Below are 57671 nucleotides of genomic sequence, written 5' to 3' on the forward strand. Positions count from 1 at the left end.
AAAGAGTCCGGCCAGCTGGCCGGACTCTTTGTTTAAGCCGTCAACAAGAGGTTATCAATCAGTCGAACCTTGCCCAGATGCACCGCAATACACAACGCCGCAGGCTGTCCCGGCTGATGATTTTCCAGAGGGAGTAGGGTTTCAATATCCGCAATTTCAAAGTATTCCAGTTGGAAAGCGGGCTGGGCCGCGAAGGCTTCGCGTACTTGAGCTTTCACTCCGGCAGGCGACGTACCCTGTTCCAGAGCCGTTTTCGCCCCTTGAAGCTCCGCCTGGATAAAAGGAGCCAGGGCCCGTTCGTCGGCAGTCAGGTTACGGTTCCGCGACGACATCGCCAGTCCGTCGGTTTCGCGTACGGTAGGGGCAATCACCAGCTCAATCGGAAAACTCAGATCCTGAATCAATCGCCGCACAATCAGGCATTGCTGCAAATCTTTCTGTCCGAAATACGCCCGCGTGGGTTGTACCAGGTGAAACAGTTTGGAAACCACGATACCCACGCCATTGAAATGACCCGGTCGGAAGGCTCCTTCCAATACGCGTTCGAGGGTACCGAAATCAAAGGTCAGCACGGGCTGACTGGGGTACATTTCTGCCGCGGAGGGAGCAAATACCACATCACAACCGGCGGCTTCCAGCAGGGCACAATCCTGTTCGAGTGTACGCGGGTAACGGGCCAGGTCGTCGGCGTTATTAAATTGAATCGGATTGACGAAAATACTGCAAACCACCACCGCATTTTCCTGTCGGGCCCGGCGGATCAACTGCAGGTGTCCTTCGTGTAAGGCCCCCATCGTCGGAACAAAGCCAATGGATTCCGTGGAGCGGGTCAGGTAGGTTCGTAATTCAGCCTGGGTAAAAATCAGCTGCATGGGATAGTTCAGAAAGAAAAGCGTGTATGAAGTACTGGTAATCAGCGTTAGTAAAGCGGTAAACTAAGTCGAACGGGTAAAAAGTTCAGGAAGCTAAAAACTTGCAAGTATAGTTTTTCTGAAATTAATTCATGGATTTTAGCCATTTTTTTTATATTTTTGCAAGCGAATTTGGAATATCCTTACCCATTTCGTAAACTCTTGAAGCCCCATGAGTAAACTCCGGATTTTGTACGTTGCCAGTGAGATCAATCCCTTTCTTCAAATCACAGACGTTGCCGAATACGTGCGAAAACTTCCCCAGGCGATGCAAGAGCGGGGCATGGAAATCCGGATACTGGTTCCCCGGTTTGGACTGATTAACGAACGCAAAAATCGCCTTCATGAAGTCGTCCGCCTTTCCGGAATCAATATTTCAGTCGGCGACGACGAAAAGCCATTAGTCATTAAAGTGGCGTCCGTTCCCAGTGCCAAACTGCAGGTCTACTTTATTGACAACGAAGACTATTTCCACCGGAAATCAGTATTCTTCGATAAAGACGAGAAATTCTACGATGATAACGACGAACGGGCCATTTTCTTTTGCAAAGGCGTGATTGAAACCGTTCGGAAATTAGGCTGGTCACCCGATATCGTGCACTGTAACGACTGGATGACGGCTTTGATTCCGCTGTACCTGAAAACGACCTACCGCAATGATCCCATGTTTAAGGACACGAAGTCGGTATTTTCAGTCTACAACAACCCCTTTAGTTACAAGTTTACCGAAGAGCTGCTCGATAAGGTGAAAGCCATGGACATTGAAGATGACATGCTGTCCAGCCTGAGTTCGCTCGATTATGATGGCTTTATCAAAATTGGTGCCCAGTACGCCGATGTCGTGGTAAAAGCAGAGGAAGATTACAGCGAAAGCGTCAATCAAATTCTGAATGACATTCCTGATAAGAAGGTAGAATTACCCGAAGAACAGGAAGAAATGTCCGATAAATTTTACTCCCTTTACACGGAGTTAATGAGTTAGGAAGAAGGGATGATCTCCTAAAACAGGCTAGCCGCCGTCGCAAGACAGGCGGCTTTTTTTGTATCTTTTTCGCAGGAAATGATAACCTTTTATGAAGTAAAGTGATACGTAAAGACAGGCATTTTTCTGTGCAATGAATTAGCAATTAGATGAATGTATTTACGCTTTTTTGGGGCAGTTGAAAGTATTGATAAAAGGTAGTGTTCAGCGACAAAATGGAAGCGTATCTTTGCTAACCCCCCTTTAAAATTGTCCATTTTACCTTCATTGAAATGATCTTACCTTTACCTATCCGTATCCTTTTAGATAACTTTATACGTCTACATTTTTTCACTATAAAAAGACGTACTCAGGGGTTTACTTTAGCCTGGTTTTTCCTCTTCATCAGTCTTTTCTCGCAGGCCCAAACCGTACCGTTGAGCTGCGGAACACCCACTCCCCAAAACAATACTGAATTTAGAGAGTGGATCAAACGTTCCAAAATGGCTGGTGGAAGAGTAGCTACTACACCCGTTACGATACCCCTTGCTTTTACCATTCTCCGACCATCGGCCGAAGCTGGCCGGGCGGTGAATGCCGATGAAAAGAATTACATCGCTCAAAACATGTACTGGCTGGAAAAATTTTACCGGGGCAGTAATATCAGCTTTTACATTACTTCTGTAAAAATACTTGCAAACACGGCCTATCATGAAGGAGAGGTTGATCCACTCACGTACGTGAATCAACTGGAAAAAAATGCGGCTAACGTCATCATATCTTCTATGAGAAATGGTATTTATGTTGGTTATGCAGGATACGCTTATTATCCATCTTCCAGCGGTCAAGGCTCAAACCTGATTGTTTTAAATGAAAATAGTTATAAATATCAGGATAACTTATTACCCCACGAAATAGGCCATTACCTGAATCTTTATCACACTTTTGACGCCGTAGGGGGGAGCGAATTAGTGGATGGTTCCAACTGTGCAACGGCCGGAGATATGGTTTGTGATACGCCCGCCGATATAACAGGTGTAGCCGGCATATCAATCAGTAATTGCGTGTATACGGGTACTCCTGTGGATGCGAAAGGTATGTTATATAAGCCCGATACGAAAAACCTGATGAGCTACTGGCATTCGTATGGCTGTCAGACCGATCATTTTTCAGCGGGGCAGTTTGACCGGGCGTATAATGGCTATTGGTTTCGAATGAACAACCCGGGGTACGGTGATGATCAATACAATCTTTCAGCCAGTCCCAAAGGCTCTGCTTATAATCTAAAACTTCGACGGGCTGATGCAACCAATTTGGCCCTCGTTTTCGAGACGCAGCAAACGGAGGATAACCTGGGTTTCCTGGTTGAGTATGCCGATAGTGAAAATGGTCCTTGGCAGATTGATCCAATCGTTACCGTATTTTCTGATGTGAACTATGCTTTAGATCCGAAGAAAACACACTACGTTCGGGTAAGACCCTTATCCTCGCCTTATTACTCCAATGTAGCCAAGTACACCCCCGGAAAACCCCAGGAGTTGTATTTCGATTCTATTCCCAGCGATCAGGTTTTTCGTGACAACCTTTCGTTGCAATTCAAAGTACGGGCGAGTTCGGGTTTACCCGTAACGTATCGGTTGCTTGCGGGGAATGCAGAACTCAGTGAACAGGGATTATTGAAAATAAATGGACCCGGCTGGATTAATATTGAAATTGCTCAAAAAGGCAATGATGAATGGGAACCGTATTGGGTCAGCTATGCCATGCAGGTATCGAAAGCAGTTCAACAAGTCGACCTGAGTACGATTACCCCGAAAACCTTTGGTGACCCCCCTTTCGAAATTACAGCTACGGCGAGTTCCGGTCTGCCTATAGTGTATGTAGTGGCAGGTCCTGCCACCCTATCGGGCAACCGCGTGACGATCACTGGAGCCGGCCAAATTCTGATCAGTGCGTATCAGCAGGGAAATGCAAACTATATGTCTGCCGAAGCCCGGCAATACATTACGGTAGCCAAAGCTAATCAGAGTATACAGTTTGATGCAATCAATTCGAAAACCTACGGGGATGCTCCTTTTACGCTGTCGGCTCGTGCTTCCACGGGTTTACCCGTAACGTTTGAAGGAAGCGGACCGGTACAGATTTCGGGTAATCAGGTCACCCTGACCGGAGCGGGGGAAGCGACGATCCTGGCCAAACAGCCGGGCAACGAGAACTACAACGCCGCCCCAGAGGTCCTACAAAAACTCAGCGTTGCCAAAGCCGAACAAACCGTTACGCTGGCGGTCATTCCGGATAAAACCATGGGCGATCCGGATTTTCAACTGGAGGTACAAACGTCTTCGGGCTTACCGGCAGTACTGACCGTTAGCGGCCCCGCCGAAGTAGTGGGTACGACGGTAAAACTGAAAGGAGCGGGTCAGGTGACGATCACTGCCAGTCAGCCCGGTAACGAAAATTACCTACCCACGGCCGCTTCCGTAAGCCAGCGATTTACCGTAGCCAAAGGCAATCAGACGGTTCGTATGCAACCCATAGCCGATCGTACCTACGGGGATGGCGATATTACGGTCGGGGCCTCAGCCAGCTCGGGCTTACCCGTAGCCATTACGGTGACGGGGCCCGCCTCGGTAGCCGACGGTTCGCTGAAGATTACCGGAGCGGGTACCATAACGGTTACCATTGCTCAGGGGGGGGACGATAGCTATGATCCAGCTGCATCGGTTACCCAAACGTTTACCGTGCATAAACTCAAACAGCAAATTTCGTTTGATGAACTAGCCAATCGTACGTACGGAGATGCGGATTTCGATCTTTCCGCTCGCATCAACTCCGGCTTAGGGCTGCAAATCAGTAGTACGGGACCCGTGGCTCTTACCGGGACGAAAGTCCGAATTACCGGTGCGGGCGTGGCTCGGATTACCCTAACCCAACCCGGTGACGCCAATCACGAAGCAGCCCCGGAGGTAAGTCACGAATGTATTATTGTGAAACGACAGCTGGTCCTGACGTTCCCGGAGCTGGCAACGCGGGACTATTCCAGTACGCCCTTTGCCTTGCAGGCCCAAAGTAACGCCACCTTACCGGTGCAGTACCAGGTGCAAGGTCCCGCTCAGCTACTGGAAGGCTATCGTATCCAACTAACGGGGATTGGTGAAGTGAAAATAACGGCTCTACAGACGGGGGATGCCAACCATGAAACGGCCCAGCCCATCGTACGGACGTTTACCGTACAGAAAGCCCGGCAGCTCATTCCGTGGGAAACGGTCGCTTCGCTTGCGTTCGGCAAGGGAACCTACAGCCTGCCGACGCTCAGTAGCACGCAGTTGCCCATCCAGTACCGGGTTGTTAGTGGTCCGGCTACGGTTGCTGGTGCAACGTTGAGTTTTACGGATTACGGAAAAGTAACCGTAGTAGCCAGCCAGCCCGGCGATGATAAACACCTGGCCGCTCCGGAGCTGAGCCAGACCTTCTGCGTCAATCCTGAAAAGCCCACGATTACGGCGGAAAACAGCCTTACATTGGTATCGTCCAGCCCCTACCGGAATGTATGGCTACTGGGTAACGATACGCTGAGTAATGAAACGCAGCAGAAAATCCGGGTTACCCGTCCGGGTGAGTACCGGGTGCTGGCGTATAATCCGGATGGCAGCTGCCAGTCGGTACAGACCTCTGATTCCTTCCAACTGATTATTACTTCGGTCGAACCGCGTTCCACTACATCCGTAACCCTGGCTCCCAACCCGGCTCGGGATGAGGTGTTGTTGCAGGTACACCTAAAACCTGCTCTGCGTACACCCACCTACGTGCTGTACAATTCGCTGGGGAAAGCCGTGACCGCCGAACAACCGTTAACGTATCTGAATGAGGCTTACCAGGGTCGCCTGACCGTTCGATCCCTACCGCCGGGCCTGTACCTAGTTCGCATTACAACAGTGGACGAGCAGTTAATGTATAAACTCATCGTTAATCCCTAATCCACACTACACGACTCTAGCCCTGCCCGTCATACCAATGGTAACGGGCAGGGCTTTCCTTTGCTCGTATTTGTCTTGAGCAGACTGAATCAAGGTCCTTATGTAGAGTGGCTACTCGTTTCTGAGTAGTTCACGGCTGACCTCTCTACGTCAATTGATTCCATGAAATACATAGAGACTAGAAGACCAGCTGTTTTAGCGGGACAAAATATTTCCTACTAACTGTTACCAGAAACAAGCCAGAAAACGACAATAAGATCATTAAATTACCCTTTATAAAAACCGATGTTTCCAGACATCCATGAATTTTGTAGTTTCGTTCAGCCTCTTATGAATCAACCTATGATCATGTTCAAACATCCGTTTTCTTTCGAAGGGCGTATTCGCCGCCTGGAGTATGGCCTAACCGTACTGATCCACTGGCTCATAACGATGGGCCTGAATGCCCTGTTTGGAAAAATGTCTCTGTATGATTTAATGACCCTGAAGGGCGTAATGTGGCTGAGTATCGTCCTGCCCATTGCCTGGTTCTGGTTTGCTCAGGGGGCGAAACGATGCCACGACCGGGGAAACAGTGGCTGGTTTCAGCTCATTCCGTTCTATGGCCTGTGGATGCTCTTTGCCGAAGGCGATCCCGGACCCAACGCCTACGGTGAGGACCCAAAGCATGAACAGATTTTATCCTAACACCCCTGAATGAGGAGCTGCTGCTAACGTTAAATTTTTGTATCTTGCCTGTTCGCTTCATCGCACGATTTCCACTTGAGCACTCTATCAGGCATGATTAAAAAATTCCTTGGGCTGTTTCTCGTTTCCCTAACCGCTTCCGCCCAGATTCCCCAGTCGATTCTGACCGAAATCAATACCATTGATTCCAATCGCATCAAAGCCCACGTGGCCTATCTGGCCGATGACAAGTTGCTGGGCCGAAAGGCGGGTGCACCGGGTTACAAAATGGCCGCCGATTATATCGTAGAACAGTATAAGAAAATGGGTCTACAGCCCGCCGGCGAAAAAGGCGGTTATCTGCAGGAAGTATACCTGCGAAATTCCAAAATCAAACCCGAGACGGCTTCCCTGACGCTGACCTTGCCGTCGGGCGAGCAAAAGTCCCTGAAATGGGGGGTAGACTTCGTCTTCACGCCTCATCCCGAAAAAACTACCGTTGATTTCAACGCTCCGCTGGTATTCGTTGGGGCCGGTTTTGATACGCCACAGATCAATTTTGACGATTACCGGAATGTAAATGTGAAGGGTAAAATCGTGGTGGTACTACGGAAAATTCCCGAAAATGTACCCGCTAATGTGAAGTTACACCTGGGGTATCCGGCTACGGCTCAGACCTTCGCGGCCAAGCACGGAGCGATCGGCGTACTGGTTTGTAATTACACCAATAGTCCCATTCTGTTCCGATCTTCCGCTACCAATTATAGCCTGAACGGGATCAATGCTTCTGTATCCAAATCGGGGGAACGCGTGAGTTCGGCTGCGGCTCTGGGTGGAAAAATTCAGGTCGCTGGAGGACTGTCGGTACAAGCCCTGCAACAATTGATGCAGGCCGAAGGTATTGCCCTGGACGCACTCTGGCTGAAACTCGAGCGGGGTGAGTACGTAAGTCAGCCCCTGAAAAGTAAAATCAGTGGTCACTACGAAAGCACGTTCACCAACATGCTCAGTTACAACGTCATTGGCAAAATCGAAGGCTCCGATTCAAAACTGAAGAAAGAATACGTCATTCATTCCGCTCATCTGGATCACCTGGGTACGGGTAAGCCCGTCAACGGAGACTCGATTTACAACGGAGCCCACGATAATGCTTCCGGCGTGGCCTGTGCTCTGGAAATGGCCCGTACTTACGCCAATCTCAAAGAAAAACCCAAACGTTCCCTGCTGTTTCTGATGGTGACGGCCGAAGAAATGGGCTTATTGGGCTCGGGCTATTTTACCGCTTTTCCGACCGTTCCCAAGCGACAGATCGTAGCGGATATTAACACGGATATGCCCACATTACTGGCTCCACTGGAATCCGTAGCCCCGCTGGGAGCTGAACATAGTAGTTTGCAGAAAGTGGTCGAAGAAGCCGCTAAAGCCGTGAACCTGCAGGTTGAACCCGATCCTGATCCGAGCGAAGGCCGCTTTGTCCGAAGTGACCAGTACAATTTCGTGAAAGCGGGTATTCCGGCCCTGCACATCAAGTACGGGTACGCGAAAGCGAATCCGGCTTTGAATCTGGCTGAAAAAGTGAAAATCTGGCGGGATGCGAATTACCATAAGGTTTCCGACAACCTGAACGATTCCTTCGTATGGTCGGCGGGGCGGAAATACGTGCAGGTGAATTTCCTCATCAGCTACCTGATTGCCCAAAATCCGGTACGGCCGAGCTGGAACAAAGGCGATTTCTTCGAAGTAACCCAGTAGTTATTTTGCTCTTGATCCGGACGCGGATGGTAGGAAAAGAAGCCCTGCCATCCGCGTTTGTTGTATACGAAGTGCGTAGCTTTGAGCGTTCGGACTCATGAATAACCTTCCCTGTATGAAAATTTCTTTCCCGTTTTTATTAACGCTGGCCCTGGTTTTTCAGGCCTGCTCGAACGCAGCAGAACGCACATCCGTACCATTCCAGGCGGTTGATCCGTTGAAAATCACACGGCTGGACCTTTCCGAGATACCAAATTTCCGAATGCCCAAAGGATCTTTCTGGATGGCGATGTTGCTTCCCGAACTGGAAAAAGAGCGAGATTTTGTCCGGAAGGGCAATACCTATTTCCCAATCCGGTCCGTGGTGGGCCAGGCAGATACCCAGCAAATTACCGTAGAACAGGCCAAAGCATTTCTGCAAACCCTGCCGCCCGGGACGGGCTTATACGAAATGCTGGGCGACGATGATATGTGTAAGCAGTCGGGCCCTTTGCAGGGTTTGTGGACCAATCCGGTGACCGTAAGTCCCGAGCAGGTACGCGACTTCCTGACGGGCTGGTGGTGGTCAAGAGCCTATCGCTTTGGCTGGGGTAACGCCCGGGTGTTTTTCGATCTGGATCTGGAAGGTTTTCCGGCCGCCTGGAAAAATAATCAGGTGCTGGCGGAGGGAGTTCGGCTGGTTCGACAACAGCATCCGAATGTGGAGTTTGCCATGTATGCGTCGGGAAAAGCCAATTTGTACCCCGAAGGCAAGGGCGGTCCCGACCAGCCGTATGAAATAGTAGGGGGTGAAACCCGACATCAGCTTTACAAAGAAGCCGGTTTTACCTTCTTTGAAATGATGCCTTATGCTCACTACGAAGAGGCTTTGATTGGCCCCGATAAAGCATACGCCAGCTTTGAAGATTACGCCGCCCGGAGTAGTTTACATATGCGGCAATGCCTGAAATGGCTCGACGAGCGAGCCGCCTTTACCGGAAAAAATTACAAGGGTTTTAGCTGGGTAATGACCCGTTACGAAGGTGGCAATCTGGAGATGATTGCCCCGCACGTCTGCGAGTCGCTGCCCCTGTGGTTTCTGGTGAGCGGAGCCGGGAAGTCGGGTGGGGGCATTTGTAGCTGGAATCCCGGCGAACCACTCAATCCCGCGGATTTTGCTTTTGAGGCGGGCAAGTGGCGAGCTTCGCAGTTTAACGAATTCTGGGAAAATCCGAAGACACAGTATAACCTCAAGATTGAATTTTCGCTCGACGACGGCGAAAGCTGGACGGACGATTCCCGTACCTGGAAAGAGAAAGCCTACGATCTGGGTCTTCGCCAGTTTCAGTGGATGTACACCAGTCCCAATCCCATAGGGGTCCGGGGAGCTTTGCTGGGTAATAAACTGGTGGTAGTCGCCGCCGCCCGTCCGAGTCTGGAAGCCGGAAAAACGCAAAGCATCCTCTGTCGGTATGGGTCGAAGGTTTGGAAAATGGATCTGGCTTATCACCAGGTCGTGGCAGGTACGGTAGCTTTATGATGCTTTTAGGAAAAAGCCCTATTAATCTATTGACGTATAGGTTATATGGTGCGATTTTCTGTCTATAATTAGCCCACTCAACGGAACTTTTTCAGGGGTGGGCTTTCTTGTATTACTAGCTTACTTAGTATTACTACCCTTCAAATCCCCATGGAAATACTCGAACCTATACTCATTTTAATGGCCATACTGGCGGGGCTGGCGGCTTTGGCTCCCAAAATGAAACTGCCCTATCCGGTGCTACTGGTGTTAGGCGGTCTATTCGTTGGAATTACGCCCAGTTTGCCGAACGTCCGTCTGGACCCTGAAGTGGTATTCCTGATTTTTCTTCCCCCCTTGCTATACGAAGCCAGCTGGAAAATCTCCTGGCATGATTTAAAAACGTATCGTAAACCCATCAGTCGTCTGGCGATTGGTTTGGTTTTTCTGACGACCACTGTTGTCGCCGTCGTCGCTCATTACTGCATTCCGGGCTTCGATTGGCCGCTGGCCTTTGTGCTTGGGGCCATTGTATCGCCGCCCGATGCCGTTGCCGCCACCAGTGCGACCAAGGGATTGGGCATGCCCCGTCGTACGACCGTCATTCTCGAAGGCGAAAGCCTCGTGAACGATGCTTCGGCTCTGATTGCGTACCGATACGCCGTTGCCGCCGTCGCCAGTGGCAGTTTCATTTTGTGGCAGGCCAGCATTCAGTTTGTGATCTTGGCAATTGGAGGCGTACTGGCCGGACTGGCCATCGGGTACGCCTTTGTATGGGCCTTGCGAAAGGTACAGGGCAATGCAACCGTTGAAGCCAGTTTGAACCTGATGATTCCCTTTGTTTCCTACCTCTTCGCCGAACACATCAAGGTATCGGGGGTGTTGTCGGTCGTGGCTACGGGGCTGTACGTTTCCTGGCGTTCGTCGGAAGTGTTTTCGTTCCAGGGCCGCATGCTGAGTAACAATTTCTGGGAACTGCTGGGCTTTCTGCTCAACGGTTTTGTCTTCATTCTCATTGGCTTACAGCTACCCTGGCTGCTGGAAGGCATCACCGAGTATTCGATGACGCACCTCATCCTCTATGGATTACTCGTGAGTGCGGCGGCTATATTCATTCGAATGGCCTGGCTGTTTGTAATCTCCAAATTTTCCATGCGATTCGGCTTTGCCAACGAAGCTACCATCAAGAGCAAGGGCGAACTCTTCATCATCGGCTGGGCGGGTATGCGGGGCGTGGTATCACTGGCCACGGCTTTAGCCCTGCCGCTGACCTTGCAAAACGGCAATGCCTTTCCTAATCGGGATGTGGTTCTCTTTCTGGCCTTTATTGTGATTCTGGTCACGCTGGTGTTACAGGGCTTAACGTTGCCGTTCTTCGTTCGTCATTTTAATGTGAAAGAAGATACCGAAAAAGAAGCGGCTCTTGAACGGAAACTGCGTCTGCACATGGCTCGTCAGGCGATGACGTTTATTGAGAAGGAACTACCAGTGTTGGGTGGAAACGAATTCATTCACAATGGACTGAAAAATCGTTTTGAACAACAGATCCGTTACCTGAACGGCTCGCTTCCTACGGATGGCATACAGCCGTCTTTAAAAACCCGTAATGATCAATTCAAGCAGTATATTTTTAGTGAACTGGAAGTAATCAATTTCCAGCGACAGGAGATTATTAAACTACTCAAGCATGATAATTACCCCGAAGAAATGATTCGGAAAGTAGAGGGGGAACTGGACGTCTGGAATGTGGCGGTGCAGAGCCGGTTGAAAATTATTAAGTAGCGAAGTTTTCCATTCATTGCGAGTAGGCAGGATCCTGTACGTAAGATCTGGCTACTCGCAATGTTTTTATAGTTGGACTTCAATACTGGGATTCCGTTTCAAAAGCTCCGCCACGAAACCTGCTTTATCCCTGGGCGAAAGAAGAATACTGTCAAAGCGATTGTAAATCAGCTCAATCCGGTCCAGCGATAGGGCGGGAGACTGGAGGATATTTCCGGACCTGGAGACTTTTCGAATGGACTTAATTTCAATGCATTCCTGAAAGAAAAAGCCAGAGCTAATCCTGAGTGTATCGGTATCCATCTGGTAGAGAGTCGTAGAAAAAGTATAAATGATAAAGAGCGAGCAAAGCAGGATGATTCCCAATCCAACCCAGATTCCCTGGTAAGCCATAAAGCTTGCTAGGCCAAGACAGAGAATCGAAATCGGAAAGACGAGTTCAAAGCCTATTTTAGAGGAATAAATAATCATAGCTTTAGTAAAATATGAAAATTCGCACAATACCTGACTTTAGACAAGATACATACTTCAAGTGAATTAGCCAAAAACAGCTAATAAACAGTAAAAGCCCCCAGTACAACCGGAGGCTTTTGACGATGAACTCTATGTATTAAAAAAAAACGAATTTTATTTTTTCGGGCTGGTCGTTGGTTTACCACCGCCAGCGGGTGCTCCGCCGGAAGGTGTACTACCGCCCGAAGACTGGCCGCCACTACCGTTCTGCATGCCTGCTCCAGTATCATTTCCACCCCCATCTTTCACGTCGTCGTTCTGGATGGATTTTGCCCGGCGGCGGGGAGCCTGCATACTCATTTTGCCAATCTTGTAACTGAAAGTCAGCCGTACGCCCCGGTTATACATGTACATGTTGTTGACCTGCGTAAACTGTGGCGACGTCAGCTCCGTTTTCATCCGAATGTTGGACGACAGGAAGTTTTCGGCCGCAATACCAATACTGCCTTTCTTGTTGGCGAAATCTTTACGAATACCTAAGTTATAGAACCCAAAACCGGCCATCCGACCCTGTAATTGCACCTGCGGTCCCCGCATCATACCGAAGCCCTGAATACCCCATCCCTTACCCAGGGTCGCCTGGATACGGCTACCAAAATCGACGTTGACGCCCGAATTTTCAATGTTAATCGACAAACCGTCCAGTCCTGTAGTCGTACCCTGTAGTTTAGTATAGTAACTGTTGGTGAAGAAATCGAGGCTGAACTTGGACGAGAGGTCGTACTTGAAAAACAGGTTGACCCCTAAAGCATGTTCTGAACCAATGTTTTCGAACGTCGTCAGGATGGCTCCGGCCAGTGTATCGAGGGGCGTCCGAACCTGCGTAATCGAGTTGTTGGTAAACCGACCAAACACCGCCGCATTGAAGAAGGCTTTGTTGAAAGTATTGCTGTAGCCCAGCTCCACGTTGTCCGTCAACTCCGGGCGTAACAAGGGATTTCCCATCGTTACGTTCTGGGGGTTGGCGGCGTTGAAGTTAGGGTTCAGCTGCTGAATCCCCGGACGCTGAATCCGGCGGTTGTAGGCCAGTTTCACCATCCCCGTTTTTAAGGCTTTGGAGATGTTAAGGCTTGGTACGAAATTGCTGTAATTCGGAATGGCGATGGACGCATCGGTATTCGAGCGGGCGTCGATAGCCGTGTACTCGTACCGCGTACCAACTTTGAAGGTGTACTTGTTTTTCGTCGTATACGTGTAGGAGGCGTAACCCGCGGCAATGTTCTGGTTGTAATCCAGGAAACCTTTGGGATTATTTTCCTGCGGGAAATAGTTGCCCGTGGGTCCAGCCAGCAGGTACTCGTAATCACTGTTCACTTTCCGCATGATACCTTTCAAACCAAATTCCAGCATCTGGTTTTTCTGGATGGGCGTCTGGTAATCGGTTTGCAGGGTAAACTCCTGATTGACGTTATCATTCAGATTTCGCTGACGACCCGTCAGGGATTCTCCCGAGAGAAGATCGGCGTCGAAGTTGTTCACCATGTCGTTACGGCTGTACAACGCCGACACGCTCCATTCCTGCTGAGGCTTGAAAATGTGCAGGTAGTCAATGTTGGCATCAATAGTACCCGAATTGTTTTTCGTCGTGACGTTCCGGTTCTGTGTACCCGTCATGGCTCCGTTGGTAAACAGTTCGGTCAGGTAATCCTGATCGACATTCCGGTTCCGCAGGCCGTAGCGAATACCCGCCGTAATGCTCTGGTTTTTAGAAATATCGTAATCCCAGCCCAGGTTGTAGCGGCCCATCAAACCACGGGTCATGCCTTCGCCCGTCTGACGCGACAGGAGGGTATTTCCGCCCACCTGACTGGTTTGATCGAGCGTAGAGAGTGTTTTTACGTTGTACTCCGCCCGGCCAAAGCCGCCCAGCGTGAAGCCCATTTTACCCTGCCGATAATTACCGTTCAGTCCCAGGTTCGCTCCCCGGTTGCCCACGCCCGTATCCAGGTTCAGGTTGAAACCCTGCAGGTTATTTTTCTTCGTGATGATGTTGATGATCCCGCCGGAACCTTCCGCGTCATATTTAGCCGAAGGCGAAGTAATGACTTCCACCGTAGCAATCTGGTCGGCGGGAATCTGCTTGAGAGCATCCGCTACACTACTGGCGACAATCGTGGAAGGTTTGTTGTTAATCAGTACCCGAATGTTACTGCTGCCCCGCATGGAAACGTTACCGTCCAGATCGACGGAAAGCATGGGTACTTTGCGTAAAATATCGGAAGCGTCACCCCCTTTTGAGGAGATGTCTTTTTCGGCGTTATAAACCAGACGGTCTACCTTTTCCTCAATCAAGGCTTTCTGCCCCGTTACCGTAACCTCCTGAAGCGTTTTGGAATCGCCTGTTAGTTTGATGACACCCAGCGTTACATCCTGAATAACGTTCAGCGGCTCAATCGATTTGGTTTCGTATCCCACAAATGAAATTTGCAGGCGGTAGTTACCGGGGGTCACGTTACTGATCGTAAACTGACCCTTACCATCGGCTACCGTGCCCGTTACCAGTTGGTTGGTCGATCGGTTGAATAAGGCAACGCTGGCAAATTCTACGGGTTTGCCGCCGGTAGAGTCAACCAGGAATCCCGTCACCACGGGATTTTTAGGAGCAGCGGGCTGCGTGGAGTCGGCAGCGACCGGCTGTACAGAAAGGGAGTCGGTGGGTACCTGTGCGTAACCATGACTCAAACCGAATAGGGCTCCAAAGGATAGGGTAAATAGGTATCGTTTCATTGCTTTTGGTCCAGGAAAGGAACGATACAAAAGTGATACCAATCCCTGGGGCCGCGAAATGAATCTTACCGAGTGCCGACTTCGAACGGACGAATGCCCATTTCCGCCGGAAGAAAGCGGGGACGAGGGATGCACAGATTTTAGACAGAATTGATGCGTTATTTAGGGATCAGAACTTTGGAAATGACCTATGAAGATTCTACTGGTAGAAGACGAAACGTTGTTATCCGACAGCATTCGTTCGGCGTTGGTGCAGGAAGGTTTTTCCTGCGAAACGGCATTATCGTTTCAGGAAGCCCGCGAAAAACTGGCGGATAAAATCTATGATATTGTCGTATTGGACATCAATTTGCCCGGTGGACTGGGTTTCGATCTTTTCGGCGATATCCAGAGTATGGATTCGCATCCGGGTGTACTGATCATCTCGGTACGGAATAGCCTGGACGACAAATTACGCGGCCTTAACCTCGGGGCCGATGACTACCTGGTAAAGCCTTTTCACCTCGATGAACTACTGGCCCGGATCCGCAGTATCATTCGCCGCCGCTACCCCCAGGACTCCGAAGAACTGGTGTATCACAACCTCTCGTACGATCTGGCTACGAATCAGGTACGCGTAAACGGACAGGAATTAAAGCTGACACACAGTCAGTTACGGATTCTTTATTATTTGCTGGTGAACAAAAACCGGACGGTTTCCAAGGAGTCGCTGTCCGATTACGTATTGAAAGACGACATTGATATGGTCGATTCCTTTGATTTCATCTACACCCATATCAAAAACCTCCGGCAAAAACTGAAGAAAGAAGGTTGTGAAGTCAGCATCGTGACGATGTACGGCATGGGCTATACCTTAAAGAAATCCGATGGCAATTAATCAGTACAGTAAACGCTTCATTACGAAGATTAAGAAGGTCTACGTTGTAGCCTTGCCCATTCTGCTCGTCCTGACGATTTTATTCAACAACCTGGTCATTGATTTTTACTATAAAGTCATTTATCGAAACCGGTTCAAGGCTCAGGCCGAGGAGGTGGTTTCGTACGTGGAACTGACGGGTTCGTTTCCCAAAACAGAGGGCGTTTCTTACCGGCCGCTCCCGGCCGACACCAAGCCCTATTCCTACTTCGAATACCATTTCTTCGACGTCGTGACCGTGGACAGCGATTTCTGGTCGATCCTTTTTTTCAATCAACACCTGAACAACAAGCGGATCAAGGAATTCACGACGACGGCCAAAATCAAAAATCGCTGGTACGAATTGAAAATTACCAAAATCGAGCTAAATGAACCGGGTGGTCCTGAGAATGAGGCGGTTTGGTTTGCGGTGGCCTTCTCACTGATCTTATTCTTCCTGCTGAACTGGGGCTTTTTCCAGTTTAATCTTAACCGGGTTTCGTACAATCTCTGGCGGCCTTTTTATCAGAATCTCCGACGGATTAACTCGTATCACATTCGCAACAAGGAGCCGCTGCAACTGAAAGATACGCACATCCGGGAGTTTGAATTGTTCAATCAGGCCATTCTGGATTTCACGACCAAGACCCAGAGTGCTTACAATCAATTGCGGGAGTTTACCGAAAATACGGCTCACGAGCTGCAAACACCCCTGAGTATTCTGCTGGCTAAAGTCGAACTGATTCTGAAGCGAACCAGTCTGGAGTCGGAAAACCGGAAGGAGCTGCTGGACATTAAAAAGACGATTGTCCGGCTGTCGGGTATCCATAAAGGACTCAATCTACTATCCCGAATCCGCAGCATTCAGTACGCTGGCAACATTGAAAAAAAAGAAATCAATCTCAATGAACTAGTCCGGGAAAGCCTGGAAACCTACGAAGAACTCATCGAGTACCGCAACCTCACCGTGACCTTGCAGGCAGATACGCCCGTATTGCTCAGCACCAACGAAGAACTGGTACGGATTTTAGTAGATAATCTGCTGCGAAATGCCGTGCAACACAATGTAAATCAGGGAGAAATTACCATCAGTCTGACGAGCCGTGGCTTTGAGATGAGTAATACCGGATCAGTGGTGGAGGGGAGGACCGAGGATTTATTTGCCCGGTATCATACCAAGTCTACGGATAATGGCCGACTGGGGTTGGGACTCGCCATTGTAGAAGCGATTTGTGAAACGCTCGACTTTCATTGTGCGTATGCCTACCAGCACTCGCAACACGTGATTCGGATTCACTGGCAAAAATAAAAATTACAATTTTTTAATAATCGACAAATTGGTCAATAAGGTTGACAAATTGGGCAATCCGTCAGATTTTCGACAGATTTTGGGGCTTCTTTTGGGTGTCGGAATCGGACAATCGATGGTTGTGAGAAACGAGAGGAAACAAATTTTTCAAAAGGTTGGTTGTCATTCCTGGTATAATACAAGTTTTAATAGCTGAGAGTAATGCATTTCATCCCATCTCAATCGTCGTCTTTCCGAACCAGGCTTGCTGGAAAAATGGGTCTCTGCCTCTTGGTACTGGCCGTGGCCTGCGGAAAAAAAGATGAACAGAAGCAGGGGGCACAACAAGCCCCGGCAGCTCCTAAAGAATATCCCGTTATTACGGTAGCCGCTCAACCTACGGATGTGTATACCGATTATCCGGCAACCATGCAGGGCCAGCAAAACGTAGAAATCCGACCGAAAATCGACGGCTATATTGATCACATTTACGTAGACGAAGGAGCCCTGGTTCGTAAAGGACAGGTACTCTTCCGCATCAGTGCTCCCCAGTACGAGCAGGAAGTACGCACGGCTCAGGCCAGCATCAAAATTGCTCAGGCCGACGTGAATGCGGCTCAGATGCAGGTGAACAAAGTGAAACCTCTCGTGGAGAAAGACATCATTAGTCACTACGAGCTGGAGTCGGCGGAGTACACCCTGCAATCCCGGCAGGCAGCTCTGGCTCAGGCCAAGGCTACGCTGGCGAATGCCAATACGAACCTGAGTTACACGAAAGTGGTGAGTCCGGTGGATGGTGTCATTGGTCTGCTGCCCCTCAAGTTGGGTAGTTTAGTAAGCCCCACCACAACGACGCCGCTAACAACCGTAGCCAATACGGGCAACGTGTACGCCTACTTTTCCCTCAATGAGAAACAATTACTGGACTTCTTCCGCGACGTAAAAGGAAATACGCTCCAGCAACGGTTGGCCACTTTACCGGCGGTATCGCTAGTACTGGCTGATGGAACGGTATACTCGCACAAAGGTCGTGTCGAAACGGCCAGCGGTCTGATCAGTACCGAAACGGGTTCGGCCAACTTCCGGGCGACGTTCCCCAACCCCGAAGGTTTCCTGCGGAGTGGGAGTACGGGTCAGGTGCGGGTTTCTTCCCACATTGATAACGCTCTGCTGATTCCCCAGAAAGCTACGTACGAATTGCAGGGCAAACGTCTGGTGTATCAGGTGGTTGAGGGTAATAAAGTGAAGAGTGTGGAAATTCAGGTACGACCCACGACCGACGGACAATCGTTCATTGTGCAACAGGGACTAAAAGCGGGTGATCGGGTAGTTACGGAGGGCATTACCGCCTTACGGGATGACGTGGAAATCAAGCCAGCGGCTCCGCAGGCGGATTCTACGGCCACTGCTGCCGATACGACGCGAAAGTAAGAGCGGTTTAGAGCAGACGGCTTAGCGGCAGACGCCGGAGCCTTCCACGCACAACCTCATTTAATATGTTTAGAAAATTCATTGAACGGCCGGTATTATCCACCGTTATCTCCATCATTATTGTCATGCTGGGCGTGTTGGGGTTAATCACCCTGCCCGTTTCCCAGTATCCCGAGATTGCTCCGCCGACCGTACAGGTGCAGGCGACGTATACGGGGGCCAACGCCAGCGTGGTACTGTCCAGTGTGATTGTACCGCTGGAAGAACAGATCAACGGGGTAGAAGACATGATGTACATGACTTCTACAGCGGCCAACGACGGTACCGCCACCATTACCATTTACTTCAAACTCGGTACCAACCCTGACCTTGCGGCGGTGAACGTGCAGAACCGGGTATCCCGGGCGACGAGTTTGCTACCGCAGGAAGTAACGCGGTCGGGGGTAATCACCAGCAAGCGGCAAAGTAGTAACGTACTGATCTTTACCCTGTACAGTAAAAACAAGGCCTACGATGCTACGTTTTTGCAAAACTACGCCAACATCAACATCGTACCCCAACTCAAACGGGTAACGGGGGTAGGGGATGCGAGTGCGTTCGGTTTGCGGGATTACGCCATGCGGATCTGGCTGAAACCCGACGTGATGGCTACCTATGGACTGATTCCCGATGACGTATCAGCGGCTTTGGCGGAACAAAACGTGGAAGCGGCTCCGGGTCAGTTCGGGGAAAGCAGCGACCAGTCGTTCCAGTACGTCATCAAATACCCGGGCCGTCTGAAAGACCCCGGTCAGTTTGAAAACATGATCATTCGCTCGACGCCGGGTGGACAGGTACTGCGGTTACGGGATATTGCCCGGGTAGAATTGGGAGCCCAGAGCTACGCCAGTATTTCGACGTCGCAGGGGTATCCTTCAGTAGCTCTGGCGGTTAACCAGACGGCGGGTTCGAATGCTCAGGAAGTCATCGAAAACTCCCTGAAAGTAATCAAGGAAGCGGAAAAATCATTCCCTTCCGGGGTTCACTACGCCGAGCTACTCAACGCCAACAACTTCCTGGATGCGTCTATTGAAAAGGTAATTCACACGCTGATCGAGGCCTTCATCCTCGTATTTATCGTGGTGTTTATCTTCCTGCAGGATTTCCGTTCGACGCTCATTCCGGCCATTGCCGTACCCGTCGCCATTGTCGGTACATTCTTCTTCCTGAACCTGTTTGGGTTCACGATTAACCTGCTGACGCTGTTCGCTCTGGTACTGGCCATTGGTATCGTAGTGGATGATGCCATCGTCGTAGTGGAGGCCGTGCACGCCAAACTTGACGAAGGGTATCAGTCGGCCCGCAAGGCTTCCATCGATGCCATGGGTGAAATCAGCGGAGCTATCATCTCCATTACGCTGGTGATGGCGGCCGTATTCGTACCGGTAAGTTTTATCGGTGGCTCGACGGGGGTATTCTACAAACAGTTCGGGTTAACGCTGGCAATTTCGATTATTCTTTCGGCCATCAACGCCCTGACGCTGAGTCCGGCCCTGTGTGCCCTGCTGCTGAAACCACACGACAAGGAGCACCACAAGAAAGGATTCATGCAGCGTTTTTACACGGCGTTCAATACGGGCTTCGATGCCGTTACGGAAAAGTACAAACGTTCGGTAACTTTCCTTTCAGCGAAAAAATGGATTGCCTTAGGCAGTATTGCCGTTTTTGCGGGAATCTTCGTCTGGCTGCTTCGCTCGACGCCTTCGGGCTTCGTTCCTAATGAAGATCAGGGAACCATCTTTGCTAACATTACGCTACCTCCGGCTTCTTCCGTAGAGCGTACCACGGCCATTGGGGATGAAGTAGACCGCATTGCCCGCGAAATGCCCGCCGTACGGTTCACGACGCGTCTGGCCGGACGGAGTATCATTAGTGGGAACGGTAGTTCATACGGGATGGTCATTATTGGGTTGAAAGACTGGAAAGAACGCCCGGATAAGGATAACAATGCTGTAATCCGGGATCTGTTTGCCAAAACGGCTCACATTCGCGGGGCTGAAATCGTGTTCTTCTCGCCACCGACCATTCAGGGGTTTGGTACCAGCAACGGGTTTGAGTTACAGTTGCAGGACCGGGCGGGTGGAACCATCGAAAAGCTGTTCCAGGTCGAGAAAGATTTCATGGCCGCTTTGTTGAAACGTCCGGAAATTCAATTTGCCACGACCACCTTTAACCCAACATTCCCGCAGTATCAGGTCAACGTAAATGTGGCCCGTACCAAAGAAGCCGGATTAACGGTCAACGCCGTACTGAGTGCCTTACAAGGGTATTTTGGTGGGGTATACGCTTCCAACTTTAACCAGTTTGGTAAGCAATATCGGGTGATGATTCAGGCTGATCCGGCGTACCGGGCCAGTCCCCAGAACCTGAACTCCGTATACATCCGTAACACGAGCGGTACGATGGCTCCCATTTCCGAATTCGTGACGATGGAGCGGGTGTACGGACCGGAAACCATCACCCGGTTTAACCTCTTTACGTCGGTATCCATTACGGGTACGCCGAAGCCGGGTTACAGTTCCGGGGATGCCATTAAAGCGATTCAGGAAGTGGCTGCGACTACGCTGCCCCAAGGATACGGCTACGAATTTTCGGGGATGACCCGGGAAGAGTTAACCAGCGGTGGACAGACCATTTACATCTTTATTCTGTGTCTGGTTTTCGTATACTTCCTGCTGAGTGCTCAGTACGAAAGTTACATTCTGCCCCTGGCGGTACTGCTTTCACTGCCCGTTGGTCTGGCCGGAACGTTCATTTTCGCCAACCTCTTCGACATCAATAATAACATCTACCTCCAGATCACGCTCATTATGTTGATTGGTCTGTTGGCGAAGAATGCGATTTTGATTGTGGAGTACGCCGTCGAACGACGACGACACGGCATGAGTATCGTGCAGGCCGCCGTAGAGGGTGCCCAGGCCCGTTTACGCCCGATTCTGATGACATCCTTTGCCTTCATTCTGGGTCTGGTACCCCTGGCGGTTTCTACTGGGGCCGGAGCTTTAGGAAACCGTTCCATTGGTACGGGAGCCGTCGGCGGGATGTTGATTGGTACTCTGTTTGGCGTCTTCGTGATTCCGGTTCTGTTCATCATCTTCCAGTCTTTGCAGGAACGCATCAGTGGAACGCCGGATCAACTGAAAACGGAGGAAAAATCACACGCCGACCTGATGGCCGGAAACTAATATAAATGGTACGGAAGGATAAATGTTGGATGAACCCTTCCGTACCCTTACCATTGACCAGTAAATTTATGAATCGAAAACTTTTGTGGCAGGCGTTCGCAGTGCTGGTACTGCTGCAAGTGCTTGCCGCCTGTCGAATAACAAAACCCTACGAAGGTCCGAAGGGAAAGACGGAGGGTTTGTACCGGGATCAGGCCGCGACCGATACCGCAACGCTGGCGGATATGCCCTGGCGGAACATGTTTTCCGATACCACCTTACAGGCTCTGATTCAGGAAGGACTGAATAATAACCTGGACCTGAAAGCTGCTCTAACGCGGATTGAAGTAGCCGAAGCGAACCTGTACCAGAGCCGGATGGCCTTTTTCCCGAACGTAACGGGTAATGGAACAGGAGTAACGGCTAAAGTGCCTCAGGTACCAAGTGCCGCGACGGGTTTTGCCAGACAACAATTTCAGTTGTACGTGAACGCTAGTTGGGAAGCTGATATCTGGGGACGTCTGCGGAGTACCCGAAAGGCTAATCTGGCTCAGGTACTGCGGAGCGAAGCCACGCGTCGGGCTATTCAAACCCAGCTCATTTCTGATATTGCCAACAGTTACTACTCCCTGCTGGCTTTGGATGCTCAGCTCGCCATTACGCAGAAAAACGTGGAGATCTGGCAGCAGAACGTAGAGACCATGCAGGCCTTGAAAGAGGCCGCCGTAGTAACCGGAGCCGCCGTGGTACAAAGCGAAGCGAGTCAGTATGCGGCCGAAGTAACGATTCCCTCGCTGAAACAAACCGTTCGGGAAACGGAAAACGCCCTGAGCGTATTGCTGGGCCGTGCACCCGGTGCGATCAAGCGTACCACGTTGCAGGAGCAACAGACCATGGAGAGCTTACAGGTAGGGGTACCCGCTCAGTTACTCAGCAATCGTCCGGATGTGCAGGAAGCGGAGCTATCGTACCGGAGCACTTTTGAATTGACAAACGCAGCCCGAACGTATTTTTATCCCTCACTTACCCTGACGGGTAACGGCGGTCTTTCCGCTCTTTCGTTGGGAAATCTGTTTTCGACGGCTTCCATGTTCGGAAACATAGCAGCGGGTATCGCTCAGCCGATCTTCGCCCGGGGTGCTAACGTGGCCCGCTTACGGATTGCCAAAGCCGATCAGGAGCAGGCCTTACTGAGCTTTCAGCGGACGCTGCTGACGGCAGGACAGGAAGTTTCGGATGCCTTGTTTGCGTACCAGACGGCTACGGAACGAGCCATGATTCGCGGACGTCAGCTCAATGCCCTGAACCGCTCCGTTGACTACACGAAGGAATTGTTGAAGTACAGTTCAGCGAATTATACGGAAGTACTCGTAGCCCAGCAAAGCTTACTTTCCGCCGAGCTAAACAGCGTATCCGACCGATTGCAGCAGTTGCAGTCAGTCGTAAACCTGTACCGGGCTTTAGGTGGGGGCTGGCAGTAAACAGTCTATTGACTCCAAACGAACAAGGTCCGGTAGTTTTGCCGGACCTTGTTCGTTTTTGGACGAAAAGTACTCTGATTCGTTCAGGAGCTAAAACCGTGTTTGTGGGGCAGAAATGCTTTACCAAGATGATGAAGATTCGAAGTACATCTGCTCGTTTACAGGAAATTAGAAAGAATTGGAATGAGCGAAAGGTTTTGCAGGCCTTCAGGGGCAGTTGGCCCCCCGGTAGGCACAGCCTACCAACTTTTATGTCCGTATCGGATGCTACGGACAACGCGTCCTGCCTACTTTACTGGATTTCTATAAATAAACTCGAAATGGAAGGTGGCTGTTGGAAACTGCCAGATGGTAGGGACACGTTTGGAAACTTGTAGCAGTTGTCCTCTTCAACCGAAGCCCTAACCCCGGAGGGGTTCAACGTGCATAACCCCGTATGCAATACGGGGCAAATTGAAAACTAGACTCACCTTCCCAGCCACACCTTAAAGTCCGTAATCCGGTCGCCGCTCACGAATACTTCGGCTCTCGGTTCCGGGTCCAGGTCTACTTTCAGTTTTCCAGCGGAGTATGTATGAATCGTTTCAATAGCTGGAAAGGCCACCAGAAACTGCCGGTTCACCCGGAAAAAGCGTTTCGGATCCGTCACCTGATTCAGCTTGTCCAGACTGTATTCCACGGGTAACTTCTGACCATCCTGCGTGACCAGAAAAGTGCTCTTATCCTCCGAAAAGAAGTACGCAATATCGGCTGTTTCAACACTCCGGATTTTCGTACCGATGGAAATCATGAAGCGACTTTTGTAGTCCGTTTCCTGCGGTTTCTGCATCAGCTGAAGAATATTTTTCAGATCCGGCAGGGGCTGACGCAAGGACTTGAATTTATCCAGAGCCGCCGTTAATTCTTCATAATCAATCGGTTTTAGTAAATAATCGACGCTATTTACCTTGAACGCCCGAATCGTATATTCGTCGTAAGCCGTGGTAAAAATGACCGGAACCGTCAGCGAAATCTGATCGAAAATGGCAAAGGCCAGCCCGTCTTCCAGGTGAATATCCATGAAAGCCAAATCGGGAGCGGGGTGTTCCTGAAACCATTCGACGGCCTCGGATACGGAAGGCAGTTTCGTCAGTACCTGAATCGAAGCGTCGTATTTACGCAGTAGATTTTCCAGCCGTTCGGCCGTCAGGTATTCGTCTTCAATGATGACTACGTTCATACCAGCAAAGGAATTTTAACAACAAAGGCGTCCTGTTCCGGACCGTACCACACCGGACGTTCGGTGAGCAGGCTGTACCGGGCCGTAATATTTTTCAAACCTACCCCCGTAGATACTTCGGGTTGCAGGCGGGGCTTGAGGCCATTTTCGACGATTAGAGTTTCGTCTTCCGTATAGATCTGTACACTTAGCGGTTCCTTACTCGACATACGGGTATGCTTCACGGCGTTTTCGACCAGCAATTGCAGCGTCAATGGAGCAATTTTATACCGCTGTTGCGAGGTTTCGGGTACGTCAATCTGTACCTCGAATTTTTCCCGAAACCGAATGCCCAGCAAAAACGCGTACGACTGGATAAACTCAATTTCCGTTTTCAGCGATACTAAATCATTGTCTTTCTGTTCGAGAATATACCGATACGATTTGGAAAGCTGAGCGATGAATTTTTCGGAAAGATTCGCGTCCACGTGCACTACTGAAGAAAGAATACTCAGACTATTGAACAGAAAATGCGGATTGACCTGATTCTTTAAGGCCGCAAACTGAGCCTGTACATTCTCTTTTTCGAGTCGTTCCGAGCGAATCTGAATTTCCTGCACGCGTTGCGTGGCCCGAATGGCTGCCATCAGGTAGAACGCCGCGAGCATAATCATGATAGAAAAACCATTATTGGCCCGACTGACGTAACCCCATACTTCCTGGGATCGTTTCGGGGGCGGCGTATGATGCGGAGGAAACAGCCAAAACCGAAAGTCCATGAAAAAACCAATGCACTTGTGCAGGGTCCAGTTAAAGACGACGGCCAGTACCAGTGAAGCCAGCAGGGCAACCAACTGAGCGGGAAATCTAAATTCCAGCAGGTAGTTTTCACCAAAATACTGAAAAATTTTCTGCTGAATCCCGTCCGCCATCCGCAGCCAGATCACAAAAAGCCCGAAAGAAATCAGGCACAGCGGGATGGCAAAATTTGACAATCGCAGCAATCCTTCCCAACTACGGATTGGATCAGGAACGATGGCATACAGTACGGTCATCGAGTAAATGAACGCGAGTGTTAGTGATAACTGCCACCGTTGCCGGGAAGTCAAACTATTGGCCATACAGGTTAGGGTGCAAAAGGGGCTTGGTTTGTACCAAGTCTGATGCAAAAGTCAGTTTCCAAACGAATATTTGAAAATCAATGCGGATGAATGCCGAATCGGGGCCGACGAATCGCGGAAATGCCCGACGAAAGCCGGGGATAGACAAAAAAATCCCTGACGAATGAGGTCAGGGATGAAGGAGCAAAAAGCGGCTGGCTGTAACGAATTATCGTCGAAACTGAAAATTCCGTTAGCTATCAACTTAAATCTTTTTATTCAGCACCTTATCCAAGCTATAGTCACCGGGGCCCAGAATCAGAATGGTTACATAAGCAACCAGATAATGCGTAGCCAGTTCGGCCTCTCCGAAAATCTCCCCGCCGTGGGCCATAAAGACCGCTATGAGCATCGTAATGATCAGCGGAATAGTAGCCACCCGGGTAAACAAGCCCAAAACCAATAGGATAGAGCAGAAAAATTCGGCAAAAATGGCCAGTGCCATCGAGGTAGGGCTACCGAGGCCGAACAGACTCATGAATTCGTTCTTCTTTTCAGCGTAGTTGCTCAGCTTCTGATACCCGTGCGGCAGCATCAGTAAACCGGTGCATACCCGTAAAACGAGCGTGGCCCAGTTAATGGAAGAGAGCGTGTACGAAATAGAAAATAATTTTCGCATGTCAGATCAGTTTGGTTGAATGAAAGAGGGGTTCGGCTAGTTAACCAATCGATTCGATATTTGTTCGGGGCGTCCAGACAAGTCCTACTCCTAAAATCATAAAGCTAATATACAGCCTGATCTTCTAAATGAGTTAAAAATAGTACTCAACTCCAGGAGATAAATAATTGATCACTGATTATCAATATGATAATGGCTTGAATGTTGATTTGTACCATAATTGATTTGTAATTTTTTAAGAAAGGCTTGTTTTCTTAATTTTAGTCTTTTTACTTTGTCTATAGAAATGGTAGTTTATTGCTTTGGTCATGAAAATACATCTACGTTCCCCCTTTTCATTTGGTCTTTGTCACGGTTCCTAGCAGCTTAGGCCATCGCTAGTTCAGGCGATTGGCGGGTCTTCTAAAAGTCTGGCGGGGGTAGCATTTCCCTAACTCCTTTATTTTAATTATATCAACTTTATGCAACTACTTTTAAAAGTTCTGTTGCCGGTACTGCTATGGGTACAGGTGCAGGCCGCTCTGGCTCAGCAGGTGACGGGTGTGGTTCGTTCCACGGCCGATCAGCAACCGCTGGCGGGCGTTACGGTGCAGATCAAAGGCACCACCCGAGGAACCGTAACGAATGCAGAAGGTACCTACACCGTAACGGCTCAGTCCGGCGAAACGCTTCGTTTTTCATTCATTGGCTATAAAGCCGAAGAATTGGCAGTACCCGAAAATGGCGTATTGAACGTTAATCTGAATAACGAAGAATCGGCGTTACAGGAAGTCGTAGTAACGGCTTTGGGGATTGCCAAAGAGAAAAAGTCGCTGGGCTATTCGGTACAGGAATTGAAAAGTACGGAAATTTCGCAGGCCCGCGAAACGAACCTGGTCAATGCCTTATCGGGTAAAATTGCCGGGGTAAACATTACCAACAGTCAGGGAAACATGGGTTCTTCCCGGATCGTCATTCGTGGGGAAACCTCCATCGCGGGTAATAACCAGCCCTTGTTTGTCGTCGATGGGATTCCCGTCGATAACTCGCAGTTTGGCAGCACGGGTACCAACCGGGATTATCCCAACGCCATTGCCGACATCAACCCCGATAACATCGAAACCATTAGCGTACTGAAAGGCCCCAACGCGGCGGCTCTGTACGGTTCGCGGGCAGCGAATGGAGTAATTCTGATCAAAACAAAAGGGGGCAAAGGGAACAAGGGATTGGGTGTAACGCTCAATGCGGCTCATACTTTTGAAAACCTGCTGGTACTGCCTGATTACCAAAACGTATATGGACAAGGGACAGGCGGACTATTCTCGTATAAAGACGGAAAAGGCGGTGGTTTGAACGACGGTACCGACGAAAGCTGGGGCCCAAAAATGGATGGTCGGCTGTTACCGCAATTCTTCTCCAGGGGTGAGGCGGTGCCTTTTGTACCGCACCCTGACAACGTGAAGAACTTCTTCAAAACGGGTCATACCAACAACATTGGTGTGTCGATTGCGGGTTCGGATGCAAAATTCGATTACCGTTTCTCGTTCAACAATACGCGTCAGACGGGCGTAGTGCCCAATACGGATATTACGAAAAACAACTTTTCGGTAAACGGTACGTACCACCTCAACGACCGACTGACCATCAATACGAGTGCCAACTTCATTCGTTCGGAGTCGGATAACCTCTCGGCTCTGGGTGGCCGGGGTTCGAGTGTGATGCTGCAATTCCTGTGGTTTGGCCGTCAGGTCGATACGGGTTTACTGCGGGATTACCGGGCGAATGGCGAGAATGATTTCAACTGGAACCACAGTTACTACAGCAACCCGTATTTGCTGCTGTACGAAAACACGAATGCCCAGCGGCGGGATCGGTTCTTCGGGAATGTGAATCTGAACTATAAGATCAACGACTGGCTGTCGGCGATGGTCCGGACCGGTAACGACTTTTATACCGACCGACGCAAGTCTAAAATTTCGTACGGAACGAATGGTACGCCCTTCGGTTCGTACGCGGAAGATGCTTACGTAGTCAACGAAAATAACACGGATTTTGCCCTGAATTTCAACCGCAAGCTCAGCGATGATTTCGATCTGGAAGGGCTCGTCGGAGGAAACATTCGCAGTAACTTCTACGAACAAAACTACCAGCAGGCTCCGCGTCTGGCCGTAGCCGGACTGTATACGCTCAACAACTCCCGCGATCCGTTGGTATCGAACAACGTATTCAGACGTCGGCGGGTGTACAGTGCCTACGCGTCGGCTCAGTTGGGTTTCCGGAATTATGCGTTCCTGAACCTGACGGCCCGTAACGACTGGTCCTCGACCCTGCCGCCCGGTAGTAACTCATATTTCTATCCTTCGGTGAACGCCAGTGTGGTCCTGACGGATGCTTTCAACATTCGTACCAACTGGCTCTCGTTTGCCAAGATTCGGGGGGGCTGGGCTGAAGTAGGAAACGATACGGACCCGTACCAGTTGACGAACACGTATCCGTTCAACCAGCCCTTTGGTAGTAATCCTTTGCTGACGGTTTCGGACGTATTGCTGAATCGAAACCTGAAGCCGGAAATTACGCAGTCGAGTGAAATCGGTTTAGAACTGGCTTTGTTCAAGAGTCGCGTTCGGGCGGATTTTAGCTACTACAATTCCGACAGTTACAACCAGATTCTGCGGGCCGACGTGAGTCCAACGACGGGGTATAAGCAAAAGCTCCTCAACGCCGGACACATCAATAACCACGGTTTTGAAGCTCAGTTGAGTGGTACGCCCGTACAGACTTCGGGCGGTTTCAAATGGAACGTGATCGTGAACTTCTCGCGAAACATCAGTAAGGTTGTTTCACTGGATGATCAGGGTTTACTGAATCAGTATATTCTCGGCAGCAATGGTACCACGCAGGTACTGGCGGGCGTAGGTCAACGCTACGGAGCCCTGTACGGATCGGCTTTCCAACGCGATGCCAGTGGTAACGTAGTGGTAGGAGCGAACGGCTTCCCGCTGAAAAATGCGAACCTGCAAACGCTGGGCTATTATACGCCGAAGTGGATTGGTGGGATTACCAACGCCTTCAGCTACAAAGGCTGGAACCTGAGCGTCCTGATTGATACCAAGCAGGGTGGACAGATTTACTCGGCGACCAACGCTACCGGACGCTACACGGGGGTACTGGAATCAACGCTGCCGGGCCGCGACGCGGAACACGGCGGACTATCGTACTACTATGCCGGAAATAACACGTCGTCCACGCCCGTACAGGTCGCTGGACCCGACGCGAAAGCTCCCAATGGCGAGCGGATCTATTCCGACGGAATCATTTTCAACGGCGTAACGGCGGATGGTCAGGCAAACAAGACCATCGTCCCCGCCGAACGGTACTACAAAAACATTTACAGCAACAGTGCCGGGGTGAACGAGGCCAGTGTATTCGATGCGTCGTTTATCAAACTGCGGGAAGTTCGTCTGAGTTATGCACTGCCCCAAAATCTGGTGAAGCGGTTGTCGTTACAGGGGGTAAACATTTCGCTCATTGGCCGGAACCTGGCCTTCCTCCAGAAAAAGGCTCCGAACATCGATCCCGAAACGGCCTTCAATACGGGTAACGGGCAGGGTCTTGAATCCCTGCAACTACCCACCACCCGGAGTTACGGCGTGAATTTAAACATCAGCTTCTAATCAAATAGTTGTCAGTTTGCTGTTTTCAGTTTTCAGTGAAAGGTCGCTCAACCTATGGCGTCCGAATTGTTCATAATCCAGCGTACCGGACGTTTTATGAATAGTGATTCAGAAGCTACTGAAAACCAAAAACCCAAAATTGAAAACTGTAAACAGCAAACTGACCACTCAACTCATACTCCCATGAAACGTATTTCCCAATTATTGCTTCCGCTGACGCTGGCTTTGGGGCTTTCGGCCTGCCAGAGTGAGCTGGAAGATATTAACAAAAACCCCAACGAGGCTACGCAGGGGCAACCTGATTACGTATTAACGAACGCCCTGAAATCCAGTGCCGATCTGGTGATGGGTTCGGATGCGTCGATGGAAACGACCGTACTATTTGTGCAGTACTGGGCGAAAATTCAGTATACCGACGTCGATAAATACACGACGAGTCCGACCAACGTACAGAATGTCTGGACGAACACCTATACGCAGGGGCTGAACGATTACGCAGAAGTAATTCGGCTCGGCGAACAGGCTAAAAATCCGAATTATCAGGCTGTAGGATTGATCATGCGTTCCTGGTCTTTTCAGGTACTGACGGATTTGTACGGAGACATTCCTTACTCGCAGGCTTTGAATATCGACCAGTACCTGACACCGAAATACGACGCTCAAAAAGACGTATATACGGGTTTGCTGAATGATTTGCAGAAAGCAGTTACCCTGATTGATGATACGGGAGCCAGTCCGATTTCGGGTGATGTAGTATACAAAGGCAACATGAAGCTCTGGCGGAAATTCGCTCAGTCGCTGCGGTTACGGATTGCCCTGCGAATTGCGGATCGCGATGCCGCTACGGCGAAAACGGTTATTTCCAGCTTAAGCAAAACGGACCTGATCGCCGGCAACGAGGAAACGGCCCAGTTTACCTACCTCACGTCGCCCAACCAGAACCCGGTCAACCGGGATCGCGAAACCCGTGATGATTACCGCGTGAGCAAAACCATCGTAGATAAGCTCGTCCAATTGAATGATCCCCGACTGAGCGTTTACGTCAACAAAACGGCGGATTATACCCCGCAGGGCTACATTGGCGTAACCAATGGCTTACCGGCGGATTCAGCGGCTCGTCTGGGCTTTACGAAAACATCGAAACTGGGCGATTACTTCACGGCGGCTTCGGCTCCGGCGGTATTCGTGAACTACGCCGAGGTACTGTTCAACCTGGCCGAAGCGGCTCAGCGGGGCTTTACTTCGGATGACGCCGCTACGCTGTACAAACAGGCCGTCACCGCTTCCCTACAACAGTACCGGGTAACGGCCGACGAGATCAGCAAATACCTGGCTCAGCCTTCGGTAGCCTATGACGCAGCCAACTACAAAAAATCGATTGGGGAACAGAAATGGCTGGCCTTATTCGGCGAAAGTCAGGAATCCTTTGCCGAGTGGCGGCGACTGGATTATCCGCAGTTGAAACCTGCGTATGCCGGGGTACTAAACGGCCGAATGCCCGTACGCCTGACGTATCCCACGGGTGAACAGGCTCTCAACAACGCCAACTACAAAGCAGCCGTCGCCAATCAGGGAGCTGATTTACTGACGACGAAGTTGTGGTTTGATGTAAACTAGAGGGAAGATGTTTTTAGTGAATTGGTTCGTATGCATTCACTGGTTTAACTCCTTAAATAATCTATTTTTAAGCCCCGTTCTTACTTTATCGGTAGGAACGGGGTTTTTCATGCCTGGAGCATACGTTCAATCAACCGTAAGAAAATTCATGGAATCGTTGCTCGATCAGCCCATCGTTCAGATGATCCTTTCGCTCGTCATTGGCGTAATTATTGGACTGGAACGCGAGTATCAGGGCAAGCCCGCCGGGGTACGTACGTTTACGCTAATTTGCCTGGGTTCGACCATTTTTACCATTTTATCCCGTCGGCTGGGGGCTCCCGACTCCATGGATCGTGTGGCTTCCAACATTGTGACCGGGATTGGCTTTCTGGGAGCGGGGGTCATTTTCAAAGAACAGGATCGCGTGGCGGGCTTAACTACGGCAGCCGCCATCTGGGCGACGTCTTCACTGGGCATGGCAATCGGGCAGGGCGATGCAGTACTCGCCTTCGTGGGAGCGTTTCTGTTACTGGCCGTACTCTTTGTATTTCAATTCGTGGAACGCTGGATCTCCGTCCATTTTCATACGCGGCATTACCGACTCGTGTACGAAGATTCTTCCCGGGCCTACGCGAAATTGCCGACGCTGTTCAGGCAGTTCAATCTCAGAGCCAGCCGAAAGAAGCAAACGATCCATCAGAACAGCTTGCTTAGTCACTGGACCGTGCATGGATCGCTCAAAAACCACGAACAACTGGTACAGGAACTAATGAAAAATCCGGAGCTGAAAGAACTTGATTTTTAGGCTATTTTAACGTCTGTGATTTGGGCAAATACGCAAGTTTTCGTTCGTTTGAACTTCTGAAGACGTTATAGCCATGAAACCTTTTGTACTCCTCCTTACACTATTCCTAAGTCCATCGCTCAAAGCCCTGGCTGACGTAGAATTTTTCCTTGAAACCGCCGTGGGTACCTCCCTGACAGTGGTTGTTAACGACCAGTCCATGACGAATGCCACGGGGCGTTTCCGCTTTTTTGACTTGAATCCGGGACGTGCTCAGGTGCTGGTCTACCGGGGCCGGATGCTGTTGACCCGGCAATGGGTGATCCTGTCACCCGAAACGCGTACAATGGCGATGTTACACCCCCAGTATGGCTTCCGCATTCGCGGTACGCAACCGGTAAGGGGTAATCTGTTCGACGAATTACCGGGAAGAGATCAAGCGATTCCTTCGTGGGACGATCAACGGGATGATGCACAGCCTTTTCCGGGGGACGAGTCAAATATCCCGCCCCGTGATTCGTACGGTTCGAACCATGACGTCATGAGTGCGGGAGAGATGGACGAATACCTTAAAGCTCTGGAGCGTACATCATTGCTCAAACGGATGGATTTTATTCGGCAGACCTTGCCCCGACAACGCTTCAAAACGACTCAGCTGGTGGAGATCATGCAGAAATTTGCGTTTACCAAAGAGAAAATGGAGATCGCCAAACTGGGTTGGGAGTCTGTAGCCGACCGATACAATTTTGACCTCATTTACGAGCAGTTTTCCTTTCTCTCCGAAAAGAATGAATTGCGGGCGTACTGCGACAGTCACCGCTAACAGTGATTCCCCGCAACTAAGCCGCCGCTAACTTGGAAGGCCCGCCTAGAATGACGTTTTTTGTAAAACGTTATTCACCCCCTAACCGTTACTGTCCTTGTATATTCTTCGTATTGATTGTCCTGACGAGAAAGGACTCGTTCATAAAGTTTCCGGTGTACTGTATCACCACGAGCTGAATTTGATTCGTAATGATGAATTTGTGGACCGTACTCACGGGCATTTTTACATGCGTACGGAATTCTCGGGAGAGTGTCAGGAGGAAAAAATACTAAATGCCTTACACGGAATTTTGCCCGATGCCGTCACGATTTCGCTGACGACCCAGCGGCCAAAAAACGTCGTTGTACTGGCCACTAAAGAACACCACTGTCTGAGCGATCTGCTGATCCGAAATGCGTACCGCGACCTGAATCTTAACATTCTGGCCGTCGTCGCCAATCACGACGTACTGCGACCGCTGGTGGAGAAATTCAATCTGCCCTTCCATCTGGTTTCGCACGAGGGGATGGAGCGGGAAGCCCACGAAGCGGCGATACTGGCGGCAGTCGAATCGTACGACGCCGATTATCTGGTACTGGCCAAGTACATGCGGATTCTTTCGGCGGAGTTTCAGCAACGGTATTCAAACCGGATCATCAATATTCATCACTCCTTTTTACCCGCTTTTGTGGGAGCCAACCCGTACCGGCAGGCTTTCGAACGCGGCGTGAAAATCATTGGTGCAACGGCCCACTTTGTGAACGAACACCTCGACGAAGGTCCCATCATTACGCAGGAAGTGATTCCGGTGAACCACACCAAAACCTGGCAGGAGCTGGCGGCGGCGGGTCGCGATGTCGAAAAGATTGCCCTGGCCAAAGCCCTGAAGCTGGTGCTGGAAGACCGGGTATTTGTGAAAAATAATAAGACCGTTGTATTTGAGTAATTCCCTTGAAAACCATGATCATTGACTTACGTTCTGATACGGTAACCCGCCCGACGAAAGCCATGCTGGAGGCCATGTTTGCGGCCGAAGTAGGCGACGATGTCTTTCAGGACGACCCGACCGTCAACGCTCTCGAAGCCAAATCGGCGGCATTGTTTGGCTATGAATCGGCCTTGTACTGTCCCTCGGGTACGATGACCAACCAGATTGCCATCAAAGTACACACCACGCCGGGCGACGAAGTGATCTGCGACGCGTTGTCACACATTTATCTCTACGAAGGCGGCGGCATGATGAGCAATTCGCTGGTATCGGCCACCTTACTGACGGGCGATTACGGTCGCCTCAACGCGGAACAGGTACGCGACAGCATCAAAGCCGATGACATTCACGCCCCGATTTCGCGGCTGGTATCGCTCGAAAATACGGTGAACAAAGGGGGAGGATGCTACTATGATTTAGCCGAAATTCAGCAGATTAAAGCCGTTTGCGAAGCCCACGGATTAAGTCTGCACCTGGATGGAGCCCGCTTGTTCAATGCCCTCGTAGAGACCGGCGAACGTCCGGACCAGTACGGACAGGTATTTGATTCGATTTCGATTTGCCTGTCGAAAGGGCTGGGAGCACCCGTAGGTTCGCTGCTATTGGGTACGAAAGATTTCATCAAAAAAGCCCGTCGCGTACGCAAACGCTTCGGCGGGGGCTGGCGGCAGGCGGGGTATTTGGCCGCTGCCGGAATTTATGCCCTGGATCACCACGTGGATCGCTTGAAAGAAGACCATCAGCGGGCCAAGACCATCGAAGGCATCGTACGCCGCGTTCCGGAAGTGATTGACGTTCTGCCGGTGTATACCAACATCGTGATTTTCCAATTGGCGGAAGGCTTACTGGCCACCGATTACGTTCAGAAACTGAATGAAAAAGGAATTCGTTGTGCTCCATTTGGCAAAGACAAAGTACGGATGGTGACGCACCTGGATTTCAACGACGATCATCTGACGGAGCTGGAGAAAAGGCTGGTTTAAACGGGTTTTTAGTTGATTGTTGTTGGTTATTAGATAGTGCATCCCGGAGGTTTATCGCCTTCGGGATGTTTTAGTTTTAGTGAACTGGAGGTTTCTAGTCCCATACTAAAACCATTTGCACGAATGGGGCTATTCAATAAACTAACACTGATTGATCGGTGTGGATTGATGGAGTTTTCGACGCCGACGGGGCGGGAACGACCCTGAAAGCATTCTCCCGGACGGATCGAATCCGTACATCAGGCATGACCACCGAAGCCCGTCAGTGATTATCCCGTACAGTGCTGGAAAACCTGCATTCATTTTTGGAAGAATAGAAGCTTTTTTTTACGATACGCCCCCCCTTTTACGCAAAACGGGGGGCGTATGCAGGTACAAGGCTCTACTCGGCAGGGTTTGTTTCAGCCAATTCCTGCGATGGTTTCGCTTCCTGAAGTTGCGTTACGAAAGCTCCGGCCACCGTTAAAGCCAGCGTTCCTGCACACAGGGCTACGTCGTCGCGTTCGCCGTACTGCTTGCTGGCGATGCCCACGAAAGCGGCAATGAAGGGAAGCAGGTAGTACGGATCATTCAGCTTCTTCGCCATACCGATACCCAGCGTGGCGGTAGCAGATAACGCTCCGCAGGTCACTTTGCCTTTTAACGATTCCGGAATTTTGATGCCCGACTGCAACAGCAGATTTCCGGCACTAATCACTGAAGCCGCCGTCAGCCAGCCTGCATACAGACTGATGGACTTTTGAAACGTGCGTTCCGGTTGCGGGACTTCCGTTTGACCAATTTCCAGAGCTTTGTGCAGCATTAAAGCGTTGGGCAATAAGGCAATGGTCGTCAGAGCTGAGGCCCGCCGACTGGCTTTATCATCCCGGGAAAAGAAATAAGTGAATACGTTATTCAGAGCATAACTACTGAGCAACCAGGGGACGGCTTTCTGATAGCGGGGATTGTCGAGCTGGTCGGGTAGGGCCTGGTGAATGGCCAGAGCGGTGGTGCCGGTATAAATGGTCGGCCACATGATGCCAAACGTTTCGTTGGAAGGCGTCAGCAGGTTTTCGTCAATTTCCTTTCGCTGTTTGCTGAAGGTACTGCGGCGTTGCGTACGGGAGCGGGTGTAGAAATAGGTGCCGACGATACTGCCGACCACGGCAATGGCAGTGCCAATCCGTTGCAATGAACTGGTTTTCATACGCTGGTGATAAGGGGTTACACTTAGCATCAGTAAGCAAAAACTCAGTGCCAGTTTGGTGGGCAGAAGCCTCTAGAGCCGGGTTTAATAGATTTCCACTTTAAGATTTAATCGCCGGCCATAGGAAGCGTTGGAATCCACCGGAACGCAGATGACATTCAATTCCCGGCCGTAGTAATCTCTTCTGCCAGAGGTATAATTTACTTTTCCTTTAGGTAATAACACGCCATTAATTAATTCACCGATGGAAGTGGAATCCTGACGGTTGTAATTGACATTACAATAGAGTTTGACGGGTTGCTTCAGTTCACCCGTAATGCTAACGATGGCTACAACCGGATCAAAGCCATTGTGAATCGTGATTGCATCAGGAAACCGATCGGCTCCAAACGTGTACGTCCAGGTATGTTTATTGAACAGATTAGCCATCCAGCCCAGTACTAAAAACAGGAAAAGAAAAGTACTTCCTGAAACGATCGTCAGTACTTTGATCACTCTTTTTCTGGCTTGTTTACGAGTGTTTTCCATGGGCTGGTAAGGGGTAGTGAGTTCTAATTGGACTGTTGATTGTACACGGATACCTTTCGAGTAGGGATAAAACGAAGAACGCCTCTTCTATCAAATAGAACAGGCGTTCTTACTAATGCTTGATTATTCGGAACGTTTGCGTATTTCCTTTTTCCAGAAAACGGAGCAGGTACGTTCCCATGGGTAAATCACTTACATCCAGATCAATATACGTGTCACTGAAATTCGATTCCGAAAGAAGGGTTCCGGTAAGGGAATAGAGCCGTACCTGATGGGTACCGGGCCGCCCTACGTTGATTCGTATTTTTTCAGTAGCCGGATTCGGGAAGACTTCAATAGCCGATACAATTGGCAACTCAACAGACGTAACCAATTCGACGCGTAGCTGCGAAGGTTCAATCACCCGCCCTACACCACAGCCATTGACTACGCTGGCGAGTTTATAGACCGAGATGTTCTCCTGACGATCGAACGTCAGCGTATCAATGGGGAGCGTCAGCGAAAAATACAACGATGAAAATTCATTTTTCAATTCCACTTGCCAGTTAGGATCACCCGTTAATTCAATGGGAACGGAAAGCTTCTGTCCGGGTAACGCATACGCCGTTTGCGTGAGTAGCCGGGCCGTAGGTTTGATCGAAACGGTCATCGGAACGCCCGAAGCCGCACTGGACGTATTCGGATCGGTGGCTACGACCATTACCCGGTATCCGGAAGCTCTGGGCAAGGTTTCGGCCACGAGTGCTTTGAGTCGTTGTTGACCCCAGGGAAGGGTATTGATTGTTTTGAAATTCGTACCCGTTGAATCGGAGATTTGGATGGAAAACCGATTGTTAGCCGAAAAAGTACCGGTAGTCGCGTAGGAAACGTAAAGCGTATCTCCTGCACAAATCCGGGAGTAGTAGTTAGCATTGACTGCATCAATTACTGAAACGGTCCGTTCGCTGGGTGGATTAACCGTAACGGTTGCAGAACCGGTTCCTGCGGTTTTGCCACACGTGTTGACTAGCTCCCGAACGGTATACGTGGTCGTTTGGGTAGGCTTTACGTTGATAAACGCATACCCGTCGGCGTAGAAAGTACCCGTAGAATTATCGGATAAGGTATACGAAACAAATTCGCCGGTTTGATGCGGGGTGACAAATTGTAGGGTAGTCGATTGGCCCGGATTGATGATGGTGCTGCCCAGAAGCCGGTACTCCGGGACCGAGAGAATTCTTAACGATCGCGAAGTACGAATGACCGGACTGGTAGAAGCCAGCTCCAGCGTATACAGCCCCGGCGTAAAATGGGTGGGAATCTTCAGTGAAAAAGGTCTGGTACCCGTCCGGGTGGAATCCATCCGAATGGCTTTCCGGGTTTTGGTATTGATCAGTGAAAGGACGAAATAATTAGACTCATCGTAATCGCCCGAGAACGAAAACCCTGCTGTTACCGTAGCTCCCCGGCATAGTTCATAATGGCTAACGGTGGTTAGATTCAAAACGGGCTTCACCCGAACAGTAACTTCACCCGTAGCCGTTCCGTAACCGCACTGGTTCGAAACGGACCTGATGGTGTACGTAGTCTTTTTCTGAACCGTTACCGAACGTGAGTACGAACCGACGAACCCATCTGACCAGTAAATCGTGCCGTACGATCCGTTTTTGAATTCTGCGTTTAAAGACACACTTTGTCCGCCTTCAACCATCTGATCAGGAGACGTGAGTACTACTTGGGGAGGAATGACAGCATTAATCCACAGCGTATCCGAATGGGTCGCCGGGTTGGAAGTCATAATCCGGAAAGCGAATGATCTGACAGGATTACTGGCCGGCCATTCAAACTCAAAAAAACCAGCTTGTTTCGTTTGGACCAGATCGACAAACGTTAGCGGGGCATTGTAATCCGTTCGGGTACTTACCTGAAGCGTATAGGTTGTGTTAGCATTTGGCTTTCCTCTAACCACAAAGGGAAGTTTAATTTTTCCCTGAAGGCAGGGGTTCTCCAAACGGGCACTTGCGGGCCAGCTTACTCGCAGGGAGTCATTCGTAATGACTGTAATCTTGAATGAAGTATTGGGAAGGTTAACCGTACCACAGACATTACTGATGGAGCGAATTTTATAATAAGTAGTCTGGGTGGGACTAAAATTTGCCTGAAGGCTACGTTCACTGGGGGAACTTAGGGTCCACTCCCTGGTGCCGTCCGAAACGACCATGGCTAGGGGCGGATAATTATTGTCGAATTCGGCAAAATAGGAAGACGTTGAGCCGGCTTTAATTTCCCGGGTATAGTTTTGGTATCTTAACCGAGCCTCTCCTGCTAAGTTGATATAAAAGATATCACTAACTTTTTCCGGAGCCGTAGAAATAATACGGACATAGATATTTTCCTGTTGCCGGGTTTCTTCAGGAAGCGTAAGCGAGTAAGAACCTTTTTGATTGACTATCCCGGATTCAAAATCTTTGAAACTCGAATACGAAGTAGCGTATTGAACTTTGAACTTATTACCCGGTTGAAACTCCCCATACGTATCGAAATTAATTGCTAATTTCTGATCACGACAGGCTATAGAGACTGGATTTTTAAAAAGAATGCCCTGATTATTGGGAAATCTTACCGTTACGACACAATCGTCTTTTAAATCCGTACTGTAGCAAAGATTGGAAACCTTTACGATGGAATACGTTTCTGATCGTTGTATATAAAATGCTTTATACCAGGGGTTATCATACGTAGATTGAGAACCGTCTGAAAAGGTTACGATATTTCTATGACTACCCGTTGTTGTAAAGCTAAGGTTATACGATTGAGGGATGTCAAAGGTGGTAATATTAGCATTTTCCCGAAAGCGGGCGGTTGGTTTGCCGTGTAGATCAATGTAGAAGAGATTGTTCGTCTGATAATCTCCAAAATCCAGGGATACGTTTACGGTTCTTACTTCTTGATCGGAATCGTTTACGTACGGACTCGCCACAAAGCTGACCCAGTTTTGAGCAATCGTTCCCTGAATCTCATGGGGGGCAGTACCCGTTGAAAGGTTTGCATTGAAACGTACTTTAACCGGACCGTTCAGGTTTTGATTCGATTGGATACGGAAACGAAATACCTGCCCATCACACGCATCTTTCGTAGGAAGGGAGTCCACTAACAAGCCTTTGGTAAGGGCTATGCTGATGGGATTCCCTGTAATTTTTGCCGGTCCGCAACCCGTTTGAACCGAGGATAACGTATAAGTCTGGTTCTGCAGAAGCGGGTTCGTATATTTTACCGAAAATGAGCCTTCGGTTGGGTCGTTATATCCTCCTTCTCCGCTGGTCTGCGTACCGTCAGAAAGGATGGCGTGATAAGGTGAAATGCCTTTTACCTTAACGTTTATCGAAACAGCAGAACCATAAGGTACACGGGTTGGCTCATTGGTGAAAAGCTCGGCCGTTGGAGCAGAAGCAATGACCATCCACAAATTGTTATACGGGCTAACCGTCTTCGGGTTACTACTCACAATTCGTACCGAAAAGCGGTTGGTATTGTATCGGCTTAGTACCGACGGAACCGTGAATTTCAAAGATCCGTTTTCAAGTGTAGCATCCGTATCCACGTACTGGTTAGGTGTTTCCTGACCCGGATTTAATTGAGGAATCAGGCGGATTTTAAAGGTGTTGCCATTTACCCAATTTCCCCCTTCCGTACTGAAGTTTACGTAAGCAGGGTTTCCTTCGCAGGTGGCAAAGGGCGTAACCAGCGTGGCCTGAATGCTAACGGGATTCGTTTTGACGCGGATGAAACCAGTTCCGGTATTCGTGCCGCAGCTATTCTGAATACTTTTTACGTAGTAACTAACCGGTTTGTCAAACGTAAACGTTTGCTCACCTGACGCTTTAAACAGGTTGTCGGAGGTGTAAAATTTAAACTGTAGGGTATCACGACTACTACTATCCTGTAGGGTAATTGTCATGTCACTACTAGCCGTAAACGGGACTTTGGCTTGCGAATACTTATTCAATTGAAAGGAGTGTTCCCCTAAATTTAGAATAGGGTACGCCCCCACGCTGTTGTAATCCGACCAGTTACTGGTAAAGGCCGGAGACGTAGCAACGACCTTCATCCGATAGCGACCATAAGGCCTCAGGTAGTTAAACGTATGTTGACCCAGGCGAATGCGTAGTTTATTCCCTGAGACCCATTGAGCCGGAAACTCTGAATACTGATAACCATCGTATTCAATTCCGATGGCGAACTGATTGGTAGCAGCGAACGTCCCCGTGATCTGAACAGGAATGTCTACGTCGGTTTCAAAACAAAGCGTGGCCGGGGCCTTTTCAATCGTAATGGATTGAGCGTTTAACGGAAAATAGCTCAAGCCCAAACAAAGCAGTAACAATAAACGGTACATCATAATTTCTGGATACGGAACGTGAGGGCAACGGTGGCGTTTTGAATGTGTAAGAGGTAAATGCCTGGGGGTACTGCACGCAGACTAAGGTCTTCCTGAGTAGCCTTGGCTTCGGTTTGCTGAATGATCTGACCAATGAGAGTCATTAATTGCATGGTACTTCCGGGCTGAAGGCCTTCCACGCGAATCTGATCGGTCGTTGGATTGGGAAAGGCCTTAATCGCGTGCGAGGCCGTCGGTTCAGTAGCCGTAATCAGCTCCACTTTCAGCGTACTGGGGTCCAGTACGGTACCGATGCCACAAACATTGGTAACCTGCCGGATTTTGTAGGTCAAACTCGGCGACAGGGCTTCGATGCGAAGGCTATCCCGCAGGTTGTTTGTAAAAAACGAGGCGTAATGGGGGTCCACGCCCCAGCTTACGCTAAAGGGAGCATCACCGGTAAACTCCAGCGGTAATTTGTAGACGCTTCCATTCGCCTGCATAGGTAGTTGGGCTACGCCGAATTTCACGCTTGCTTTCTCCGCCGTAGTATAAAAAGTGGCACTGGCACTACTCATGCTGGACGGATCGGAGGCCACCACCCGAATCCGGTAGCCGGAGCCTTTCTTCAGGGTGGTGGGCAGGATGCCCGCCAGCTCCTGATCACGCTTACCCGGTAGGGTGGGCAGTGAAGTAAACTGCTGACCTAACGAATCTGACAGTTGAACGCTCATCTGATTCGTAGCACTAAAGGAGCCTTTGGCTTCGTAACTGACAAAAATCGTATCGCCTTTACAGAGGTAACCATAGCCTGACTTCGTACTCACAAACTGCGTATTAATCATCCGCTCGGCCGGTGGATTAACCATGACCGTAGCCGAACCCGATACCGTTCCTTTCCCACAACCGTTGGAAATACTGGTAATGGTGTACGTGGTGGTTTGCGTAGGGGCAACGGATAGGTTTTGCTCTTTGGAATCGCTGTAAAAAACGCCTTTCTGACCCGTCGATAGTTCGTAATTGATCGTGGTTTGAATGTTTGAGGCTGCGTTTTGATTGATCAGCCGTAGCGTTGAATACTGGCCGGGATTAATGGTATTCGAACCAATCAATCGGTAGGAAGGCGGGAAAGAAAGGTACAGCTGACGGCTTTCACTGAGTTGTGGCGAGGTGGTCATGACCCGCAGTTCGTAGAAGTCTGAACCCTCTAACTGGGCCGGGATTTTTATAGTAATCGTTCCCGAGACCGTAGTCGTCACCGAATCCAGCGGGATGAACCCTTTTCGGGCCGTATACAGACCCACCCGTATTTTATTGGAGGTACTGAATTCGCCATTGAGATAGTACCGAACCAAGAGTGAACTACCGCTACAAATAGCATTCGTCGAGCTACTAACGGTTAGTCGGGGCTTGACGGTACCCGTCACCTTCCCCGAAACACTGCCGTAGCCACAGCCATTGGTCACTCCTTTTAATTCAAAAGTGGTGGTTTTACTGATGTGTTCGCTAATCGTACCGGGATTGAACGGAAACTCCCGGATCGTACCATCCGTCCACGTTACATTCCAGGGGCCCTGACCCGTAAAGGTAATTTTCATGGGTAGGCTGTAGTCAACCTGCGTAGGCCCGTCAGCCGATAGCGTTGCGGTAGGTAAAGTGCCCAACTCAAAGGGCAAGGCCGTACTACGGATGTCGCCCGCCCGCAAGCGAATCAGATACGAACCTGACGTATAGGTGTCGGGTATCTGGAACGCCGCCAGATTGGTACCTATGGAACTGGTAATTTCCCGGAACACGCTGTCTTTGGCAGCGGCGACTTCCAGCACCAGTGTAACGTTCCCAGGCATGGAACCGGCTATGCCATAGGGAAGCTGGTAAGAGCCTTTGGTGCAAAATACGAGTTTCTGACTGGCATAAGCCGTAGGAAAGAAAATGCGGTACGGTTTCAGATCGACGTTCAGTACGCCCGAGCCGGACGTTGTACCACAAACGTTCGTTGCGGATTTGATGCGATACGCACCGGACTCGGGTGGGTAAAAATTAACAAAGAAACCACCGTAGTCATTGCCGGAGGCTGCCGGGTAATACGTCCAGTCCTGCTTGCCATTGGTGAGTACCAGCCTGGTTAGACTGGTCACATAGGTCATAGACTCTGATAGGTCAATAGGAATCGAATCGCCCGGTAACAAATCATTTAAAGTTCGTTCGTAGGTACGCAAGGATAGCGTTGGCTTTTTGTCGATGCGTAAGGGGAAGGCTTCGCTTTGCGTAACGGGGTTCGTGGAGACGATACGAACGGAGAAATTTTTGACTTCCGCAATCGGAATAGGGACGGAACGGCCACTCGTGCCCTTGATGGTACGGAGATCCGTAACCTGGTTATTATCGATAATCCGCTGAATTCTAAATTCATTATCGGAGCCAAACGTACCCGTAGTCTGGAAGGAAAGGGGTATGGAATCGCCTACGCAGTAAGCCCTGGCTGGGAGCGTTAGAGAGATACCGTGGGAAGCCGGTTTCGTCAGCGTAATGATTGAAGTATTACCCGGCGTATTCGTTAAATCCGTTGTCTGACAGGTATTACTAACCTTTTCCAACCGATAGGTAGACTGGGCCTGGGTGGGACGTATTCTCAGGTTGGGATACGAATAAAGCGTATAAAAACTGGCCGATTCAGTGACGCGTAATTTCCTGCCGTCGCTTAGTTGTAAGTCATAAGGACCGCCACCCATGAGCTGAATGGGTAAATCGATATCCTGTACTTCGTTGATGCTGTAATTACGATACCATTCATTAAATACGGCGGAAGGCTTCGTCGAAATTCTAATTTTAGCCGTTTCAGCAACGTACGCTCCAGCCGTGATGAAAAGGTTAAAATCGTGAACGCGTACCATTTCATTGTTCGATAAAATAGGAAGGGTAAAGCGAAGCTGATTTGAACGAATCGTGGCCTCAACAGGCGTACCTCGGTATCCATTCGAATAGTCCCGAATCTGAACCGTAGCTGTTTCGGGTAAGGGTACATTGGACGTTAAAGACAGGGTTACGCTTTGCCCTTCGCAAAAATTTGGTTGGGTATGGAATCTACCTTGAATCCCGCCTGAACCGTTACCGTAACGGGCGTTTTGTCTACCTGCCCGGCTCCACACCCCGTGCTATAGCTCTGAATGGTATAGAGGGTGGTCTGCGTAGGAAATGAAAGGTTATGTTTAGGACTATCGCCGTCGTGACGATACGTGGACTGGTCGCTTAAGTGGACGATCCTAGGATACGTGCCTTGCAGATCGAAATAAAAATTCGGTTTCTGACCCAGTTTAATCGTTTGATTGCCCGATGAAAAACGGGCGGTGGCCGGGTTGAGTATTTTTAAACGTACCTGATCGCTTGAACTCATCAGGTAAGGGTTTTCCTGAATGATTCGGACGGAATACGTTCGCTCCCAATCCCCGATATTTTCAGGAACGATAAAACGCAGAGCGTTACCGGAATACGAGGCCGGAACGTCCTTGTAGGTATCAAGTTCTTCCTCTCCGTCGTAACTCAGTCGTGTTAGCCGGATTTTAAAGCTTCCGCTGGCTGACAGGTTTCCGCCAGCCGTCGAAACATTCACAACCGCCTCATTACCCGTACAGGATTCAGCCGGACTAACGGACGTGGTACGGATGGAAAAAGGATTGACCTTGATGGAAACGCTCCCCGTTCCCGAGCCCGTTCCGCACCGGTTGGAAACGGATTGCAGCACGTACGATCGGTTTTTATCGACCAAAATGGGCTCACTGCGTTTATCCCTCAGAGCGGAGGTGGTCGTTACCGTCACCCGCAAGCTGTCTGCCGTTAATTCATCCCTCAAAAGAGCAGTAATCGTGCTGCTTCCGAATGAAGAAAATTCGAGCGGGACAGTACTATTAGGGTTCGCCTGATACGACCGAGAAGTTAGGGTAACGACGGGTAAAAAAGAGGCGTAAAAGTAATCATTGCTCCAGTCGCTCACGACCGAAGGGTTCGTGCACTTTACCCGTAAAATCGTAGCTGAAGAAAGCTGGTTTTCATGAAGTCCTGCCGGAAAGCTTACCTGAAAGCGGATTTTACCATTGGCGTACGTCGCCGGAATCTGGTGATAGGGGGTTCGATAGTAAGAATCACCGAACTCAACACTAAAAGAAGCCGAAACTGGAAAATTACCTTCTAGAGAGACCGGATACTCAACGAAGGATCCTACGCAAAAGTAGGAATTCGGTTTATCACCAATGATGATACGTTCATGCTGAGCTATAGCCTGGTAACCAAGCATACATAGCCATACTACCCACAAAAATTTCATAAATCAAGTAAAGGACAACGGATAGGCGATGGGGATACTTAGACTTACAAATCTACTCTTTAAACAGAGAAATAAATGAATTTTTTAGAAAGATATGAAGAAGATTCGTCTTGTGTTATTTCTTTATAAACATATTCGTGATACAACATCTTAATCATTAATTAAGAGGCTCTAATTGAAGCTAAATAGACGTATAATTGTACAGATAATAGAAGCTATTCCAGATAGCTTAATGAAGAGTAATAAGTGCATAAATGTTTTTTATTCTTCTGAGTACTTTTAAGCTTTTGAGAAATTAATAGGTTGTTAATCTGTGTTTTATGTGCTATTTGGCCAGAATTTAAGAAAAGTAGATCGGTTACTTTAGTGGCCTGCCTTTTTTAACGAATCGTTTCGCTTCTTATGTTTATCAACATCCCAGTCAAAGCCCCAGGCTTTCGTATATACATCTAATGCAGGTAAGCCCATAAGAGCTCTTCGTTCGTCTACACGGTCAGGATCGACCAGGGGTTCTACGTAAAATTCTTTAGTAAGCGTATCCTGACCAATCTGAGTACCGTACAACTGTTTTCCGTTGCTTTCCAAACCGACCCGGTCTTCCAGATAAGCCAGATCAACGGATTCGGCCTTTTGTTCTCTCACCGCTTGCTGCATGAAAGGTAAGTAACGTTGCATAGTCGGCAGATTAGCGTGCTGAATAACCAGAAATAGGGTTTGGTTCGCTTCTCTTCCAATCTGCCTGGCACTTAGCCATCCATACCGGGTCAAGATGTCGCCTACCTCTTGTGCATGAATACTGTCTCTGGTAGCTACTTTTTTCCAGAAGTAAGTAGCTTGTGGTGAGTTATACCCGTATTGTTCAGCAATTGGAAAATGCTCTTCCCTCAACTGCTGATCCTCCTGTCGAATGGCAAGCAGGCGATTTTTGATGGAAGTATAGTCGGTAGTCTGGCCGTAACTATAGGCAGAAATAAGAAGAAAAAAGAATAGAAATTTCATGGAAAAAGGGTATTTGATTTACAAATCAAATACCCTTTTTCCATTCATAAAAATGGAATCAAAAGTTCAAGCGACGAATGCTTTAAGTATAGGAGCGAAAACTTAAAAAGCCTACTTTTTGTAACCTGGTAAATACAATTCCCAAATCGTTAAGACACTAAACTAACTTCCTCCGTTTGGTACAATTCCGTAAGAATGGTTAATGCGGTATCGATTTCCTGCCGGGTATTATCCGATCCGAAGGAAAACCGTACGTTTTCTTTCCCAAAGCTGGAGGGGATTTCCTGAAGTACGTGCGAGCCGCCCGCCAGATTGGAACAGGCACTGCCGCCAGAAACGGCAATTCCGCGAGCATCCAGGGCTTCAACCAGCGAACAGGGAGCATCCAGAATGGGGAAGGCGACATTAATCAGTCCGGGTAAGGTCTCGTCGATACTTTGACATCGACCATTGAACGTAACACCAGGAATATGATTCCGTAACCCACCAATGAACTGACGTTTCAGCGAATCCAGGTGAGCGATGTTCTGCTGTTGCTGGGTGATGGCCAGCTCCAATGCTTTGGTCAGGCCCACAATGCCCGGCACGTTTTCAGTACCCCCGCGTTGGCCGCCTTCCTGTCCACCGCCACTGAGTAGGGCCGGTAAGCGATGTCCCCGACGGGCGACCAGAAAGCCAACGCCTTTCGGACCACGAAATTTATGAGCTGAAGCCGTGGCGAAATCAACGGCGTTGAGGGCTACATGGACTTTGCCCAGGCTCTGAACGGTGTCGGTATGAAAGTAGGCTCCGTAGTGCTGGGTTAAGGCACCCACTTCTTCCAGATTCAGTAAGTTCCCGAGCTCATTATTGGCGTGCATGAGGCTGACGAGTCCTTTGGGGTGCTTTTCCAGCCAGCGGGTCAGGTCGGGAATTGAAACCCGTCCCTGCTCGTCGAGTGCAACGTAATCCAGCTGAATTTGCCCCGCCTGCTCCAATTGCCGTAACGGTAACAGGACGGCTTTATGTTCAATTTTTGAGGTCAGGACATGACGAATCCTATACTGCTGAATGCTGCTCTTGAGGGCAAAATTATCGGCCTCGGTACCCCCGGAAGTGAAGATGATTTCTTCGGGAGAAAGGGCCAGTAAATCAGCGATTTGATGACGACTGGACTGAATCACACGTTTCGCCTCTCGACCCGCCCGGTGATTGGAGGATGGATTCCCGAAATGTTGCGTAAAATAGGGTAAAATCGTTTCCAGAACGGCTGGCGATAAAGACGTAGTAGCGGAGTTATCGAAATAAATAGACATGCGATGAAAGAGCTGATGAAGGTGAATGATCAGATGAAACGGTCAAACTCGTAGTGAATCCAGGAGCGACCAGACGTGACGGAAAATCACGTTCGTGACAAACGAGAAAACAGTGCTTAGCTTCGGAGGACGAAGCAGGCCGGTCCATTTTGAGTCGGGTGGAGTGCCATGCGGTATTGGGTTTATAGTTCCTAATGTGTTAGGCAGGTTAGCACTGATTCCGTGTCGGAAAGTTGCTAAGGATTCGCAGAGCCTGTCTCTCCTCCTTTCTGTATAAGCCCCAACTACCCGTAGTAATTGAAGACGTTGCAAAGATACGGTTGAGAAAAAGTATAAAACAAATAAAATCTATAGAAATTATAGATTAATAAATAAGTATGAGCTTGTTTGACGTTTAAAGTGTTGAATAATAGTCTGTTGTGTGGAATGTTGCTCTGCCGTTGTTGGTATTTAGCGTAGCGTAACCAACAACTTGTGTGCGAATATCTCGCTGCCATCCATGTAATGGTTAGTGTTTAACAAAACACCGACAACGGCGGGAGAAACAGATTTTAGTTAACAATACTTAGGAATCTGAAATGTTTTTCTACTTTAGCGACTCTATAAACCTGGTATAAAATGGAAAAATACCCGCTCGACTTTTTTGCTTTTTGTTTGCCTATCCTGGTGCTAATTGCTTTTTATGGCTTTGGCATTCAATGGCAGTATCTGGCTGGTATAGGTTTACCCCTAGCATGCGTGATCTACTATCTCAGGATGAAAGAGCAAAAGACCAATAAAAGTCAACAGATACTGGCAACTGTCGCTGGACTGTTGATCATTTTATCCATGTTGCTATTTTATTTAAATCGATGAGATTTTATTGCTAGCGTGATGGCTTCTGTAGAAAGTTGTGAATGACCCTAGCAGTAGAGGATAGTATAGCTTCCTTTACGAAGAGTAAGTAGCTAAGCAGTTGTATAACTATCATTTCACATGGCTTACAAAGAAGTATCTTATTGGTTAAGTTATTGGTAACATTTAATGAAAAGCGTAGCTAGATGAAAAAGTAACTTATAACTACTTTAAACCTGCATAATCAACTTCCTTCCTCTGGTTTGATTAGACTCCATGAGAAGATGAGCCTTTTGAACGGTTTCTACGCTTAGATTACCCAGGATGTGGATGGCAGGAGGAGTAAGCTCATGACGTTCAATTCGGTCAAACAATTCTTTCAAGGTTTTCCCGTAGTAATGAAGACAATCTTTCCTGAACGCGTGTGCGTAATTAGCAACGTGAATCACAGTGGTTGCCTTATCAAACAGTAATTCTCTGGCTTTTTCTGTGGTGAGAGATGTTACATCCACATACGTACCATAAACGTTAATCAGTTCAGCACAAATTTCGGATAAATAGCCGCCTACCAAATCCACCACATAGTCAAACGTTTCGCTGGTCATCTTCTTACGGAGTGTAGATAGTAGATCCGCCTGACGATAGTTGATGATGTGATCCTCGGGTAAACCCAGCCCAACTAAATGTGAAAAGCTTTCTTCATTTCCGGCGGTTGTATAAACACGTTGACTTCCAGCCGCCAGCAGAAGTTTGATCAGGACGGTTCCTACACCGCCCGCCCCGCCTGCAATAAAAAGAGCCGCGTCTTCCGGTATGGAAATCCTTGTAAAGCATTGGTAAGCGGTCATGCCCGTCATGGGCAAGGCAGCCGCTTCTTCAAACGTTAGCCGTTCAGGGTTTTTGGCAATAAGCTCACGCGGAACGCTGATGTATTCGGCGTAGGTACCATTGGAAGCCAGACTGCCTACGTAGCAGTCGCTTGATCACCTACGGTAAAGTCGGTCACGTCTTCACCCATCTGTACAATTTCACCAGACAATTCTCTACCGAGAATGCTTGATTTTAACAGTTTACTTTCAGTACCTCCCTGTCTCATTTGATAATCAATGGGATTGAAGGCCGTCGCTCGAATACGAATCAGAACCTCGCCCGCACCTGGGGAGGGCTTTTCTAGTTCTGCCAGCGTAAAATTTTCAACGCCTCCCAACTTTTTCAGGACAATGGCTTTCATCATAACTGTTTTAGCTAACGTGTAAAGGATCAATTGTGTCAGGTATTTTTCTTGCTAGATGCTCTAATAAATCTGCTAAACTTGATTCAATAAAAAAACGCTCTTCGAGACCTTTATCTCGAATGAGCGTTTGAAAAATGGGATTCAGCTAGAAAAAACGGGTACTAAGACCCGTTTTTTCAATTACTTGATTACACCAATTCCAGCGGATACTTCCGTTGCCGTTTCCCCGTCAGGTTAAACAGGGCATTGGCCAGAGCCGGAGCGATGGGGGGTAGACCCGGTTCGCCCACGCCACCGGGAGCTTCCTGATTGTCGATGATGTGGACTTCCATGACCGGCGTTTCATTAATACGTAGCACCGGATAATTATGGAAGTTCGTTTGTTCCACGGCTCCGTTGGCGAAGGTAATCGGGCTTTTGATCGCCGCCGTCAGACCGTAGATGATGTTACTTTCAGTCTGAGCTTTGATGTTATCGGGGTTTACGGTCATCCCGCAGTCAATCACCGATACTACTTTTTCGATCTTCACGCCATCCGCCGTTTTCGCTACCGTAAATACGTGAGCACAGATGGTACTGAACGAACGGGCAATAGCCAGTCCGCGAGCTTTTCCGGCGGGTAGCTTTTCGCGATAACCGGATTTTTCCGCCGCCGTTTCCAGTACTTTCACAAAACGGGGGGAATCTTTCAGTAACTCCAGTCGCAAATCCAGCGGATCTTTGCCCGCCGCGTGAGCCAGCTCGTCCACGAAGGATTCGTGACCAAATACGTTCGTCGAAGCATACACTGAACGCCACCAGAGGATGGGCAGGTCGGTACTCGCATTGTGGTAGCTACGGCGAATATTCGGAATTTGAAGCGGACTGTCCTTCGGACCGATGCCTTCTTCAGCCCAGCCGTCGGCTTTACCCTTCAGGTCGGCTTTGAACACCTGCTTCTGAATTGATTCCGAAATGATTTTATGGTGAAAAGCCGTCACGTTGCCTTTCTCGTCGATACCCCCTTCGAGTACACTCAACATGGCGGGACGGTACGGACCCTGACTCATATCATCTTCCCGCGTCCAGATGAGCTTCACGGGAGCGTTGACCTGTTTGGATAAAAACACAGCTTCTTTTACGAAGTCCAGATACGCTTTCCGGCCAAAAGCTCCGCCCAGAAACGTCACGTTGACTTTCACCTGTTCGGGTTTAAGGCCCAGGTACTGAGCCACTTCGCCAATGGTACCGTCGGGACCCTGTACGGGAGCCCAGATTTCCACCGAATCGCCCTTAAACCAAGCCGTTGCGTTGACGGGTTCCATCGCGGCGTGAGCGGCAAAGGGCGTTTCGTACGTGGCCTGAACTTTCTTGGACGCTTCACCGTAGGCTTTGGCAAAATCGCCCGTATTGCCCGCGAAATCGCTGCCGTCTTTCTTAGCCAGCTCGTGCATTTGAGCCGAGAACTTTTCCGTCGATAAAGCCGCCTCGTTTACTGGTGCCCACTTGACCTTCAGTTTTTTCCGTCCCTGTACCGCTGCCCAGTAGTTCGTGGCCAGTACCGCTACGGTTTCAACGGTAGTATGGGGCATCGCCCGTTCGGCTTTCAGTACTTTTTTCACGCCGGGTACTTTCATCGTCGCCGTGGTATCAAATGAAGCCACTTTGCCATGAATGGCCGGACAGCGTTCGATGCTGGCGTACAACATGCCGGGTACTTCTACGTCAATACCAAACTGTGCCTGACCCGTTACTTTCAGCGGTACATCGGGCTTAGGAATGTTCTTGCCGAGTAACTTGAAATCCTTGGGATCTTTCAGTTTGGGGTCTTTTGGTACGGGCAGTTGGGAAGCATCACTCACGAGTTCAGCGTAAGTAAAAGATTTTCCCGAAGGCTTGTGATAAACCTTCGCTTCCTGGGCGTAACACTCGCTGACGGGTACCTGCCATTTGTTGGCTGCGGCCTGTACGAGCATTTCCTTCACCGCCGCACCGGCTTTCCGCAGGGGCATCCAGCGGGTACGAACGGAAGAACTACCGCCCGAAAGCTGAGAGCCGTATTTGCCCTGACCGTTGGTCTGGCTGATATGAATCTGATCAAGTGATACTTCCAGTTCTTCCGCAATCAAAGCGGGCAGCGACTGGTATGTACCCTGTCCCATGTCGGGCCGTGGGTTGAGTAAGGTAATCTTTCCCGTATCGTCAATGAGGATATAGGGGCTGAATTCCAGACCGAGCGTAGTCTGGGGAATTTTATGAAGAACGACGTCTTCCGACTGAGCCGGAATCGAAAAACCCAGGGCGAGCAAAGCTCCGGCGGAGCCACTCGTTTTGAGGAAATTCCGGCGATTGATGTTGGATGTTTTCATTGCCTGAGGCATAAAGAGTAAAACCAAACCGGGGAAAAAGGAACATTAACGATCCAGACTTGCCGTCTTTTTCGCAGCGGCGGGCTTGGCTTCCTGAATGGAATCCGCCGCCCGATGAATCGCTTTCCGAACCCGCTGGTAGGTTCCGCAGCGGCAAATGTTTCCCTGCATGTACAGGTCAATGTCCTCGTCGGTAGGCTTGGGCTTTTCTTTCAGCAGGGCTACTGCACTCATGATTTGCCCTGACTGGCAGTAACCGCACTGCGTCACCTGTTCGTCGATCCAGGCTTGTTGTACGACGTGCAGATGATCGGGCGTGCCGATGCCTTCGATAGTCGTAATTTTCTGTCCTTTCACGACCGATACCGGTGTGGAGCAGGAACGGATGGGTGAACCATTGAGGTGAACCGTACAGGCTCCGCACTGAGCCATGCCACAGCCAAATTTGGTGCCTTTCAGACCCACTACATCCCGGATGGCCCAGAGTAGGGGCATCTCAGGGTCTACGTCAATCGTATAGGCTTTGCCGTTGACGGTCAGTTTCGTTTGTGCCATGATGAAATGGTAAATAGGGATTTGCTCGCAGAAGTGTTTCAAAGATACGGATTAATTGCTCGCTACATCCATTGAAAATAAACCCGGACTGATGGAATTTTCACTGCTTCGTAGCTAGTAACAGCAGAATGCACAATCCCCATAAAGCAGGAAACCGAAAGGAAAGTTCAGGTAGATAAAATTCTCCAAATAGTCGCAAAAGCCTTATTAATCCCTGAAAATGTGCGAAATTTGAAAATTTGATTACCACATTTTATCAACACATATGAAAAAATACAACGCTCTGGTACTAGGGCTGGTGGCTTTGAGTACAGCCGCCTTCGTAGGCAAACCCAGTGACGATCCCAAACGAAAGGGACTGGACTTGTCAGGCATGGACCTGTCGGTGAGTCCCCGCGAAGATTTCTTCCTGTACGCAAACGGAGCCTGGCTGAAGAATACGGAAATTCCAGCTTCGGAGACGGGTTGGGGTTCATTTAATATTCTACGGGATGAAAACAACCGTCACATTCACGAAATTCTCGAAGTGGCGGCGAAAAGCAAGGCCAAGAAAGGCAGTATCGAGCAACGTGTAGGCGATTTTTATGCATCCGGCATGGATACGGTAGCCATCGAAAAACGCGGTTACGAGCCCATCAAGCCCATTTTGGCCGAGATTGACCGGATCAAGGATTACAAATCACTGCTGGCGTACTCGGCGGCTCACCCGCTGGAAGGGGGCGGAACGTTCCTGGGCATTGGCGTAGGAGCGGATGCGAAAAACCCCGATGCGTACATTGTCAGTATGCGGCAAACGGGTACGGGCCTTCCCGAAAAAGATTACTATACGAAGGACGACGCCGCGACTCAGAAAGTCCGCGAAGCTTACAAAAAATACATCAGCACACTCTTTACGCTGACGGGTACGGAAGCCGCTCAGGCTCAGAAGCTGGCTGAAGCTATTCTGGCTCTGGAAACGAAAATTGCCACTTCGCACCTGGGCCGGATCGAGATGCGGAATCCCATCGCTCAGTACAACAAATTCGCGACGAAGGATTTCGCAGCAAAAGTTCCCAACCTGGATCTGAGTGCCTTATTGACGACGCTGCGGATGAAAACCGATACGATCATCGTCGGTCAACCCAAATACTACGAATACCTGAATACCATGCTGCCCAACGAAAACATCGAAACGCTGAAGGCAAAGATGAAGTTTTCGGTCATAAGCGGAGCATCGGCGAACCTGAGCAGCCCTTTCGTAAACGCCAATTTTGAATACGTAGGCAAGACGCTGAACGGACAAAAAGTACAGCAGGACCGCTGGAAGCGTCTGTCAAGCCAGACCGACGGGATGCTGGGCGACTTACTGGGACAACTATACGTCGCGAAATACTTCAAGCCCGAATCCAAGAAACGCATGGACGAGCTGGTTGCAAACCTGCAAAAGGTATTCGAAACCCGCATCAAAGGCCTGGAGTGGATGACGGAAGAAACCAAGCAGGAAGCCCTGAAGAAGTTACATTCCTTCACCCCGAAAATCGGGTATCCGACGAAGTGGAAAAACTACGATGGGGTAGTAGTGAAACGCGATGATTACTTCGGAAACCTGAAAGCCCTGAGCAAGTGGCGGTACGACGAAATGATCAATCGACTGGGTAAACCCGTTGATAAAACGGAATGGGGCATGACGCCGCCCACCGTAAATGCTTACTACAGCCCCGTACGTAACGAAATCGCCTTCCCGGCGGGTATTCTGCAATGGCCCTTCTTCGACCCCAATGCGGATGATGCCTTTAACTACGGAGCCATCGGAGCCGTTATTGGTCACGAAATGACGCACGGTTTCGACGATCAGGGCCGTCAGTACAACTACATGGGCATGCTGAAAAACTGGTGGAAGAAGGAAGATGCCGACCAGTTCAAGCAACGGGCTCAGTTGGTAATCGACCAGTTTGATGGTTATACCGTACTCGACAATCTGCACGTAAAAGGTCAGTTGACGCTAGGTGAAAACCTGGCTGATCTGGGTGGTCTGTCGGTATCGTACGCGGCGTTCAAAACGTATACGAAACAAGGCAAGTCCAACGAGAAAATTGACGGTTTCACGCCCGATCAGCGTTTCTTCCTGGCCTTTGCCCAAATCTGGCGTACGAAAACCCGCGATGAAGCCCTGCGTCTTCGCGTAAATACGGACCCGCACTCACCCGGTGAATTCCGTACGAACGGTCCGTTGTCGAACTTCGAACCCTTCTACGAAGCCTTCGGTGTGAAACCCGGTGATAAGATGTACCGTCCGGATGACATTCGGGCAAAAATCTGGTAAGATTTATGCAATTTACCTGAGCGAAACGGAGTTGACGTATGGTTAGCTCCGTTTTTATTGGTAGGGGTATAGAACGCGGCTGCGATTGTTGGTACTAGCGATGAACCAATGGGGGAGATACCCGCAAACAGATTATTGGTGACGCTACGCTAAACACCAAGAACGGCGAAGGGCGGAGTAATTTACGATTTGGTACTATCCGGCGTAATGGGCAGGACGCGGTCGATTCCTTTCTTACGATTCCAGGGAGCGGTGGTCCGGCGGGCCATGTCGATGGTAAGCAGAATGACAATCAGGGTGAAAACCAGAAAGCCAAGGAAGAATATTTTTTTCTGACGACTCATAGCCCGGCAAAGGTACGACAAATGCCAGAACACTGTTCGCTGAATTAAAAAATGAACGTTTCGGCAAGGAATCGTTTATAAAAATTTTGACGGCTGTTACGCTTTTTCGCAAAGAAACGTATAGATTTAGGCCATACAAGAAACTACTATTCCCTTAACCGAAACAACCGGGTCTGGCCAATCAGGTCAGACCCGGTGCTTTTATACCCTTACGAAATATCAAATCCCGCCAGTTTTTCCGGTGAATCGTAAAAGAGCAGGCGACCCGTACGACTGGAAACTTCCGCCCAATTCAGCTGCTCGAAAGCAATGGCTACTACACCGCAGGGAGGCACCGTACCCAGAATTTCATGACAGAGATACTCCGATAAATACGTAATGGAAGGATTATGCCCAACAATTACAGCCGAATGAACCGTTTCCGGAATGGCATTGATAGCCGCCAGATAGTATCGCGGGGCTCCTTCGTATAAATCTTCGATGAACTGTGTTTTTGCAAAATCAAAACCCAACTGTTCAGCCAGTACCTGAGCCGTCATTCGCGTACGCTCCGATGGACTACTGATAAGAACGTCGAGTTGAATAGGTTTTTCGTTCAGTAGGCGGCCCATGCGAGCGGCATCAATCAAACCCTGGGGCGTCAACGAACGCTGAAAATCGTAAGATGTACCTGCGGGCTGTTCGGCTTCGGCGTGGCGAACCAGATAAAGTAGTTTAGTCATTGAGGAAGTAGATAGCAATGTATCCAAACCTACGATATTTATGGAAGAAACAGAGTGGCCGTTGGATAAAATCGTGGGGAAAGCGGCAGAATCGCGAATAAACGCGGGAAATTGGCTAATTTTGTAGAACGGCTCAGCAAGAGCCGTTTTCCGTTTCCAAAACCAGGGAAACGTAGACCGCAGGAAAGAAAATTCGTTTTAATTTTTCCCGTAGCGGAGTCGATATTTTGATTATGAGCACCATCGAACAAGAAATTGCCAAACGCCGTACGTTTGGCATCATCTCTCACCCCGATGCCGGGAAAACGACCCTGACCGAAAAGCTGCTGCTGTTCGGAGGGGCCATCCAGACGGCAGGGGCGGTGAAGTCCAATAAAATTAAGAAAACAGCCACCTCCGATTTCATGGAAATTGAAAAGCAGCGGGGGATTTCGGTGGCTACGTCAGTCATGACGTTTGAATACGAAGGACTGAAAATTAACATTCTCGATACGCCGGGTCACAAAGACTTTGCTGAAGATACCTACCGTACCCTAACGGCCGTAGACTCGGTAATTCTGGTGATTGACTGCGTAAAGGGCGTCGAGGAGCAGACGGAACGGTTGATGGAAGTATGCCGCATGCGGAATACACCCGTGATCATTTTCGTCAATAAAATGGACCGGGAAGGACAGAATCCCTTTGATTTGCTCGACGAACTGGAACAAAAACTATTGATTAAAGTACGCCCGCTAACCTGGCCGATTAACATTGGTCAGAATTTCAAAGGGGTGTATAATCTGTACGATAAATCGCTGAACCTGTTTAGCGTAAACAAAACCCGGATCGAACGGGATATTGTAGCGATTGATAATCTGAGTTCGCCCCAGCTCGACGAACAGGTAGGCGAGCGGGATGCCAATCAACTGCGGGAAGATGTGGAGCTCATCGAAGGCGTATACGATACCTTCGACCGCGATGCGTACCTGCGGGCGGAAGTGGCTCCCGTATTCTTCGGATCGGCGGTCAATAACTTCGGGGTACAGGAATTGCTGGATACGTTCTGCGAAATTGCTCCGGCCACGCAGGAACGCCAGACGGACGTACGCATCATCGAGCCCACCGAGAAAAAATTCAGTGGATTCGTATTTAAGATTCACGCCAACCTCGACCCCAAGCACCGCGACCGGATTGCCTTCCTTCGCGTATGTTCGGGTACTTTCGAGCGGAATAAATTTTATCACCACGTACGGCTGGACAAAGGCGTACGGTTCTCGAATCCGTACAACTTCATGGCCCAGTCGAAAGACGTCATCGACGAAGCCTTTCCGGGGGATGTAGTAGGTTTGTACGATACCGGAAACTTTAAAATCGGGGATACGCTCACCGAAGGCGAGGATTTATTCTTCCAGGGTATTCCAAGTTTTTCACCGGAAATTTTCAAGGAACTCATCAACATGGATCCGCTGAAATCCAAGCAGCTCGAAAAAGGCATTCAGCAGCTGACGGACGAGGGGGTCGCCCAGTTGTTCCTGATTCAGCCCGGTAACCGGAAGGTAGTAGGAACCGTAGGAGAACTCCAGTTTGAGGTGATTCAGTATCGTCTGGAGCACGAATATGGGGCCAAGTGCCGCTTCGATAACATGCCGATTTCAAAGGCTTGCTGGATTACGAGCGAGAATCCGTTGAAGTTGCAGGAGTATATTCGACTGAAAGGTCCGCAGATTGGCTACGATAAGGATGAACACCCGGTGTTCCTGGCCGAGTCGGAATGGATGCTGCGGATGAACATT

The 57671-nt window shown here is 49.5% G+C and carries 39 protein-coding genes and 1 riboswitch (1 of these 40 running past the window's edge); of the genes, 20 read left to right on the top strand and 19 right to left on the bottom strand.

Annotated elements, in window-relative coordinates:
* Nucleotides 1-32: 32 nt before the first annotated feature.
* Complete coding sequence (gene panC, locus BWI93_RS05505) at nucleotides 33-872, bottom strand: pantoate--beta-alanine ligase (RefSeq protein WP_094809145.1); 840 nt, start codon at nucleotides 870-872, stop codon at nucleotides 33-35.
* A gap of 211 nt (nucleotides 873-1083) precedes the next feature.
* Between panC and BWI93_RS05510 the strand changes: the two genes are divergently transcribed.
* From BWI93_RS05510 to BWI93_RS05535, 6 genes are all read left to right on the top strand, one after another.
* Nucleotides 1084-1893: a glycogen/starch synthase gene (locus BWI93_RS05510; RefSeq protein ID WP_094809146.1), complete on the top strand. Its 810-nt coding sequence runs from the start codon at nucleotides 1084-1086 to the stop codon at nucleotides 1891-1893.
* 482 nt (nucleotides 1894-2375) lie between these two features.
* Entirely contained in the window at nucleotides 2376-5849 is a 3474-nt protein-coding gene (locus BWI93_RS05515) for a T9SS type A sorting domain-containing protein (RefSeq protein WP_176454140.1), read from the top strand.
* Between the two features lie 342 nt (nucleotides 5850-6191).
* The gene (locus tag BWI93_RS05520; protein WP_255157737.1) at nucleotides 6192-6536 is read left to right on the top strand and encodes a DUF805 domain-containing protein; all 345 of its coding nucleotides are present in this window, start codon (nucleotides 6192-6194) and stop codon (nucleotides 6534-6536) included.
* A 93-nt stretch (nucleotides 6537-6629) separates the two neighbouring features.
* Nucleotides 6630-8267 (top strand): M20/M25/M40 family metallo-hydrolase, encoded by a 1638-nt coding sequence (locus BWI93_RS05525; protein WP_094809148.1) that lies wholly within the window; start codon nucleotides 6630-6632, stop codon nucleotides 8265-8267.
* Nucleotides 8268-8382: 115 nt separating this feature from the next.
* Entirely contained in the window at nucleotides 8383-9786 is a 1404-nt protein-coding gene (locus BWI93_RS05530; RefSeq protein WP_094809149.1) for a hypothetical protein, read from the top strand.
* A 150-nt stretch (nucleotides 9787-9936) separates the two neighbouring features.
* Entirely contained in the window at nucleotides 9937-11547 is a 1611-nt protein-coding gene (locus BWI93_RS05535; protein WP_094809150.1) for a Na+/H+ antiporter, read from the top strand.
* Between the two features lie 66 nt (nucleotides 11548-11613).
* Here the strand turns inward: BWI93_RS05535 and BWI93_RS05540 are convergent, their stop codons facing one another.
* On the bottom strand, nucleotides 11614-12018 hold the full coding sequence (locus tag BWI93_RS05540) for a PH domain-containing protein (RefSeq protein WP_094809151.1): 405 nt from the start codon (nucleotides 12016-12018) through the stop codon (nucleotides 11614-11616).
* 156 nt (nucleotides 12019-12174) lie between these two features.
* Nucleotides 12175-14787 (bottom strand): TonB-dependent receptor, encoded by a 2613-nt coding sequence (locus tag BWI93_RS05545; protein WP_094809152.1) that lies wholly within the window; start codon nucleotides 14785-14787, stop codon nucleotides 12175-12177.
* A 190-nt stretch (nucleotides 14788-14977) separates the two neighbouring features.
* Here BWI93_RS05545 and BWI93_RS05550 point away from each other — a divergent pair, with 190 nt between their 5' ends.
* The 5 genes from BWI93_RS05550 to BWI93_RS05570 all read left to right on the top strand — a co-directional run bounded on the left by BWI93_RS05550 (nucleotide 14978) and on the right by BWI93_RS05570 (nucleotide 23085).
* On the top strand, nucleotides 14978-15664 hold the full coding sequence (locus BWI93_RS05550; protein WP_094809153.1) for a response regulator transcription factor: 687 nt from the start codon (nucleotides 14978-14980) through the stop codon (nucleotides 15662-15664).
* On the top strand, nucleotides 15654-16991 hold the full coding sequence (locus BWI93_RS05555; protein ID WP_094809154.1) for a HAMP domain-containing sensor histidine kinase: 1338 nt from the start codon (nucleotides 15654-15656) through the stop codon (nucleotides 16989-16991). Before BWI93_RS05550 ends, BWI93_RS05555 begins: the two co-directional genes overlap by 11 nt.
* A gap of 255 nt (nucleotides 16992-17246) precedes the next feature.
* Nucleotides 17247-18401: an efflux RND transporter periplasmic adaptor subunit gene (locus tag BWI93_RS05560; RefSeq protein ID WP_094809155.1), complete on the top strand. Its 1155-nt coding sequence runs from the start codon at nucleotides 17247-17249 to the stop codon at nucleotides 18399-18401.
* A 65-nt stretch (nucleotides 18402-18466) separates the two neighbouring features.
* A complete protein-coding gene (locus tag BWI93_RS05565; RefSeq protein WP_094809156.1) occupies nucleotides 18467-21625 on the top strand; it encodes an efflux RND transporter permease subunit in 3159 nt (1052 codons plus the stop codon).
* A 68-nt stretch (nucleotides 21626-21693) separates the two neighbouring features.
* Entirely contained in the window at nucleotides 21694-23085 is a 1392-nt protein-coding gene (locus BWI93_RS05570) for an efflux transporter outer membrane subunit (RefSeq protein WP_094809193.1), read from the top strand.
* A gap of 466 nt (nucleotides 23086-23551) precedes the next feature.
* On the opposite strand, the gene BWI93_RS05580 is transcribed toward BWI93_RS05570, so the two are convergent.
* The 3 genes from BWI93_RS05580 to BWI93_RS05590 all read right to left on the bottom strand — a co-directional run bounded on the left by BWI93_RS05580 (nucleotide 23552) and on the right by BWI93_RS05590 (nucleotide 26062).
* Complete coding sequence (locus tag BWI93_RS05580) at nucleotides 23552-24304, bottom strand: LytTR family DNA-binding domain-containing protein (RefSeq protein WP_094809158.1); 753 nt, start codon at nucleotides 24302-24304, stop codon at nucleotides 23552-23554.
* A complete protein-coding gene (locus tag BWI93_RS05585; protein ID WP_094809159.1) occupies nucleotides 24301-25404 on the bottom strand; it encodes a sensor histidine kinase in 1104 nt (367 codons plus the stop codon). Before BWI93_RS05585 ends, BWI93_RS05580 begins: the two co-directional genes overlap by 4 nt.
* 244 nt (nucleotides 25405-25648) lie before the next feature.
* On the bottom strand, nucleotides 25649-26062 hold the full coding sequence (locus BWI93_RS05590) for a DoxX family protein (protein WP_094809160.1): 414 nt from the start codon (nucleotides 26060-26062) through the stop codon (nucleotides 25649-25651).
* A gap of 461 nt (nucleotides 26063-26523) precedes the next feature.
* On the opposite strand from BWI93_RS05590, the gene BWI93_RS05595 reads away from it, so the two are divergent.
* The 6 genes from BWI93_RS05595 (at nucleotide 26524) to BWI93_RS05620 (ending at nucleotide 34874) form a co-directional block, all read left to right on the top strand.
* Nucleotides 26524-29715: a SusC/RagA family TonB-linked outer membrane protein gene (locus BWI93_RS05595; protein WP_094809161.1), complete on the top strand. Its 3192-nt coding sequence runs from the start codon at nucleotides 26524-26526 to the stop codon at nucleotides 29713-29715.
* A 183-nt stretch (nucleotides 29716-29898) separates the two neighbouring features.
* Nucleotides 29899-31332, top strand: a complete 1434-nt coding sequence (locus tag BWI93_RS05600; RefSeq protein ID WP_094809194.1) for a SusD/RagB family nutrient-binding outer membrane lipoprotein — start codon at nucleotides 29899-29901, stop codon at nucleotides 31330-31332.
* Nucleotides 31333-31480: 148 nt separating this feature from the next.
* Nucleotides 31481-32119: an MgtC/SapB family protein gene (locus BWI93_RS05605; protein ID WP_158242693.1), complete on the top strand. Its 639-nt coding sequence runs from the start codon at nucleotides 31481-31483 to the stop codon at nucleotides 32117-32119.
* Between the two features lie 73 nt (nucleotides 32120-32192).
* Complete coding sequence (locus BWI93_RS05610; protein WP_094809163.1) at nucleotides 32193-32921, top strand: DUF4476 domain-containing protein; 729 nt, start codon at nucleotides 32193-32195, stop codon at nucleotides 32919-32921.
* A 97-nt stretch (nucleotides 32922-33018) separates the two neighbouring features.
* Nucleotides 33019-33849: a formyltetrahydrofolate deformylase gene (gene purU / locus BWI93_RS05615; protein ID WP_317046469.1), complete on the top strand. Its 831-nt coding sequence runs from the start codon at nucleotides 33019-33021 to the stop codon at nucleotides 33847-33849.
* A 14-nt stretch (nucleotides 33850-33863) separates the two neighbouring features.
* Nucleotides 33864-34874 carry a low specificity L-threonine aldolase gene (locus BWI93_RS05620; protein WP_094809165.1) on the top strand — a complete coding sequence of 337 codons (1011 nt, stop codon included), beginning with the start codon at nucleotides 33864-33866 and terminating at the stop codon, nucleotides 34872-34874.
* Between the two features lie 382 nt (nucleotides 34875-35256).
* Here the strand turns inward: BWI93_RS05620 and BWI93_RS05625 are convergent, their stop codons facing one another.
* From BWI93_RS05625 to BWI93_RS05655, 7 genes are all read right to left on the bottom strand, one after another.
* Nucleotides 35257-36060, bottom strand: a complete 804-nt coding sequence (locus tag BWI93_RS05625; protein ID WP_158242694.1) for a tryptophan-rich sensory protein — start codon at nucleotides 36058-36060, stop codon at nucleotides 35257-35259.
* Nucleotides 36061-36144: 84 nt separating this feature from the next.
* Nucleotides 36145-36588: a hypothetical protein gene (locus BWI93_RS05630; protein WP_094809167.1), complete on the bottom strand. Its 444-nt coding sequence runs from the start codon at nucleotides 36586-36588 to the stop codon at nucleotides 36145-36147.
* Between the two features lie 112 nt (nucleotides 36589-36700).
* A complete protein-coding gene (locus tag BWI93_RS05635; RefSeq protein WP_094809168.1) occupies nucleotides 36701-40966 on the bottom strand; it encodes a T9SS type A sorting domain-containing protein in 4266 nt (1421 codons plus the stop codon).
* Nucleotides 40963-43839 (bottom strand): T9SS type A sorting domain-containing protein, encoded by a 2877-nt coding sequence (locus BWI93_RS05640; RefSeq protein WP_094809169.1) that lies wholly within the window; start codon nucleotides 43837-43839, stop codon nucleotides 40963-40965. Before BWI93_RS05640 ends, BWI93_RS05635 begins: the two co-directional genes overlap by 4 nt.
* A gap of 149 nt (nucleotides 43840-43988) precedes the next feature.
* On the bottom strand, nucleotides 43989-45236 hold the full coding sequence (locus tag BWI93_RS05645; protein WP_094809170.1) for a hypothetical protein: 1248 nt from the start codon (nucleotides 45234-45236) through the stop codon (nucleotides 43989-43991).
* Nucleotides 45237-45629: 393 nt separating this feature from the next.
* On the bottom strand, nucleotides 45630-46265 hold the full coding sequence (locus tag BWI93_RS05650; RefSeq protein ID WP_094809171.1) for a DUF6624 domain-containing protein: 636 nt from the start codon (nucleotides 46263-46265) through the stop codon (nucleotides 45630-45632).
* 149 nt (nucleotides 46266-46414) lie between these two features.
* Complete coding sequence (locus BWI93_RS05655; protein ID WP_094809172.1) at nucleotides 46415-47560, bottom strand: cysteine desulfurase family protein; 1146 nt, start codon at nucleotides 47558-47560, stop codon at nucleotides 46415-46417.
* A 179-nt stretch (nucleotides 47561-47739) separates the two neighbouring features.
* Nucleotides 47740-47840: riboswitch (SAM riboswitch) on the bottom strand.
* 338 nt (nucleotides 47841-48178) lie between these two features.
* Between BWI93_RS05655 and BWI93_RS05660 the strand changes: the two genes are divergently transcribed.
* Nucleotides 48179-48415, top strand: coding sequence for a hypothetical protein (locus BWI93_RS05660; protein WP_094809173.1), 237 nt, complete (start codon nucleotides 48179-48181; stop codon nucleotides 48413-48415).
* Between the two features lie 209 nt (nucleotides 48416-48624).
* On the opposite strand, the gene BWI93_RS05665 is transcribed toward BWI93_RS05660, so the two are convergent.
* The 4 genes from BWI93_RS05665 to BWI93_RS05680 form a co-directional block, all read right to left on the bottom strand.
* Nucleotides 48625-49251 (bottom strand): zinc-binding dehydrogenase, encoded by a 627-nt coding sequence (locus BWI93_RS05665; protein ID WP_094809174.1) that lies wholly within the window; start codon nucleotides 49249-49251, stop codon nucleotides 48625-48627.
* A 107-nt stretch (nucleotides 49252-49358) separates the two neighbouring features.
* Nucleotides 49359-49628, bottom strand: coding sequence for an alcohol dehydrogenase catalytic domain-containing protein (locus BWI93_RS05670; RefSeq protein WP_094809175.1), 270 nt, complete (start codon nucleotides 49626-49628; stop codon nucleotides 49359-49361).
* Between the two features lie 188 nt (nucleotides 49629-49816).
* Nucleotides 49817-51976 carry a molybdopterin cofactor-binding domain-containing protein gene (locus BWI93_RS05675; protein WP_094809195.1) on the bottom strand — a complete coding sequence of 720 codons (2160 nt, stop codon included), beginning with the start codon at nucleotides 51974-51976 and terminating at the stop codon, nucleotides 49817-49819.
* Nucleotides 51977-52021: 45 nt separating this feature from the next.
* Nucleotides 52022-52531, bottom strand: a complete 510-nt coding sequence (locus BWI93_RS05680) for a (2Fe-2S)-binding protein (protein WP_094809176.1) — start codon at nucleotides 52529-52531, stop codon at nucleotides 52022-52024.
* Between the two features lie 265 nt (nucleotides 52532-52796).
* On the opposite strand from BWI93_RS05680, the gene BWI93_RS05685 reads away from it, so the two are divergent.
* Nucleotides 52797-54833 carry a M13 family metallopeptidase gene (locus BWI93_RS05685; protein ID WP_094809177.1) on the top strand — a complete coding sequence of 679 codons (2037 nt, stop codon included), beginning with the start codon at nucleotides 52797-52799 and terminating at the stop codon, nucleotides 54831-54833.
* 182 nt (nucleotides 54834-55015) lie between these two features.
* Here BWI93_RS05685 and BWI93_RS27670 read toward each other — a convergent pair whose 3' ends face one another.
* Entirely contained in the window at nucleotides 55016-55177 is a 162-nt protein-coding gene (locus BWI93_RS27670; protein WP_165795930.1) for a hypothetical protein, read from the bottom strand.
* Nucleotides 55178-55386: 209 nt separating this feature from the next.
* On the bottom strand, nucleotides 55387-55899 hold the full coding sequence (locus BWI93_RS05690; protein WP_094809178.1) for a histidine phosphatase family protein: 513 nt from the start codon (nucleotides 55897-55899) through the stop codon (nucleotides 55387-55389).
* A 233-nt stretch (nucleotides 55900-56132) separates the two neighbouring features.
* Between BWI93_RS05690 and BWI93_RS05695 the strand changes: the two genes are divergently transcribed.
* Nucleotides 56133-57671: the 5' portion of a peptide chain release factor 3 gene (locus BWI93_RS05695; RefSeq protein WP_176454141.1), read on the top strand. Its footprint extends 63 nt past the window's final position; 1539 of the gene's 1602 nt are visible here — the first part of the coding sequence; its start codon is at nucleotides 56133-56135; the stop codon falls past the right edge of the window.

Source organism: Siphonobacter sp. BAB-5385 (assembly GCF_002261125.1).
GTDB lineage: Bacteria > Bacteroidota > Bacteroidia > Cytophagales > Spirosomataceae > Siphonobacter.

Coding starts and splice junctions, on each gene's coding strand:
- panC (WP_094809145.1), bottom strand. CDS start 872: ATGCAGCTGATTTTTACCCAGGCTGAATTACGAACCTACCTGACCCGC.
- BWI93_RS05510 (WP_094809146.1), top strand. CDS start 1,084: ATGAGTAAACTCCGGATTTTGTACGTTGCCAGTGAGATCAATCCCTTT.
- BWI93_RS05515 (WP_176454140.1), top strand. CDS start 2,376: ATGGCTGGTGGAAGAGTAGCTACTACACCCGTTACGATACCCCTTGCT.
- BWI93_RS05520 (WP_255157737.1), top strand. CDS start 6,192: ATGATCATGTTCAAACATCCGTTTTCTTTCGAAGGGCGTATTCGCCGC.
- BWI93_RS05525 (WP_094809148.1), top strand. CDS start 6,630: ATGATTAAAAAATTCCTTGGGCTGTTTCTCGTTTCCCTAACCGCTTCC.
- BWI93_RS05530 (WP_094809149.1), top strand. CDS start 8,383: ATGAAAATTTCTTTCCCGTTTTTATTAACGCTGGCCCTGGTTTTTCAG.
- BWI93_RS05535 (WP_094809150.1), top strand. CDS start 9,937: ATGGAAATACTCGAACCTATACTCATTTTAATGGCCATACTGGCGGGG.
- BWI93_RS05540 (WP_094809151.1), bottom strand. CDS start 12,018: ATGATTATTTATTCCTCTAAAATAGGCTTTGAACTCGTCTTTCCGATT.
- BWI93_RS05545 (WP_094809152.1), bottom strand. CDS start 14,787: ATGAAACGATACCTATTTACCCTATCCTTTGGAGCCCTATTCGGTTTG.
- BWI93_RS05550 (WP_094809153.1), top strand. CDS start 14,978: ATGAAGATTCTACTGGTAGAAGACGAAACGTTGTTATCCGACAGCATT.
- BWI93_RS05555 (WP_094809154.1), top strand. CDS start 15,654: ATGGCAATTAATCAGTACAGTAAACGCTTCATTACGAAGATTAAGAAG.
- BWI93_RS05560 (WP_094809155.1), top strand. CDS start 17,247: ATGGGTCTCTGCCTCTTGGTACTGGCCGTGGCCTGCGGAAAAAAAGAT.
- BWI93_RS05565 (WP_094809156.1), top strand. CDS start 18,467: ATGTTTAGAAAATTCATTGAACGGCCGGTATTATCCACCGTTATCTCC.
- BWI93_RS05570 (WP_094809193.1), top strand. CDS start 21,694: ATGAATCGAAAACTTTTGTGGCAGGCGTTCGCAGTGCTGGTACTGCTG.
- BWI93_RS05580 (WP_094809158.1), bottom strand. CDS start 24,304: ATGAACGTAGTCATCATTGAAGACGAATACCTGACGGCCGAACGGCTG.
- BWI93_RS05585 (WP_094809159.1), bottom strand. CDS start 25,404: ATGGCCAATAGTTTGACTTCCCGGCAACGGTGGCAGTTATCACTAACA.
- BWI93_RS05590 (WP_094809160.1), bottom strand. CDS start 26,062: ATGCGAAAATTATTTTCTATTTCGTACACGCTCTCTTCCATTAACTGG.
- BWI93_RS05595 (WP_094809161.1), top strand. CDS start 26,524: ATGCAACTACTTTTAAAAGTTCTGTTGCCGGTACTGCTATGGGTACAG.
- BWI93_RS05600 (WP_094809194.1), top strand. CDS start 29,899: ATGAAACGTATTTCCCAATTATTGCTTCCGCTGACGCTGGCTTTGGGG.
- BWI93_RS05605 (WP_158242693.1), top strand. CDS start 31,481: ATGGAATCGTTGCTCGATCAGCCCATCGTTCAGATGATCCTTTCGCTC.
- BWI93_RS05610 (WP_094809163.1), top strand. CDS start 32,193: ATGAAACCTTTTGTACTCCTCCTTACACTATTCCTAAGTCCATCGCTC.
- BWI93_RS05620 (WP_094809165.1), top strand. CDS start 33,864: ATGATCATTGACTTACGTTCTGATACGGTAACCCGCCCGACGAAAGCC.
- BWI93_RS05625 (WP_158242694.1), bottom strand. CDS start 36,060: ATGAAAACCAGTTCATTGCAACGGATTGGCACTGCCATTGCCGTGGTC.
- BWI93_RS05630 (WP_094809167.1), bottom strand. CDS start 36,588: ATGGAAAACACTCGTAAACAAGCCAGAAAAAGAGTGATCAAAGTACTG.
- BWI93_RS05635 (WP_094809168.1), bottom strand. CDS start 40,966: ATGATGTACCGTTTATTGTTACTGCTTTGTTTGGGCTTGAGCTATTTT.
- BWI93_RS05640 (WP_094809169.1), bottom strand. CDS start 43,839: ATGGTACGCGTTCACGATTTTAACCTTTTCATCACGGCTGGAGCGTAC.
- BWI93_RS05645 (WP_094809170.1), bottom strand. CDS start 45,236: ATGCTTGGTTACCAGGCTATAGCTCAGCATGAACGTATCATCATTGGT.
- BWI93_RS05650 (WP_094809171.1), bottom strand. CDS start 46,265: ATGAAATTTCTATTCTTTTTTCTTCTTATTTCTGCCTATAGTTACGGC.
- BWI93_RS05655 (WP_094809172.1), bottom strand. CDS start 47,560: ATGTCTATTTATTTCGATAACTCCGCTACTACGTCTTTATCGCCAGCC.
- BWI93_RS05660 (WP_094809173.1), top strand. CDS start 48,179: ATGGAAAAATACCCGCTCGACTTTTTTGCTTTTTGTTTGCCTATCCTG.
- BWI93_RS05665 (WP_094809174.1), bottom strand. CDS start 49,251: ATGACGGGCATGACCGCTTACCAATGCTTTACAAGGATTTCCATACCG.
- BWI93_RS05670 (WP_094809175.1), bottom strand. CDS start 49,628: ATGATGAAAGCCATTGTCCTGAAAAAGTTGGGAGGCGTTGAAAATTTT.
- BWI93_RS05675 (WP_094809195.1), bottom strand. CDS start 51,976: ATGAAAACATCCAACATCAATCGCCGGAATTTCCTCAAAACGAGTGGC.
- BWI93_RS05680 (WP_094809176.1), bottom strand. CDS start 52,531: ATGGCACAAACGAAACTGACCGTCAACGGCAAAGCCTATACGATTGAC.
- BWI93_RS05685 (WP_094809177.1), top strand. CDS start 52,797: ATGAAAAAATACAACGCTCTGGTACTAGGGCTGGTGGCTTTGAGTACA.
- BWI93_RS27670 (WP_165795930.1), bottom strand. CDS start 55,177: ATGAGTCGTCAGAAAAAAATATTCTTCCTTGGCTTTCTGGTTTTCACC.
- BWI93_RS05690 (WP_094809178.1), bottom strand. CDS start 55,899: ATGACTAAACTACTTTATCTGGTTCGCCACGCCGAAGCCGAACAGCCC.